A 57,671-nucleotide genomic window follows, 5' to 3' on the forward strand; every position below is an offset into this window, starting at 1 on the left:
ACACTTTGATAAGCGTCAATGATCCGCCCTTCTCGCACCGCTCTTTTACCATGAACGTAATTGACCAGAAAGCGGGAGAACTCATGAAATCGCTTCTGCTCCCGCAGTGGATCGTTAAAATCAACAATTTCCTGTCTTAAAAAACGAACCCTGTCATCCCTTTCCCAGACAATACGCCCTTCTAGCACATAATCTATAATGTTGGCTTGTTCACCAGCGATAATCCATTCCTTCAGACAACTGAGCGTTGCGTACAACACTTGGCATCTTAAACCATTCATAAATAAGTGTTGAATAGAACGGACTGGCTTGGTGCCTTCTCCAATAATTAGAATAAGTTCATCAAAGTCATACAACATTGAACCGTGAAAATACTCTCCCGGTTTTCTGTACGAAATAATACCTATCGAATCCTCCTGCAACAATTCATCATATATCAGGTTTAATTTGGTTAGCTGCACTTCTCCCTCCATACCTGCAAGGCGGCTATGACCGCAAATTGGATATTTGGATACATGTGATCATTTCTACATAAATAAGAAACTTCCTTCTTCAATTGTAATTTTTTTATCTTATTCACTTATTTTTTTCAGTGTTATCCAAGCGTCTTTATCTGCAAAGCTTCGATTCCACACACCAATTCCTCCGAGCTTCAGCGATTTGGCAAGTTCTACTCTTGCCTTCAGAGATACCTGATCCTCCAGCCAAATCTTTTTGACTACGCCGTCTTCTGTATACTCGACATAATTCTGGCCTTCGGAAGCTCTAAACTTGGGCTTCAACTTAAATTGGGCTATGATATTGGCTGCTGACTCCATACCAAGTGATTTGGAGGTGACCTTAATCTTCCCTTCTTTGGGAGTCTCGGACCACACGCGAGTATATAATGGAATACCTAAAACCACTTTTTGAGACGGCACTTCATCTTCCCGAATAATTCGCTTAATTGACGCTTCCGTCCATGGTAACGAGGCGACGGAACCAGCTTTTGGACTAGCCGCCCAATGCTCATCATACGCCATTACCATGAGATAATCTGTTATAGTCCCCAATGCTTTTCGATCCAAAAAAACAGACCACATCTCACTTTGAGATTTAGGCGTAACATCAATGGACAGTATCAAATCATGTTCCCGAGCCATCGGTTTAAGTTCACGCAAAAATTGGGTGACATTGGGGCCATCCTTTGTATGAACATTTTCAAAGTCGATATTAATACCGTCCAGATCATTTTGTTGAGCAAGTGAAATCATCTGATCTACAATCGACTTTCGACGTTCAAAGGTAGACAAAGCTTCTGTTGTTAGTTCGGGATTAAAACTGTTGCTCAACAACCCCCAAACCTCCATACCCTTGCGATGTGCCCAGCTGACATAAGAAGGATCCGCTTTGCTTTCTACAGTGCCCTCATGATCGACGACACTGAACCACGTAGGGCTCACCACATTTACTCCAGGCATAGGATCAAACTTGGAAGGATCGGGCTTGCGATTATAGACGGCTTCCCAAGCGAGATTCACTGGTCTACCCTCCCAATGCTTCTCCGATATGGACAAATCGTCCTTAACCGAAGGAATCACAAGCTCTTCTCCTTCAGCGATATGGTCTGATTTAATGTATCCTGCATAGCCATTGTCTAACTGCACAAAATACCAATCACCCTGTTGGGACCAGATACGTACTTTCGTCCGCTGAGGTACATCTGTCAAAATAAAAGATAGGCTAGAGGCTTCTTTACGTAAGGCAATTCTAGCATCCTGTTGCCCATCCTTCTTTTCTACATTACCCAGCCTGACCTTCTCGCCGGCCTTCATCAAGATAACGGCACCCGTTACAGAGTCTTCGTGTATAGAAACGCCGTATACTTCACGTACAGCCTCTATCGGGATATATACCTCTCCACTGATCACCTGGGGGGCTGCGCTCAGCGCATATGTTTTACCATTCAATTCCCCTTGTGCCTTCGAAACCTTCATATAGAGCAAGCTTTGTCTCGTCGCCATAATGACGGTTTGGCTGTCATCCTCATAGCGAACCGAAGGATCAATTTGACTTTGCACCAATTTAAGCGGCATCAGCATGTTCTTGCCGGAGCTTTGAGCTTCATACCCAGTCAACTTGCCCTGCATAAAAATAGGACGGACACTGCCCTGCCAATCGGGTTTCTCATGAAGGGGATTACCAAACCATACGACAGTAATTGCGCATATAATCGCTGCAAATAATAGCAGGCTTGCCGCTCCTTTGAATCGTGAACGTTTACGGCGGCGTCTGGAATGATTTCTGGCCAATATTGAACCTCCATTGTATGAACTTTGAATTCCGTATTTTGTAACCTCAACAGATTACTTGAAACAAAAGTAAAGTGATTTAAACAAAAAAACGCGGTAAATCCCCGCTTACGGAGAATTGCTCACGTTTCCAATCCATTACAATATATACATACCGCACAAAAAAACTCTATTCCTTGTTTCGTTACGTTTGTTTGTTACTACAAGTTTTGCATACTCCGTGTAACTCCATACGATGTCCATGCACTTCGAAGCCTGTTTCCAACGCAGCATGACGTTCCACATCAGCCAAATAGGGATAACTGAAATCTTCAATTTTTCCGCATTTTTCGCAAATGATGTGATAGTGCTCCGAAATATTGGCATCATAACGACTGGCGTTATCTCCATAGGTCAACTCATGTACCATACCCGCTTCTATAAACATCTTTAAGTTATTATAAACCGTAGCCACACTCATACTTGGAAACTTGGACTCAAGCGCTCGATATATTTCATCTGCAGTCGGATGCCCCATGGTTTCCATCAAATAGTTTAATATGGCATGACGCTGGGGTGTTATGCGTACACCTGTCTTCTTTAGAAGTTCCAAAGCATGCTGGACGCGTGCTGCCATATATGTCCACCGCCTTATCCCTTACTTACGATCCTATCAATTACCACGCATCTATTTACAACTTACTTCTAAACCTACTCACATTGTACGGTCTACTCAAGTTTCTTGTCAACGCGCCGTATTGTCGCCGGATGCTCCTATAGAGGTATCTGTCTCGGGAGCTCTAGGTTCAGCCGGAGAGATTTCAGATGTATCGGGCGCAGTCGTACCCCCGGAATCTTCCAAGTCGGGTAACGACGGCATCAGTAACTTTTTAATGGTTAAATTACTGTTGCCCTCCACGTTGATCGCATACTTGCCTGTCCCGTTTTGGCCTGAAATACTTTTACTGTCTATTTTAAATGGAAAATCGGATTGAAGATTACCATAACTGCTTGAACCCTCTAACTGAAAATCTCCATTCGACGGAAGATCCAATACGATATCACCGACAGCACTGTATATTTTCCAATCTCCGCTCACCTGTTCGCTATGCACTTTGATAGAGCCATTAAGCGAATTAGCATTCAGCTTGGCTGTAGAATTCAACACATTCATGTCCCCATTCTGAGTATCAACAGTGATATCTCCTTCCGAACGAGCAAGCTGAATGTCACCTACCATGGTATGTAGTGTGACAGCTCCCTCAATATCGCCTGCCTGCATGTCGCCTCGGTTCGTGCGCACATCCACATCTCCAGAAATCCGATGCAATTTAACCTGACCGTTCAGCGTGCCTCCCTTGACATTGCCGATAGCGTCATTAACGATGAGATTTCCATTACCGCTCTCGAGTCTAATGCTGTCAATAGCATCAACTCCATTCAAGGTAATATTCCCGTTGGAGGTTCTAATCTGCATATTGAACCGTCGGTCCTCAGGCACGGTGATCAGCATGTTCACACGGGGCTGACGTTTGCTTGATGCTCCGTATGACTGTGCCTCCGGACGAATCTGGATAGTCTTGCCGTCGGTAGAAGTCAGTGAAGAAGCTTGAGCAATCTTGTCCGCTTCGGCAGCAGGCGCTTGATCCACCCATAGAGTCCCTCGTACCTCTATATTGGACACAGGTCGTCTGATCAGTGTTACATCACCATTAACCGAATCAACTATTAAATCGGACGTCTGCATAGTTACAGGTACCAGCACACCACCCATATCATACCGATTCTCTTTAGCCTGGCTAAAATCCATAGAGGCTGACGTCAGATTGAGACTGACCCGATTCCACAGATACATATAATGATTTTGCTGGGTCACGATAAAAACCGAGGCTGCCACTACCAAAGCGGACAGAATCCCCTTTAGGTCAGGTCTGAATCGCCTTCCATTGTCAGACTTGCCTTCTTTCCGAAAGTACACAGCAAAAAAAATTAGATACTCCAGTCCCCAAAGCACGAAGATTACGGGCCACCAAACGAGGAGTTGAAGCATATATTCAGTATTTTGAAACACATCTACAATAAGCAAAATGCCTACAGCCATCAACAGAAGCGAAGAGGTGTAGCGCCCGACTCTTATTTTACGGTGCACGCCAGCTTCACCCTCTTTCTTTCAACTTTTTACGCTTAAAGGTCAGAAAGGCTTCCCTTAGAAAAAGGAATAAACCGATCATCATTAATAAAATAGCCAGCGTAAGGAATCCATAATCCTCAAAGAAATTGCTCAACCAGCGAGGTTTCATGCGAAACAAAATCATAAGCCCACCGCCTGCCACCATCAGCACAGCAAAAGCAAAGCCTCTCTCCCACGCATAAAAAGGACTACTTTGCTGGCCTCTAGCATCCATTCGTACATAACGATCAGGCTTACGTCGATAGCGAACCATATAATCTGCAGACTGTAAGACATCATATACATTATAAAAATATAAAACAGGTATGAACAATCCAAGCAAAATAAGTAATGGAATGTTGATCCTTAAGCCGTCAGAGGAAACATACAGCATCGCAAAAATATCTAGCAGGAGCAATACAATAAAACTAAGCCCCCTGATAAACAGTCCTAAAAAAAGATGTCCCAGTCCGGGTAACAATGCCGCCATGATAATGGCAATCACTTTGCGAAATTTAGCGTATTTTAGACGCTTCCCCTGTCTGGGTTGTTCCAGCTGTTCCGATGCTTGTAGCTGTCCAGCCTCTCCAGACGGTAACGGTTGTTCCGAGTTCATGCCATCCTCCCCTTTGAATCCCATACGTGGTTCCGCTGAAAAACATTTCAATGCTTACATAGTACCCCAATCAGAGTTAAGAGTAACTGTTAAAAAAAGGTACCCTATTACTCAACAGAGACTGCAGCTATATCTTCCCATTGTCGTAAATCTGCTGCAATACGTACAGGATTAAAATCATGACGGGCCAGCACCTCTAGGGAAACCTCCATACTCTGCCGATCTGGATGTAATTCGTGAAATGGGACATTTTCATGTTCTTTAATCATTATTTTACGTATTTCCACTTTTTCTTGCTCTAAATAAGTCGAAATCTGATCCAGCAATCCGTGAGAGGCCAATCCGTACAATGTAATAAGATGGCGCTTGCGTCCACGCATATACCGAAGTTCAACTTTGTTAAACACCCATAAATTTAAAAATACGAGCACTGTCGCCGCTATAGATGGGAAATAAAACCCTGCTCCAACCCCAAGGCCAATAGCAGCCACGACCCAAATGGAAGCCGCAGTCGTTAGTCCGGTAATGGATTTACCTGTGAACATAATCGTTCCTGCACCCAAAAAGCCTACGCCAGTGATCACAGCGGTAGCCAAACGAGCGGGATCTATGCGTACATTAGCTTCTTTAATAAAATCGGCAAAGCCGTAAATGGAGAGTAGCATAATCAGCGTCGAACCAAGGCTGACCATAATATGAGTCCTCAAACCAGCTGCGTGATTGGAACGCTCGCGTTCAAACCCAATGAATCCACCGAGAAGCATGGACAGTAAAAGCCGTAAAATGATATGTGAATCGTCTATAATCCACGGATTATTCATTCGAGTCTCTCCTCCCGGTTATGTCGTGCTTCCCACTCCGGGTGCGCGGTTTGTGGGCTTATGTGCATTTTTAATGTCAATTTGATACCTCAATGCTATTCCACCTTATGCAGATGGTAGGTAGTTAATTCCACGCCTGGAGCGACCTCAGCCGCAGATACGGGACGAAAGCCATGTTTTCGATATAACGCCACCGCAGGAGTATTTAGAGTTCCTGTAGAGACGATAAACAACGGGATATTTTGATATTCATTCAAAACATGCTTCATTAAAGAATCTGCAATGCCTTTACGAAAATGATCTGGGTGAACCATCATACGTGTAAGGGTAAGCGAATCGGGCGATTCGGACTGCACAGCCAGTGCTCCTAGCAATTCACCGTCCTCCAGCCACCCATAAAAAGACTCTCCACAGCTTCTCAGCGTATCCAATGTATCCATCAGTGGAGGAATTTCATCAAACCCAATCAGCTCAGCTTCCAGCCTATAGGCAACATGCTGTAGACGCCATATCTGACTGACGATATCATCATCTTCCAATGAACATAGGGTAACCATGCTGTTTTCCCTCCTAAGGAAACTCATAAAATGCCATCAGGTTCTAAAGCTTGTTCGCGCCAACCATTCTTAGCGGCTATGCAAAAGGGGCCTGTCCCTAAAAGACAAGCCCCTGTCAAATCTATGCCATTAGCGGTTCAGCACTTCCGTCAGCAACTTATTAGCAAGGCCAGGGTTTGCCTTCCCCTTGCTCTCCTTCATCACTTGACCGACTAGGAAGCCGATGGCCTTTTGCTTGCCAGCTTTGTAATCCTCGACCGATTGCGGGTTAGCTGCTACAACTTGTTCGACAATTGTAAGAATCGCACCCTCATCACTGATTTGTACAAGCCCTTTTTCTTCGACAATTTGCTGTGGCAGTTTATCACTTTCCAGCATTTCCTTGAAGACCGTTTTAGCGATTTTGCTATTGATCGTTCCCTTCTCCAGCAGTCCGATCATTTCACCCAAGCCCCGACCGGTCAATTTAACCTGCGACAGTTCAACACCGGCACTGTTCAAATAACCGAGTAGATCCCCCATAATCCAGTTGGATACTGCTTTGGCATCCTTGGTGAATTGAAGGCTATCCTCGAACAAATCGGCCAATGGCTTGGAGGACGTAATCACCTGGGCATCATACTCAGGTAATCCATATTCGGAAGTGTAGCGTGCTTTACGCTGGTCAGGCAATTCAGGAATCGAAGCACGGATGCGCTCTTTCCATTCCTCGTCTATATGAAGAGTAACGAGATCCGGGTCTGGGAAATAACGATAGTCATGGGCCTGTTCTTTACCACGCATGGATAAAGTTTTACCTTGTGCTTCATCCCAACGACGTGTCTCCTGTACAATTGTTCCGCCTTCGTCCAGCGTCTGCTCCTGCCTGAACTGCTCATATTCCAGTCCGCGCTGTACGCCACGGAAGGAGTTCATGTTTTTCAGTTCCGCTTTAGTTCCTAGCTCTTTTTGTCCATGCGGACGAAGACTGATATTCGCGTCGCAGCGAAGTGATCCTTCCTCCATCTTCACATCGGATACGTCACAATACTGCATAATGGCACGTATTTTTTCCAGATAGGCCTTGGCTTCTTCCGGCGAAGATATCTCCGGTTCCGAAACGATCTCGACCAATGGTGTGCCGACCCGATTAAAATCGACCAAAGATGCGTAGCCACCATCAACATGTGTTAATTTCCCTGCGTCCTCTTCCAGATGCAGTCGAGTAATACCGATACGCTTTGTCTCACCATTCACTTCAATATCAATCCAGCCATTTTCGCCAATGGGTTGATCGTATTGTGAGATTTGGTAGGCCTTAGGTGAATCGGGGTAAAAATAGTTCTTGCGGTCAAACTTGCTCACATCAGCAATGGTGCAATTCAGCGCCATTGCTGCTTTCATCGCATAATCAACGGCCTGACGGTTCAATACCGGCAATACCCCTGGATGACCGAGACAGACCGGACATGTATGAGAGTTGGGTGGTGCTCCGAAGGATGTCGAGCATCCACAGAATATTTTAGACTTCGTATGCAATTCCACGTGCACTTCAAGTCCGATGACCGTCTCATACTTGGATGTAGTTGTAGACATGAATAGGTTCCCTCCTTTTTGGCAAATTACAGCTGCGGACGCTGCTTGTGAAATTCGGTATTTTGTTCAAAAGCATGAGCTACGCGTAGCACGGAAGACTCGTCAAAGGCTTTTCCGATGATTTGTAGTCCGACTGGCATTCCATCCGCTAGACCACACGGAATGCTAATGGCTGGCACACCAGCCAAGCTCACCGGAATCGTCAAAATATCGTTCAAATACATTGTTAATGGATCGTCCACTTGCGAGCCGATTTTGAAAGCAGTTGTCGGTGCAGTAGGTCCGATAATCACATCATATTGTTCAAATACACGATCAAAATCCTGTTTAATCAGTGTGCGCACTTTTTGAGCTTTCAAATAATAAGCATCGTAGTACCCAGAGCTGAGCGCATAGGTACCTAGCATAATCCGACGCTTCACCTCAGGACCAAAACCCTGCGTACGGGACTGATGGTATAGATCAAGCAGGTTGTCTGGATTGTCAGAACGTACACCATAGCGCACGCCGTCAAAACGTGCCAGATTGGATGACGCTTCGGATGAAGCCAGCAGGTAGTATGTCGCAACCGCATATTCCGTGTGTGGAAGAGATACCTCTTCCCATACAGCGCCCAATCCTTCCAGCGTTTTCAGTGCATCCAGCACCTTCTCCTTGACCTGAGGATCGACGCCCTCACCAAGATACTCTTTAGGCACAGCGATACGTAGTCCTTTTACATCCCCGGTTAAAGCGTTCAAATAATCAGGAATGTCTACCTTTGCAGAAGTGGAGTCCTTCTGGTCATAACCTGCAATGGCTTGTAGGACATAGGCCGAATCCTGAACATTTTTAGTAATGGGTCCAATTTGGTCTAAAGAGGAGGCAAAAGCCACCAGTCCAAAGCGGGATACTAGACCATAGGTTGGTTTCAGGCCAACTACTCCGCAGTAAGAAGCGGGCTGGCGAATGGAACCCCCTGTATCCGAGCCGAGCGTGAAATAAGCCTCACCCGCTGCAACAGCCGCAGCCGAGCCGCCACTGGAACCACCGGGAACACGTTCTAAATCCCAAGGGTTACGTGCAGGGAAAAAGCTGGAGTTCTCGTTAGAGCCGCCCATGGCGAATTCGTCCATGTTCATTTTACCGAGTGTCACGGTTTGCGCTGCGCGTAACTTGCTAACAACTGTGGCATCGTAAACGGGATCAAAATTTTTCAAAAACTGACTGCCACATGTTGTACGCAGCCCTTCTGTCACAATATTATCCTTAATGCCAACTGGCAGGCCAAACAACAACCCTCTTTCCTCTCCGGAAATCAGTTGATCATCCAGCTGACGTGCGGATGCACGGGCCTGTTCCTCGTCAACGGTAATATAAGCTCTGATCTTGTCTTCCCGCGCACCAATTGTCTCCAGAGCGTGTCCTACCAGATCACTCACGGAAATTTCCTTTTGATGCAGCTTGTTATGTATCTCGGGCAATGTGTTATTGAACAAGCTCAATTTGCATCCTCCTTTCAAATATGAGATCTATTCCAGAACAGCAGGAACCTTAAACTGTCCGTCTTCTTCTTCAGGTGCATTGCGCATCACTTGCTCATGTGTCAAACTTTCGCGAACTTCGTCGTCTCGCATGACATTGCTGACGTGCAGCACATGAGTGGTCGGCTTTACCTGCTCCGTATCCAGCTCATTCAGCTTCTCCGCATAATGGAGAATGGCGTTTAATTGTCCTGTCATCGTTTCTTCCTCAGCCGCGGTCAGATTCAACCTGGACAGCTTGGCTACGTGACGGACATCTTCCGTGGAAATGTTCATACAAAACCCTCCTCATGTATATGAGGATTTTGCAAAAAATCCAATAAGCGACTGAAATCGAATTTTGCAAAATCCTGATATTAAAAAATGCTGCACCGAACTTTGAAATAACGTTTTTAATTATAGGATAGAACCCTTTACAATTCAATCTTTGACGCGGTACAGAAGCAAACTGCACTTCGATGAGGTAAATGTTGCTAAAAGAATATAAAAAAAGCACCTTTCGGTGCTCTTTCGTGAAAACTATAGGAGCTGAGATTGTGCCCTTTATATATTCTTAAAAAGAATCGACCGTAGCCGACTTCTATATCCAAGCACGCAAATTGACTTGTCTGATAAAATCAGCCTGTGACAACAACTCCGCCGCGGTTTCTTCTTCCTCAGTCTCTACCGAATCAATACCACCGTTCATCACATGCATGAACAGTTGCTCATTATGGGTAGCAAGGGCGTAATCTATCAGCGCTTCACGCTCAATCCGCTCGGCTTCCAGCTTGAGAATACTCTCTTCCAGCTCGATGTCTCCGGATGGTACAAAAAAATTGCGGTTCACCTTCGGTACGCGAATGACATAGTCAAAAGCATTGTCCGCATTACGGTCGTAAGCAATGATATAACCATGTTCGCCCACAGGAAGATTCTGCTCAAAAGCATCCGCGACGATCATAATTCTAGCTCCTAAATGATGCATCGTTAGCCCCCCCGTTTGTCTGAACTTATCTGCTAAGTCTACTAAAAAAAAAGTAGCTTGTCTATATCATCTATGTATCTTCATAATCGACCGTCTCCACGTCCCAACCTGTGTTCATTCAGCCTCACATGCCAGTTTTGTGTAGGGATTCCGCCCCGTCGTTTCACCTTTTTCCAAGTTATGATCTTCGGCTCGGAATCTGCCACAGAATCTTCAATATCTATTATATTGGGAACCCGGAAACTACCTCCAATCTCACGTTGTACCCCATATATATGTTTTCTTTTCATTCTTGCTCCCCCTTGTGATCTGACGGCATCATGCCTCTTTATCCTCTTAATGGGCAAAAAAAAGAACGCAAACCGGGATTCATCCACAGCTTGCGTGCTTCGCGAGTTTAGTATGTAACTTCAATAAATTTATGTTAACAAAAATAAAAACCTTTGTCTATACATAATTTATAATTTGTTGTCGAAATGGGGCAAAACCTGTCACACCTTTGATTTTGCCCCTACTGAACATTCATCACATTTACCGGATATACGGATTGTTAGCTTTCTCATAACCGATGGACGTTTTGGGACCGTGACCGGAATAGACTGTAACGTCATCTCCGAGTGGAAACAATTTGTTCTGAATAGAATCGTATAGATCCCGTTCGCGGCCGCCCGCCAGATCCGTGCGTCCAACGCCCTGACGAAATAGCACATCCCCGGAAAAAAGATCTTTGCCGCATAAAAAGCTGACACTTCCGGGTGAATGGCCCGGTGTATGGAAAACCCGGAACGTGTGACCGATCAGGTTCAATTGTTGACCTTCTGCCAAGTCATATTCGGCTGGTTCCGTCGAGATCGGAGGGGATGCCTCTGGCCACATCAAGGAGCCATTCAGCTTAGGAGATGTAAGCCAGTCTTGCTCCAAGGCGTGCAGATAAACCGGGCAGTCTTTGGCATTGCGAATCTCCTCTACTCCTCCGATATGGTCAAAATGGGCATGCGTCAGCAGGATAGCTTCAATCGTCAGTGGCTCAATGGCTCTCAGCAAAGGACCCGGATTCATCCCTGGATCAATAATAACAGCGCGCTTCGGATCATCTCCTTGAAGCAAATAAGCATTCGTCTGGAGCGGGCCGAGATTAAAACTGCGAATAGATAATGTCATAAGTTAAAATCCCGAGATCAGCTCGCGTAATTCCTGAACAATTACAGGATGGACCTCGGTTCCCTCCCCATATTTTCCAGCCATTTCTTTACGAGCAACTGCGATTTTTTCTTGATAATCATCGGCTTCCCGATCTGGATTTTCACGTTTGAATGCGATCATAATTTGTTGAACATGTGCAGGGCGTGGTCCCCAGTGGCCAAGTACATGACCTCCCGTATCCGCAAAAATCACAATCGGCACAGCACGTCCGCCCATTGTCAGGAAGTCGTCCATCAGCGCCTGATGATTTTCCAGAATCAATACTTCGGTTGGAATCCCGCTATTCTCCAACGCGCGGAACACAACTGGCACATTGCGTACTACATCCCCACACCAGTCGGCAGCCAATATAAGCACACGCAGATCATCACGATGGTTCAGGCTTTCAAAAAACTCCCGATCCTCTTCGCTGCTCCACACAAACTGATCGTATCCAGAGCGGAAGGCTTCTTTGTTCTTTTCCATGCCCTCCATAAATTGTTCAGGACTCAAGCCCTTTCCGAAATATTGCGATACGTTAGTACGGCTCATGTTATACACTTCCTTTTTTGTTTTTGGCTACAATCCATTTGATAACAAAATAAATGATCAAGAGCGCAAGAGCAACCAGCAAAATCGGTTTGATGTAAGGTGCTGCCACTTCGTCAATTTGTTCCCACTTGTCTCCCAACAGCATACCTAAATATATAAACAAAACAGACCAAGGTATAATCGCCAGCGTTGTCAAAATAATAAAGCGCCATACGTTCATTCGAGCCAACCCGGCAGGGATTGAGATCGCGTGACGAACAACAGGGATAAAGCGAGCTGTAAAAATGACCCCTGTGCCATATTTATTGAACCAGGCTTCAGCGTGGTCAACATGACTTTTTTTGATGAGTATGTATTTCCCATACTTATCTAAAACGGGTCTGCCGCCATAGCGTCCAATCCAGTAAATGAACAACTGGGCCAGCACCCCGCCAATCGTTCCAAACACGACTGCGCCAAAAAAATTAATATGACCCGAGGACACTAAAAAACCGCCATAAGCGAGGACTATTTCACTTGGAATGACCTCCACCATCAAGCCTAGCATAATACCAAAATACCCAAGACTACGAATGATCTCAAACAAATAATTAATGATACTAGATATTTGGTCCATCTCTCTTCCCACTCCCTGCCTGTTTCTCTATTTTCATTTAGTGTATCACAGCGGCAGAACAAGTCGCCACTTCGTCCAAAAAGGGAAGTCAGTGACCCCGGATCCTCTGCCCGCATAAGTTGTGAGAGAGAGGAGGGGGTACAATATGCCTCCCGGCAAATTCCCCAAACATGACAATTCACAATCCCGATTACCCACGGCTCGTGGTATCCGCCGCGCATGTACCAAAGAGTTGTATCGAACCTGCAAACGTCTGCCTGTTCACATTGCTCCTGATCTGGTCAAGCAGGGCGAAGAACTATACTGCCGCAAGGTCGTCGGACACCTTATCTGGATTGCGGAAAACCATAGTAATCGCAAACTACTGTGCGACTGGTGGGATGAAGATGTCAGCGAGGAGCTCGCGGCATTGTGGAAGGTGGATCGCGATGTCTTGTGCACCGCTTTTAGAAATGCCTATGGCGGATAGATGTTTGTGTACTGCAATCATGAACTGTGAACTACAAAAAAGTGGAGCCACCCCGCAGTGGCTCCACTTTTACTATATTCCTAGCTATGTGTCTGCTTTTTCCCCGCTCCTTCGGGAAGCAAGTCCGCACAAGCGCGTTCCAAATAAGGATCAGCATGAATAAAATCCCGAAATGCTGTGTATTCACGCCACAGAACGGATTGTTCTCCCGCTTGCCCTTTGACGGCACGAATCAGAATATTTTTAGGTGTATGCTCCATGTCGATAAATTCCAATAGCTGTGTCCGATATCCCATCATATCCAGCAGTTTGGCCCGGATTCCATCCGTTGCCAGTGCAGAAAAACGCTCCTTTAAAATGCCGTGGGAAAGCAACGGCTCCAATACCGGATTTTCCAGTTGGTTAAACAGCTCATGCTGGCAACACGGAACCGACAAAATGACGGAAGCACCCCAGCGAACAGCCTTTTCCAGCGCCGCATCTGTTGCAGTATCACAAGCGTGCAAGGTAACAACCATATCCACCTGTTCCAGTTCGTTATAGTCTGCGATATCACCGACCAGAAACTCCAACTGTCGATATTGCAGCTTTTGAGCCAGAACATTACAGGCTTCAATGACATCTGCCTTCAAGTCCAAACCAACGATCTGCAATGGTCGCTTTTGCTGTACAGCCAAATAGTGATACAACGCAAAGGTCAAATACGATTTGCCACAGCCAAAATCCACAATCGTCAATGGGCGGCCTACCGGAAGGCTAGGTAATACATCCTGCACCATTTCGAGAAACCGGTTAATTTGACGAAACTTATCATACTTGCGGGCCAGTACCTTACCATCCTCATTCATAATCCCCAGCTCAATCAGGAAAGGAATTCGTTCCCCTTCTTCGAGCACATATTGCTTTTTGCGATTATGAGACAGGTCCGCTTTACTTTTGCTCGGTGACTTTGTCAGAATGGATACTTTATATTTTTTACTGATCAGCACTTGGTAGTCTGCATCCTTGGCGCATAAAAGTCCTTGGCGGAACGTGTCCTCAAACAAGGCAGTCATACGCTCGTTAGCTTCGTCAGGGGTCAGATTTTCATGAATGACTTTGTTGCTGTAATGAAAAGCAAACTGGTAATGCAGTTTGTTTTTCAATTCTACAGGTTTAATTTGTACTTTAGTAAAAGAAGCATCCTCCCGTTTGCGAAGCTGACTCAGCGTCGCTGTTATGAGGGATCCTCCCGTGGTCAATTGGTATATAAGTTCGCGCAGTGAATCCAAAAGGTACATCTCACTTTCTTTCATGTAATTGGGTGATCTCGGTCAAACCCTCGGTGACTTCCTGGCGTGAAATTCCACCCAGCTCCAGCTCTGCATTGGTCTTATCCAGTAATTGACTATAAAACGTCTCCGCTTCCGCTAGCAGCTCTGGCTGCTCCCATGCCAATCCAAACCAGACATCGGCGGCTTCGTCCAACCTGTTTTCTCGCTCGTAATGAACAGCCAGCAGCTTGCTGGTTTCAGGGGGGAGCTCATATTCGCGCACCAGCTTTACGATACACGCTATTCGTTCAGGCAGGACCTGCAGATCACGAGTCGCGCCATTCGTATCGCTGTACAAATATAAATGAAGAGATTTCATCAAGATTCGTATACCTTCGTCTGTTCTGCTGGTTTCCAGGTAAATCGCGGCTTCTTCCTCCAAAATGCGAGCCACCTGCTGAAGCTTATCCGCTTCAATTCCAGGGCCCAATCGGAAAAGCTCAATAATTTGTTCCGGCGGCAATCGTCTGAGCAGATCTGAACGAAGACGAAACTGCTTGTTGAGCAGGTCATCTAGCTGTTTCAGCGCTTCGATGTGTTTATTTTCGCGCCTAAGACCGAGCACCGATGCTACTGCGGATGTCAATTCTTCCATCATACTGAGCAAATAGTCTTTTCTAAGCAAGCCGTTCCCTTCCTTTCATCCCGATGCCTAGACAACCAGAAACTTCTGTCTTCTGATTGTATGACATCCTTGTCTAAAAGCCAAATGCCACCGCCATGCCGCAATTTCATTTAACACAATTACAAATACTTTATAGCATCAAAGATTCGACACTCAGAAATCACGTATGGCACGTAACATTCCGTTAGTACAGTGTTTTGTAGCCGATCATGGACTAACGAAATAGAGTATTTGAAAATTTGATATTGATTCTCCGTTAGTCTCGTGTTATTTTTGTTTCATACGAAACAAAAATAATCTTTATTATTTATTGATTCATATAATAAAATAAAATATTTATTTTCATTCGAAACAAAATTATGCATTGATATTTTACAGGGGAGGACGTTTAAGTATGGGAAAAAAATTCAGTGCGATACTACCGGAATATAAAGAGTTCATACAGCGACAGCATATTTTCTTTGTAGGATCAGCACCGATATCCGAGACGGGGCATGTGAATATTTCCCCCAAGGGATATGATTCCTTTCGTATTTTGTCAGATCAGGAGGTAGCCTATCTCGACTTGTCGGGAAGTGGCAACGAAACAAGTGCGCACATTATAGAGAACGGACGGGTAACCATCATGTTCTGTGCATTTGAAGGCGAGCCCAGTGTATTAAGACTCTATGGTACTGGCACAGTCGTGTTGCCCAATACAAAGCGTTGGAATGAGCTGTATCCTCTCTTTAATCCACTTCCTGGAGCAAGACAAATCATAGTAGTTGATGTTCATATGGTGCAGGATTCATGTGGTTTTGCAGTTCCCTTCATGACTTACACGAGCGAACGGGAAAAGCTGAAGGACGTGGCGATTCAGATGGGCGAAGAAGTACTTAAAAAGTATGCATACGAGAAAAGTTTAGAGAGTATTGATGGTTTGCCGACGGCGTTTGCCTTGAACAAAAATAATATGACTTAGGTATTCTGCACATTAACCGATATGATACAACAAGTCAGCAAAATTCAAATAAACTGAATGTATAGTGACCACATCTAAAAACAATTTGCATACAAGAAACCGGAACCTTCTGACGATCACATCAAAGGGTTCCGGTTTTTGGGCTTACCTTAGTCTACTTTTTCAAGTTTTGCTCCAAAAACGCCAAGATAGCATTAGCTAATAGCTCCGGTGCCTCAAACAGGCTCATGTGACCTGCTTCCGGCAGGGTAACCTGAGTTACTCCGGCCCGATCTGTTGTAAACGTCCGCGCTGGAGGAACCGCCTGATCCTGCTCCCCCGCTACTAAAAGAGCTGGCAAGGCAGAAGCCGACAACACATCCCGTCGGTCAGGACGCTCGCGCATAGCCAATGATGCTCCTACAGCTCCTTGCGGAGGTGTTTTGTAGCCAATTTCTTTGACTTTAAGTAATTGGCTGGACATCGACTCCACATGATCAGGAGCAAACAGTCCCGGTACGAGTCCATCTACAAAGTTGGTAATCCCCTCCGTTTGGATGGTAGATACAGCCTTGTTACGCTTTTCTTTACCTTCGTCCGTATCTGCATAAGCTGTGGAATGAATCAGTCCAAAGGCTGTAAGGCGCTCTGCATGTCTCTGCACTGCCGAAAGGGCTAAATAGCCTCCTAGGGAGTGACCAAACCAGGCAGCCTGAGGGATGTCCAATTGTTCTTGAAGTTTAAGCATATCATCTGCCATTTGATCAATCGTATAGGCTCCTAGTGGAGCATCGCTGCGTCCGTGTCCACGCAAGTCTGGAACAATACAACGATAGCTTGGGGACAGCAAGGGAACAACCTCATCCCAATAGGAGGAGCTTCCGCAAAATCCGTGCAATAGAATGATCGGATCTCCTTTTCCCTGTTCGGCATAGCAGATCGTCGTTCCTTCGCATAATACCTTTTCCATGTGGAACCCTTCCTTCTCTGTATATAATCTATTGGATCTGAATATATTAGTGAGTAGAACATGCTGATGTATATTATTAAGCAGACGATCAATATCTGAAACGGTAACCCTCTGGAAAATCTTGCGAAGCTGTTTTTAAGCCAAATTCACAAGCCGCCGCATTAGCAATATGCGCAGCCATTGTCATGACCAAGTGAAGCGAAGTCATTTGGAGTGTCCAATAGGGTTTGGGACTGCGCTCATTCACAATCGCTGCAACACTATAATGACCCACAGACGGCAGAGACAGCCCTACCGATCGCGCAGGAGTTAGCGGTTCACACGCAATAAGAAACATTCCCGTTGAGCCGTGCTGTCCAAGACAAGCATCTATGGCGATCACATGATGATCTTGGGGAATGCACTCCAAGTATGGAACCAGATGATCCGCATCACAGGGCTCCGACATTGTCCCAATCACGTGCGGAAAACCTTGCTCCTTGAGCATGGTGCCTACCAGTGGCCCCAGTGAATCACCCGACGAGCGATCTGTACCGATACAAACAAAAGTCAACTTATCTATAGCATGCTGATGATGAATTTCTCGGAAAAACGGCGCGAGTCCATCTCGATCTGTTTTCTTTACATTATGTTCTAAGGACGAGCGTCCGGGTGCGGAAGCTCGATTATACAAAGACAACTTTGCCCATCCTCCTTGATTCGGTTGTATATTGGTAATCTGGCTTTCAGTACATTCTACAACAAAAACATGATACAATACAGGCAACTTCCCCTGTTATGAAAGGATGGAAAATTAACGATGGATTTGTCTGTACCGTCTCATGCCAACATTGAGTATATGATTGAGGGCATTAAAACCAAGCTCCGTATGGCGAGTGGTGCTGCTATGCAAGCTTCCGCTTTCTCGCTGGAGCAATACGAGGACATCCATGATGTCTATGATATGGTGATAAACAAGCCTAACCTGAGCATTTCCGAGGTTGAAGCTATTGTTTCTGAACTGGGTAGATTGCGTAAGTCCTCCTGAATCAGCCTATAGGAATACAGCTTAGCTGTATTACAACCTATCATCATGAGCAACAGCCTTCATGCCAGTGGCCCTGTCACCGTAAATAAAGCTCGTACCTCCGCTCGCTTCAACAGACGCGCAACGGGGATACGAGCTTTATTTTTCGATTGCATATACGCATTTTCATACACTTCTTCACTCAAGGATGCTTCAAGGTAAATCTGCTAACACCAGTTCAGATATATCCTCATTACCTGTAGCTAGTATCTTTAATGCACAACTTTTTTGAATTCGTGCAGCATCACCAGGCCCTAACTGAAAATCTCCATCCTGGCACGTAACTTCCACATGACCGCTAACTACATAAATGTGGGTGCGGCGCTCCTCTTGCTGCGGATATTCAAGCTGCTGGCCTTTTTCCAATCTGCTCAGATACAGATTTATATCCTGCGCGATGGATAACGTTCCCTCCACTTCTGAACCAGACACAACAGGCTGAAGCCGATTTAGGTGTTCACTGTGCTTGAATCTTTGCACCTGATAAGAAGGCTGAATGCCAGGGCTCTCGGGTAAAAACCACATTTGCAAAAAGCGAACCGATCTTTCATCCCCAGTATTTCGCTCTTCATGTTCAATCCCGATGCCTGCACTCAGAACCTGAATCGAGCCGCTTTTTAAATCCTGCTCATGTCCCAAGCTGTCGCTATGATGCAATTGGCCTTCAATTACATAAGTGACGATTTCCAAATCGTGATGCGGATGTCTTTTGAAGCCTTGCTGCGGTTCAAGTTTGTTATCATTATGGGCTAGCATACAACCAAAATGGGCATTGCTCGGATCTTCATAATCGGCAAATGAAAAGCTAAACTCACTATGAATCCATCCTTTATTTGAGGTATGTCTTTCTGCCGATGTCACTATTTTAATCATCCTTAACACCTCCATGGATTACAGTTCCGTAAAGCAGCCTTGCTTCGTGATGATTATTCCACTTTCGGCCCTGGCATTACAAACACTGTGATACGATCCCTTTACCCCGGGCTTAAATGCCTCAATCAGCCTGTCGTCTCCGTCGAGTTTTGCTCTTAAGTTCATTATTAGTTAAGTTAATAGTACGAAAAATTAAATCTATTACAGCCATAAGGAGGAGATTTATTACATATGCTATCCCATAAACCCCAACCATCCCGGTTCCTACCAAGCTATTTGCGTCGTAGTCTGTATGCATCTATTATCATGATCGCTGTGATGCTTCTCATCGCCTACTCTGTGCAATGGATTGGCACGGCTCCTTTTCTATATTGGGATGAGCGTATACAGGATGCTATTTTTCCAGACACAGCAGCTACTCATGACCAATTGCTAACCATCGCTATATTCATTACGTCTTTCGGTTCATTCAGCATGTCGTTAATTATCGCCCTCGGTGCTGCTACCTTATGCTGGGTCTTTCTTCGTTCAAAAGCTTATTCCTTTGCGATCCTAAGCAGCTTTACGGCGATGTGGGTGCTGAATACGCTCATTAAAGAAATTCTGCAACGGGAACGCCCGTCACTTCAACATTTGGTTGAAGCCGGGGGCTACAGTTTTCCCAGCGGTCATGCGATGATTTCCATGGGATTTTACGGCATGATATTTGCCATCTGGGCTATAGAACGAAAGATTCGTGAGCGTTCGCTCTTCCTCCCGTGCGTTCTTGGTGCACTGCTCATTATATTGATTGGACTAAGCCGTATATATTTAGGAGTTCACTTTCCTACAGATATTGTGGGTGGTTATATTGCAGGCATCATTTGGCTGGCGTTTACCGTTCCTATGATCTATTGGCGAGCGAAAATGCAACTTTCTTCTCCCCCCCGCCCATAACGTCCGATTCGGCTTTTTGTTTCACTCCGGGTCATGACGTTTATATACGAAGTAAGCAAGGCACAGCAATATCGAAGCTCAGCATTTATCAAAAACGTTATCGTTTGTGAACTTAGGATAAGGGAGGCGATCCTTGTGTGGGGAATTGTACTAAGTATTGTAATGGCCATTATTATCGGATTGATTGGCGATGCACTAGCTGGACATGAAATGCCTGGCGGCATTGCAGGCTCTATGATTGCTGGATTTGTAGGAGCTTGGCTAGGTGTCATGCTGTTGGGAGACTGGGGCCCGGTCATCGGAGATTTTGCAGTCATTCCAGCCATACTTGGAACCGCATTGTTCGTATTCTTGCTCGGACTTGTGTCCAGGCTATTGAGAAGGGCTACCTAACATTTATATATATTTTTATTCTATAAAAGGAGTGATATATCATGAGTAACATTGACAATCAAAATATGGCAAGCACTTCAGGTTTTGCAAAGGGTTTATTCATTGGAGGTTTGATTGGTGCTGCGGCAGCCCTGCTGTTCGCTCCAAAGCCGGGTCGCGATTTACGTAGTGATCTGTCCGAAAAAATGACTGTTGTCTCCGATAAAACGAAGGATGTCGCATCTGTAGTTAGCAGCAAAGCGACAGATTTGGCCAAAACCGTTTCCACTAAAACAGCAGATGTAGCCAAAACGGTATCCGAGAGTAAAGACAACATCGTATCCAGCGTAACCAAAGCTTCTGCCGATGTCGCTAATGAAGCGGCCAAAGCGGATAAAGAAGTTATGGATGCAACCGCTCAAGCAGCCAAGGACACTCAAAAACAATTAAATGCAAATTCCTAATAGGAACACATTCCGATTACAACCAAAATAATATCCAAACACTGAACAGCCAGCATGCAAGAAGCTGGCTGTTTTTAAATGATAGAAAGGCTGGGATGACAATGAACAAACCAAACTCCTATGGAGATGATCTTGCTCGGAACAACAAGAGAACCTTTCACCCCCTCCAGGCTCAAGATCAGCCAGATGAGATTTCATCCAAGCAGACCTCTTCTACTCATCATCATGTTAAAACACATGATCCGGAGAGAGACTTTGATGTAAATGAGCATCCTTTTGAACTTCGCCATGAGGTCAAGCGGCTTAACAAACGCCTAGATCAAATCGCAGATACATTGGAAAAAGCAGAATTCAAAGATATTATAGAGAACTACTCCAGCACGAAAAGAAGAATTATGAGCAATCTGACTGCAGGGATTGCACGTGGTCTCGGCCTTACGCTGGGTACAGTGGTCATACTCGCCTTGCTCGCTTGGTTGCTCAGTTTCCTGGTACAGTTAAATCTTCCGGTCATCGGAGATTTCATCGCCGAATTATTAGGATATATCAAAATGAGCCAAGGTACTAAGTAATTGTCCCTATCTCATTTAAAAACGATCCATCGTAACCGATATAGACTCCCCAAAGAGCCTCCTGTTACGATGGATCGTTTTTTATTTGTAAATTATAACAGCCGTAATCAGCCGCTACAATTTGTTGCGCTTGTTAGTTTTCAATAAGTCACCTGTCCACCCCTTCATCATCAGCCAGCCGTACATTCCCGCCATACTTAGCAATGTGGCAATAATCACGGCGGTAAAACCCCAGCCTGTTTTAATCCAAGGCAGATTTTCAAAGTTCATGCCCCAAATGGCCCCCACTACAGTGGCAGGTGTAAAAACGGCGGTCACAATGGTGAGCGTCTTCGTAATCTCATTGCCCCTAAAAGCGGAAATGGCCTCGTCAATAGAGATCAGGGTGTCGATTTCCTTTTCATAATGCAGGAAAAGTCCTTCCATCCGAGTCACACGGTAAAGTAACTGCTTAAAAAAGCGATTCTCCTCCAGTTTATCCAAATATGCCTCCCGAGAAGCCGTTACCAGCTCTGAAAAAGGAATGAACATATTGCTCCAATACAACAGCTCGAAACGTGCATTCAATATAGAATCCATCAGTGTACGGGCATTTCTTTTCTCCATGTCCTCTTCCAGTCTTCTCAGGTTGATCTCGAACTTATCCATACCTGTATGAAAATAATGAAGCACGGCTCTCGCCAATACAAACATGCCGTCAGCTGCATCCTCACACTGTTCCAGCATTTTTTGGCGTTCCGCGGTGTGCATAATTTCACGGGTATTTTGATCCAAATTTAACGTCACCAACTTCTGGTTTAGAACCAGAAAATAAAACTTGTTGCAATTGCGTTGACTATCGATTTCCTCTTGAACGGAGTAGATCAGCGACCCGTACATTAAGGGCTGATTGCCATCTGGAAAGCGCACAGATATAAAGCTGGATGGAATGTCCTCTACCTTGTCCAGCCATTCTGCGGCTTCTGGGAGCTTCTCCTTCAAGTGCTGTATGACCGAATCTTGCCAATTCCCAGCACTGATGTCCCACCATTCCCATCCTCCACGAAAGGAAGAAATCTGTTCAAATGCTGTCATGGATTCCAACCTTCCTCCCAACCTTTTTCGCTTTATAAAAAGGACACGTTTCCCCAAATCGGAATAACGTGTCCTTACGATGTGACATCAAATATGTTAAACCAAGAATTCCGCGTTTTTCTCATGAAATAGAGGAATTAGACATAATCTGCTTCAGCTTTTCCGTAGCCCGCTTCTGAATACGGGAAACGCTCATCTGTGATACGCCCAACGTCTGGGCAATCGCACGTTGAGATTGACCGTCCTGAAATGCCAGAAGAAGCACCTTCTGTTCCTGCTCCTTCAGTTGGCTTAAAGCCTGCTGCAAATCCATTCGTTTTTCCACAGTGTCATAATCGTTAGCATCCGAGCTAATGAGCTCGCCTAACGTAGCTGCACTCTCTTCCTGGGATAAAGGCGAGTCCAGTGAAACATAGTGATAGCACTCACGACCAGCAAGCACCTCGATCGTTTCTTCCACGGTTAGATCCAAATAGGTCGCAATCTCGTCCACATTGGGTGAGCGTTCCAACTTAACGGTCAGTTCATCAATAGCATGTTGAACAAGCGCACCCTTTTCCTTAATGCGGCGAGGAACCTGGATGTACCAGGATTTGTCGCGCAAATAATTTTTCATATGTCCCAGCATACTTTTCATAGCGTACGGTTCAAATGGGATACCCAAGCTGATATCGTATTGCTGAAGCAGACGTATCAAAGCCATCTGACCGGTCTGATATAAATCCTCGTATAAGTCCGGACGGTTACGGGAGATTTTCCCGGCAGCCATCTTGACCATCGGCTCATACTTGCGGATCAGCACGGTAGCAATCTCGTTATCCTTGGTTTGCTGGTACTCCCAGATTAGACCAACGGCTTCATCCATCGACTCCGGGGGAGTTACCTTTTCATTCATACTCTTTCCTCACTTCTGGTCAAGCGCTTTACCAGCACCACTTCGGTGCCTTTTCCTGTCTCATTCAAGATATGGACATCGTCCATAAGCGCCTGCATGAGATAAAAGCCTAATCCGCCTATCTGTGCATCATTCAACTCCTTGTCATGCAAGGATGCGATACGGGACGGGTCCTCCACGCGTTCAAAGCTCTCCCCTTCATCTTTGACACGAATGGACAGCGAAACTTCATCAAATTCGAATGTCACTTCCACGACTCCCCCCTCATGACCATATGCATAAAGGACAGAGTTATTACAGGCTTCCGATACAGCCACTTTCATGTCTTCAATATCCTCATAAGAGAATCCCATTTTCGCGGCAATACCGTATAAATTTAATCTTACAATATCAACAAAGTCAGCAGTTGCCGGCAAATTAAGAACTACTTTTTGAATTTGAGCGTTCATTTCTTTTTCTTTCCTTTCCTATTGGGAATTCTCCTGGGGGACAAAGAATTTGGCAATACCAGTCATATCAAATAGCTTTTGAATTTGAGGCGGTACCTCTTGAACAGCAAAGCGAGACTCCATCCCATGCCTTGCTTTTAAAATGGATAACAAGATTCCAATACCTGTGCTGTCAATGTATTTAAGGTCTCTCAAGTTAATAATCAAATCTTGGCTGGATTCCCCCACCAAAGGCTCCATCACCAGACGAAAATCAGGTGCTACCGAAAGATCCAACTCTCCACTCAGATAAACGGTATTTACGCCATCGGTTGTTTCCGTAATTGCATTAAACTTCTCATTTTTATTTGTATTCATAGGCCTACTCTCCCAAAAAAAGATTTCCCTACATACTAACCCATTATACGAGCGTTTGAATCACGGTATAACTTTTTAAACACTACCAAATGCCACCATCTAAGCTTCATTGATCTGATCTTTACCCGGTTGCATTGGAAAATGGTCCGGAGAATGCCGTAGCAATGCCTGTTTTACACTGCTGATTTTAACGGGCTTACTAATATAATCGTTCATCCCCGCTTCAATACATCGAGGCTGAATACCCTCCATCACATTAGCCGTCATGGCGATAATGGCAGGTTGCGATCTTCCCGCCAATTGTTCACGCACTCTACCCGTACACTCCAGACCGTCCATCACAGGCATCTGCAAGTCCATAAAGATATAGTCATAGTCCTGATTAGCCGTGACCATATCAAGCGCCTGCTGTCCATCTGCTGCCACATCTGAAGCCAGACCGAGCTTATCCAGTATATTAACCATCAGCTTCTGGTTAATCGGATGATCATCAACGACCAGTACAGGTCTACGACTTGGAGATTCCTGATGTGGAATTTCCCAATCGTGGCTGGACTCTCCCTCCAGTTCATTTTCCTGAGCAAAGCCAAGCTTCATTGTGAAATGAAACGTCACGCCCTGTTCTCCGCTCGTATCTACACGGATATCTCCGCCCATCATATTCACTAAGGTTTTACAAATGGCGAGTCCTAACCCGGTTCCACCATATTTACGTGTCATTGAAGAATCCAGTTGGGAAAAGGGCTGAAACAACCTTCCAACCTTAGCCGGATCAATACCAATGCCTGTATCCTTCACAGAAAACTCAACGGTAAGTCCATTATCGCTTTGCTCTTTGACAGATGCGAAAACATACACCCCGCCCCGGTCTGTAAATTTGACAGCATTGGATATAAGGTTAATCAGTACTTGACGCAATCTTCCCATATCTCCATATAACACAGGAGGCATCTGTTCATCGAGAAAATAAACCAGTTCCAAGTTCTTTCGGTTCACTTCTACCGTAAATAGGCTGAAAACTTCCTTGATACAGGAAACCAGATCAAAAGGATATTCCTCTACCTCCATTTTGCCTGACTCCAGCTTAGTGAAGTCCAGAATATCATTAATGACTGCTACCAGTGCATCTGCACTACGACGGATGATATCGGCATATTCCTGTTGGTCGCTTTGCAGCTCCGTCTCCATCAGCAAATCAATCATTCCAATGACGCCGTTCATAGGTGTGCGGATCTCATGGCTCATCATCGCCAGAAATTCCGTTTTGGCATTGGCAGCAATCTCCGCTGCCTCCTTGGCGGCAATCAGTTCGCTGTTCATCTTCTCCAGCTGCCGGGTCTTCTGATGAAGCAGATGGGACTGTGTCTTCAAACGCTTGTTTGTCAGATACATTTGCACGAAACCTTCAATTTTGGACTTGAGAATTTGAGGGATGAACGGCTTAACCATATAATCAATACCGCCTGCTGAATATCCCGCAAATAAATGCTCCGCTTCCTTGCTGTTAGCTGAAATGAAGATAATCGGAATATCCTTCGTTTTCTCTCTGGCCTTGATTAGCTTTGCGGTCTCAATACCATCCATACCCGGCATCTGCACATCCAGGACTACGAGTGCAAATTCATCTTTTAATAGACATCGCAGCGCTTCTTCCCCGGATGTGGCCTTTACCAGATTATATTGTTCACTCTCCAGCACCGCCTCAAGAGCGAGCAGGTTCTCAGGTCTGTCATCTACCAGCAATATATGAATCGGTTCATGAAGCCCCATGGAATCCTCCTAAGCATCTCTATTTAATCTTCCGGTATATTTTTTCTATCCGGTCCAGCGGCTCGTAGGAATCACTATAATCGGTAAAATGTATGGATTCCTTGGCCCCAAGCACCAACACGCCAAAATGACTCAAGCTATCATAAAACAACCCATGTACATGGTTGCGAAGTTCGTCGTTAAAATAGATCATGACATTCCGGCAAAAAATAACATTGAACTCGTTAAAGGACCGGTCTGTCGCTAAGTTGTGCTCCGCAAAAATAATATTTTTCCGTAAAAAAGGATGAAACATCACTGAATCATACTTGGCTGTATAATATTCAGAGAACGATTGTGTGCCCCCGGACTCCAAATAATTTTTGGTATACAGCTTCATTCGGTCGATCCCATATACGCCTTCCTTCGCCTGCTGTAAAGACAGGTTATTCATATCCGTCGCATAAATGCGGGCCTTATCATATAAGCCTTCCTCATGCAGCAAGATCGCCATAGAATATACTTCCTCACCCGTGGAGCAACCTGCATGCCAGATTCGAATGTACGGATACGTTCGCAAAATAGGAATGATTTTCTGTCTAAAATTCAGAAACAGCTCCGGGTCACGGAACATCTCGGTCACCGGAATGGAAAGGCTCTGTACCAGCCTATCGAAGGCGCTGCGATCATGCAGCACCTTCTCCTGAAGTCCTGATATCGTGCTTACATTCTCGGACTGCGCATGATAATAAACACGCCGCTTAATCGAAGGCAGAGCGTAGTTACGAAAATCGTAGCCGTACAGCCGATGTATACCTTCCAGCAACAGCTCAATCTCAATCAATTCCCGCTCAGCATCATTCGATTTCACTTCATTAGCAGCATTATCCGCCATATCCTTAGATGTCATAATCTCTCTCCAATTCCTAAATAGGTTTTGCCTGTGCCGCTCCCATCATGTGTCGATTTATATTACCCATTTTTTTGGGTTACGAATACAACCACACCCGCATTAATGATAAAAGTTGTTCGGTTTGAATCGGTTTTTTCACATAATCGGAAGCGCCTGCCTCAATACACTTGGAACGATCATCCTTCATGGCCTTGGCTGTCAGGGCAATAATAGGCATCTTCTCGAATTGTGGCATTAGCCGGATACGTCGCATCGCTTCATATCCATCCATTTCCGGCATCATCATATCCATCAGCACCAGATCAAAATCAGGTGTCTGTTCCAGTAGTTCCAGTGCTTCTCTTCCATTTTCTGCAAAGGTAACATCCATACGATAGCTTTCCAGCACACTGGACAGAGCAAATACATTGCGAATATCATCGTCTACCAACAATATTTTTTTGCCTTCAAACAGCTCTTCCTTGTTGTATAGCTTTTGCAAAATTTTGCGTTTGTCCTCAGGAAGATTCGCCTCTACACGATGCAAGAACAGCGTTGTTTCATCCAAAAGCCGTTCCGGCGATTTAACATCTTTAATAATAATAGACTCTGCATATTTGCGAAGTTGCGTTTCTTCTTTGTTATCCAAATCTTTGCCTGTATAAATAATGATCGGCAGATCAGTTAGCTGCTCATTCTCTCGAATACGATCCAGCAGTTCAAAACCAGTCATGTCGCTCAGCATCAGATCCAGTACCATGCAGTCATACCGCTGGGTAGCCAGCTCATTTAGTGCTTCCTGACCTGTTGACACCGCCGTAATGGCAACATCATCATGATCGATCAGCTCAATAATGGATTTACGCTGATTATCGTCATCTTCAACCACAAGAAGACGTTTGACCATTTGGTCTGTATACGATTTTATATGTGAAAATGCCTTATCCAGACTTTCCTTCGAGGAAGGCTTTTTGAGATAGGCAATCGCGCCCATCATTAAGCCCTGCTTCACATCATCTATGACTGAAATAACATGCACTGGAATATGACGTGTCGATGAATTTCCTTTTAGCTCGCCTAAAATGGACCAGCCATCCATCACAGGTAATTGAATATCTAATATAATAGCGTCCGGCAAATAAGACTGAGCCATGTTGAGCCCATCGTCTCCTTGGAGAGCGATCAGTGCCTTAAAGCCCCGGCTACGAGCCATATCGTACAAAATATTAGCAAAATTAATATCATCCTCAATAATCAGCAGCACTTTATCCTGCGAGGTAATCTCGTTTCGGTCGTCCCCTGGATGTATAATGTCCTCCGCTTTGTTTTTCGAAGGTATCTGATATAATGGCAACTGTTTAGCAGGCATAATCATGGGAAGGTCCGTTTCTGCCGAGGCTGCAACATTCTCAAAATTCGAATTCACATCCGTACCGTTAAATTCCTCTCTCGAATGAGAATCCATATCCTCAGCCGTAGGCGTTTGTTCCGGCAAATACAGTGTGAAGCAACTGCCCTGTCCCTGCTCGGATTCCACCGTAATCACACCGCCCAACAATCTGGAAAGCTCGCGGCTGATTGACAGACCTAGTCCTGTCCCCCCATATTTCCGGCTGGTTGTACCGTCTACCTGCTGGAAGGCTTCGAAGATCAGATCCGTTTTATCGGAAGCAATCCCAATGCCCGTATCATGCACAGATAGAGCCAGATAGGATCTTCGTGGATTTAGCAGACCCGGAAGCTGTTCTCCATTTGCCCGAGATACACTGAAACGAATAGATCCTTCCGTGGTGAACTTGAATGCATTGGACAACAAATTACGTAAAATTTGTTTGAGACGATAACCGTCACTGATAATGGCATCTGGCAAGTTCTCTTCGATCTCGGTATGCAGTTGAAGCCCACGTTGGGCTGCGACCGGAGCAAAATTCTGCTCCACAAACAGTTCCAGTTCCTTCAAGTGGACCGCTTCATGGTTAATATCCATTTTTCCAGCGTCCACTTTGGATAAATCCAGAATTTCATCAATCATTTTCAGCAAATCCGCGCCTGACATATAAATGGTTTGTGCATATTCCACCTGCTTCGGCTTGAGATTGCCCTCCTTGTTCTCAGACAAGAGCTGAGAAAGAATGAGCAAGCTATTTAGCGGAGTACGCAGCTCATGAGACATATTGGCCAAAAACTCGGATTTGTATTTGCTTGTGATTCCTAGCTGCATGGCCTGTTGTTCCAACTGAGCTCGTGCATGTTCAATCTCGTCGTTCTTTTCTTCCACTTCTCGTACCTGTTCTTCTAGCGCTCTGGTTTTGGCAATCAGTTCAGTATTAAAATGCTCCAATTCTTCTTGTTGACGCTGTAACAATTCCTCTGAACGCTTGAGTTCCTCTGTTTGCTCCTCCAAATTTTCGTTGGAGCGCTTGAGTTCCTCTTGCTGAGTTTGTAGCTCCTCGGACTGGCATTGCAATTCCTCAGTAAGTGCCTGGGACTCGCGCAGCAATTGCTCTACACGCATCCGTCCCTTGATATTGTTCAGAATAATCCCCATGCTCTCTACTAATTGAGCAAACAGCTTCGTTTCCAGATCACTGAAGCGATCCAGTGACGCTATTTCTATAGCACCGATGCACTCATCTTCGAACAAAATAGGGAAAATCATAATTCCCACTGGCTTACTTTCTCCTAAGGCAGAGCCTATGGACAAATATCCGTCAGGAGCCTCTGTAATCAAGATCGGCTTACGATCCAAAACACATTGTCCGAGCAACCCTTCGCCTACCTGGATAACGTCTCTAATCGAATTTTCGCCAGTCACCTTTGCATAGGAGCCGTATAACTTAAATCGGTTGTCTTCTACATCTTTTCCTTGCAAATAGATGGCTCCATAACTGCCTCCCAAGATGGGCGTAAACTCACTAATGAACATCTGAGCAACTTGCTCCAGTGAATTTACGCCACGGAACAACTCAGTCACCCGAGCAGTATTGGCATTAAGCCAAGTTTGGTCCTTCTGCGTTTGAAGAACGGAATGTTCAAATTTCCGCTTTTCTTCCAAGTCTCCGGCCATTTGTTGAAATACACGAGCGACCTCACCGATTTCATCTTTGGAGGCAACACTCATTCGGCTGATGGCCCTGTACTTTCCCTTGCCAAAACCATTAATCATGAGATTCACGACATTTAGACCTTTGGCAATACTTGGGAGCACCCACAAAATAACCAGTAAGCCCATGATCAGGCCGGCGGCCATCAGAATTGTGGTAATCTGCACAGATTCTTCATACGCCAAATTAGCTTGCTTCATGTCGCTATCAATTTCCCGATCCTGAAAAACGGCAAGGGCATTAATACTATCCATCGCCTCCTCTTGGGCAGGCAAACCAGTACTATTGCGGAAAGCGTTAGCCTCATCAATACGATCTTGCCCCAACAAAGAGACCAGTCTTTGTTCGTAACTTAAAAATTCATTCCACGCGACGGCTACCCGATCAACCTGCTGTTGCTCTTCACTGGTGCCGGAATTCGTTTGCAGACTAGCCAGCACTTTCGTTCCAGTAGCCGAAATATCGTCCAGCTCGCGTTTGGCCTCACTAACGGAGGAACCTGGATTCAAGATCAGATTGGCCATCACTTTGGCCATATCGTTCACCTGCCCGCGAATAGCTGTTGTTTTCCGGACTTTCATATATCGATCCTGATAAACCTGATTCAACTGCTCATTCAGGCTCCCCATCCGGTCATAGCTGATTAGTGTCAGCACAAGGAGGATCGCCATAAGCGATCCAAAGCCAATCAGCAGTTTATTTCTGATTTTCATGCAAGCTCTCTCCCTCTTTCAACGAAATCCAGATCAGGCATTTATCATCATCACGATCTTGTGGCGCCTCTTTACGAAAAAAAGCATCCAGCATCGCTTCTTCATTCCATTGCTCATATTTACGCAGACACTCAGTCAGATACTCCAACTGCTCCTCATATTCACCTTCCACCGCCTCCAGCAAGCCATCCGTATACAAAGCGATATGCCCTGTTCCTTCATAATGAATCGTGTGCATTTCTGCATCAATCTTATCAAATAAACCAACCGGGCTGCATGCACGGTCAAATTTGGTAATGCTACCATCCTGGTTGAACAACAAACCGGGAGGATGTCCCGCATTTACATAGTCAATTCGCCGTGCACGGGTATCAATCACCATATAAATCGCCGTAAAATAATACTGTACCAGCTGTTTGCCCAGATCCAGTTGATTAAAACGACGATTCAGCTCTTGTATGACCTTCTCAGGCTCCACATACGTGGTCACCGTGTCCTTAAGTACAGATGCAATGAACATGCAGAACAGCGAAGAAGAAATGCCATGTCCCATCATATCCAGCAAAATGATGGCATATCGCCCCTCCCCTAACGGATACCAAGAATATAAATCCCCTGCCAGTTCAAAGGAAGGCTGATAGAGCGCATTTACTTGCAGCACCGGGTCCTGAATGGCAGGACTAAGTACCGCTTGCTGCACCATCGCGGCCAGCTTCAACTCATCCTGAATTCGCTGATCCCGATCCTTATGCCAGTCCTTCTCCAATTTGAGACGCAAGGCAGATCGGATTCGCGCCATTAGCTCTACCTTGTTGATCGGCTTCGTGACGTAATCGACGGCTCCCACATCCAGAGCTTCAGCCAATTTTTTAGAATCACCTACAGCCGTTACCATAATAATCGGGATATCTTTTAAATGCTCATATTCCTGCACAATACTGCAAGCTTCAATGCCGTCCATTTCAGGCATCATCATATCCAGCAGCACCAGATCAATATCTGAAGGACGGGGCCTGAGACTAATGGTACGATCGCCTATTCCCAGATGCTCTAACATTTCTGCGGCCGAGTTAGCAGAGATCACATCCCGATAATTTTCTTTTTTTAGTATCTCACGAATAATAATGATATTCGTCGGGTTATCGTCAACAATTAGAATTCTCATTGGCTTCTCCTTATCTGTAACTCATGTATTATACTATACCTACTTAAACGGCAACACCCTTGTTGATTAGTAGTAGTGTTTCCGTAAGAAGGCATTCCAAAAACATAGATAAGGAATGAGGCTGAACCCCATTCCTTATCTATGTTTTTGGAGGACCCGCGAAACACTTGTGCTGCGGTCAGCTTCCTCTTTTTCGAATCTAATGTCACGCTGCTCTTATAGTGAACAGCGATATCACGCTTTTTTAGCAATGACCAGCACTTTCCCCTGATCCAGTTCTTTTTCATAAAAGTCAGCTTCCGTATCTGTAAATCCCAAGGAAGTAATTTTAGCGCGAAGCTCATCGCCGCGGGAACGGAACAAGTTGGCTAATGAATCGAAAACGCCCTCTTCCTTAATCCCGATTTCCTTGGCATCCACCGTATCGGCAATACGATCTGTCCGATCCTGATCATGAGCGAGCACGAACACATCCTCATAACGATAGCCTGTGTTACGCAACTCATTTACTGCTTCAACGGCTTGTACACCGTTATCTACCACTTTGGCATAAGATTTATGATTGGTCTGATTCATGTTTCTCACGCTCCTTTAAGGATTGACTTCTCTGACTATTACACTTCACATATCCATTTGAAACTTCCATGTTATGTCATGCCTTAAAAAAATCAATTACCATTCCGTTTCATCAAAAAACTCAACATACTTAGGTTTATCAGACGTCTCATCCATAAACACTTTGATTGCACGTTGTCCGCGTACATATACCTCTCCGTCTTCCGCCGTGAATTGCGAGCCACCCAGCGCCTGATCGAGCGTTTTCCGTTGCAGCGGCAGCCACTTATCATTCACCTTGATTCGACCGGCAGCAGGATCTACATGCACATAAGAAACGACGTCCTCACGCATACCTACCACAACATCTGGATATTGGTATTCTGTAGAAAGCAGCAACTTATCCTTTTTGACTCGCTGTGGCTTGCCCAGCTTTTTCAATACATCAGCACGTGTATCATCCAAAGATATGCCATTTAAGGTATGAAAATCTGCTGGTACAGCATGTGGAGCGGGTATCGTCTGCACAGTCCTAACCACATGTCCCGCTATTTGCGGGGAAACGGTTTGCTGAACCGTATCCTGTCCGGAAAAGGGAGTGAGCAAACCAGCAGCTAGTAATAACGTCTTCATCATAAATCTCACCCTTTCAATGAATTTCCTGTAGTTTACGGTTCAGCCACTATGCTACTGACGCATTTTCTGCCACACCCCAGCAGCGATGTCTACATAACCCAACCAGTTTTTACCTGGCTTGGCCGCAGGCTCCTCATAAGTCGCATTGTAGCTCTGAACCGTCCGCTCCGTTGCGGTCAAAGGTCTATTCGATGTCGTTGCCTTGATCGCGTTATCCGTTCTGGAAGTATTACTCGCAGCGCTATGCGATTTCTGAAACCGTGTCATTAACGCTGTTGAAGCCTGCTTGGCAGCCAACGTCACTTCGCTGAGTACCTCCCCCAAATTTCTAACCGATTCCATCACTGGCTCCACTTGCTTCAATTTATGATCAACATCTGCGGTGATGTCATTCGCATGTCGAACCGTTTGTTTTACTTCATAACTCAGTTCATCAATCGTTTTTTGTACATCCTGCAAGGTTTGAGTCACCTTATCCAAAGAGCCTTGTGCTGCTTTCAACGTTTTAATGAGGAAAATAACGAGAACTGCAAATGCGATAGCAATAATAAAAATGCTGACCTGTGTTAACATAGCGTAACCTCTCTTTCGTCTTTCACGATGATGTTTATGATTACTGCATAGTTACCCTTTAGATTCAGACACGAAACAACGTCCAGGCTGGCTTCTTCTCCGCTCCAAACGTTATGATTCACGGACTCTCACACCGTTTAAAACAACGTATAACGATGGCACAGACACGAATATTCTATAGAAGTCTCCATCATCTGCAACCATGCTCTATCGGGGCGTGAGTATGCCACATTATATACAATTAAAGGAGGATACAGAACATGCTAAAATGGTCCGCTTTATTCTTAATTTTTGCTGTGATCGCCGGTATCTTAGGTTTTTTTGGTATCGTCGTGTCCGTAGCTGCTACAATCGCTAAAATATTATTTGTGATATTTCTGGTGTTGTTCGTCATTTCACTCTTCACCAGAAGAAAACGGGTTTCATAGTTATCGGATGCTAGCTGCACAAAAGCAATATTCTAAATGTCTATAAAAAAAGGATGTTCCCACCCTGGTCAACAGGGCTGTGGAACATCCTTTTTTGATGCAGCTTTTTAACAGTTAGCGGCGCTTTTATTGAATCACGCTGCCCCCAAACAGGAAACGGTCCTGCCAAGGCTTGCTGAAATCCGTAACTTTTACACCGCCACCCGCTACAGAAAACGTATGGAGAAGCTTGTTGTCTCCCAAATATACAGCTACGTGTGTAATCGTTTGGGAGGAGTTATCCAAGGACGTGTACGCCCCGGAAGATGCATTATAATTTGTAAAGAAGAGCAAATCGCCACGCTTCAGCGTAGTCATGTCCGTATTCGGCTGACTGTTTTGCTTGATCCACTCACCCTGTGAACGAGAATCTGCCGGAAGCTGGATACCTACAGCCTGACGGAAAATTTGACGGGTAAATGCCGAGCAATCAAAAGTAGCCGTACTGCTACGATCCGAACCATATTCATATGGAGTTCCGAGATAAGTCATCCCCGTGTTAATAACCTGCTCTATTGCAGCCGCTGCATCACCGGAAAATATGTTCATAGTTGACGCAGGAGAGGCTGTCACAGGTATTGCAGTAGTATCAGGAGTGGTTGTCACCGGAGCAGACACAGGCTGCTGCACAACAACGCCCTCACCAATACGAATATACTGTGGAGACGAGCTGACGTAACCCACCGTACCACCAGCATTGGTAACCTTGAACCAATAGGCATTACTTGGATCGGTAATCGTAACGACATCCCCTGCATTCAAATAGCCCAAGACCTCGGAAGAAGTGGATGCCTCCGCCCGCAAACGAACGGACGTTTGAATCGTAGCTTTCGTTTGACCGGCAGAACTATTCACTGAGGCCACAGCCTCTTTAGCTGAAACATTTTCAACTGGCTCTGCGGCTTCCGATTTACGGCTGGCAGATGAGGTGACAGCAGCAGCGACGCTGGTAGCGCCAACTTTTATGTACTTGTCGGAGCTGCTAGTGTATCCGGTTACTCCATCAGAAGTCTTGATCTTATACCAATAGCTGTTTGTTTTCTCCAATACCGTTACGGCCTCTCCCTGCTTCATAAAGCTGACTACATCCCCTGTAGTCGAAGGACCGGATCTAAGCTTTACAGCCGCCTGAATAACCGCCTTCTGTCCTGTGGATGCTGTTGATGCCGCTGCGTCAACCTGACCCGGCGCCACATGAATTGCTGCCAACAGCGCGGCTGACGTCATGAGCATTCCCATCACGCGTCTTCTCAATGTTGCACCTCCTGGCTGTTTTTACGAATTTGAAGAGCATATCAAATTCCGACGAATATAGCCGGACATGCCTTCATTATAGTAAAAGCAGCAGGAAGAGAGATATAATCCAAACGTCACAAAAGGAAGCGTATACGCCTTTTACATATAGGTCTAAAGTCACTTTTAATACTAACTATTTAATAATTAATCTATAATTTGGGTTCTACATGGACATGGACATGCATCGTATTATGAACCTCTTGTAGGCGTTCCTCAATCCGGTCGCTGATCCGATGCCCTTCAATCAGGCTGAGTTGCGGATTCACCTCAATGACCACATCCACCAGTGCATGATTGCCGTGTACACGTGCCTTAACGTCCCGAATCCCCTCTACTCCAGGTATACGGGCAATCGTACTTCGTAAGTCAGACAGTTCTTGCTCATCAAATCCATCGGTCAAGCTGTGTGTGGAATCCTTAAAAATATCCCACGCTGTTTTGCAAATGATACATCCTACCGCGATCGCAGCTACAGTATCCAGCCAGGGTAGCCCGAACTGTGCGCCGATAATGCCAACTGCTGCCCCAACACTGACAAGTGCATCCGATAGATTATCCTTGGCCGCTGCCAGCAAAGCCTTATTGTTAATTTGCCGTGCCAGCCTGTTATTGTACAAGTACACTCCCAGCATAATCACGGCACAAATCACAGCTACACCCGCGGAGGTGATATCCGGTATTTGCTTTCCGCCCTTGAAAATGCTGCCGATCCCATCAATAAGCACCTGCAAACCGACGACAGCCATAATAAAGGACGCCAGCAGCGCCGCGATCGTTTCTGCCCGAAAATGTCCATAGGCATGGTCAGAGTCCGGTGGCTTTTGGGAAATTCTCAGTCCAACCAGTACAGCAACCGACACTACAATATCGGTAACATTATTGAAGCCATCCGCCCGCAATGCGCTAGAAGCAAATATATACCCGCTAATCAGCTTAAAGGCGGACAGCAAGAGATAAGCAGCAATGCTTACCCACGCCCCACGCTCACCTTTTCGGATTTCATCATAGACATTTACCACAACGTAGGACACTCCTTCAAATATATAGTTCCCAGCAGAACGACCTCACCGGGCCCAAAAATAAAAATAGCAGCATCGCTGCCTTGAACCCTCAACATTAACTTTTCAAACAAGCAGCGTAGCTATCCTGAAAATAACAATTCACCTTTGGGTAACTGTTATTTTCAGGATAGCAGACGAACTTTGTGTGGGTCTAGAGAAACAGTCTTTCCGCTCTGCATCGCTGTAGGAACAACGAAAAAGTATTGCCAGGCCCCATTCCTGTAGGTTACACAAAACATTTTTTCCTTCACACAAAAAACAGACGTTTTCTCTCCCGCCCCACCCCAGATGGGTGTTATCATTGTTGCCCTTGTCCCTTCTTTTAAAAACGTATAAAATGAGGACACAGCCGCGTTTTTCTTCAATCCAACATGATTGACATGAATCTGGCGGCAACAGGAGGAATTTATTCATGAGCGATGCCAATGAACCACGTAAAGTTAATCTCGCAGATGCCATTCGGGAAAAGCTGGCACAAAAAAAACAGCAGTCCGGCGCTTCACAGCAGGGCGGCTTTCAAGGCGGTTCCACCAAAACACTTAAAAGCCAAAATACGAAGAAGCCGAACAACCAACGCCGTCGTACAGGCGGATCATAAGCCACCTCATAGCCTTTATAGGGTACCAAAGGTCTGGCGAGGTCTATCTTACCTCACGGCCAGAGCCAGGTAAGCTATGGGCATGGCACAAAAACGAAAAAGAGGAGTCTCCCTGCCATCTCAATGGCCTAAAGGAGCTCCTCTTTCGTTTATCTAGTTGTTGAAGATAGCCGGTTGGAATTTTAGCCGATTTCTACCGGATACATACGTTCACGCAATTTCGCGATTTCTTCATTTTCCAAGTATTCATCATAGCTCATCGTACGGTCGATTACGCCGTTTGGTGTAATTTCCACAATGCGGTTCGCAATCGTTTGAATAAACTGATGGTCATGAGATGTGAACAATATAGTACCGTCAAAATCAATCAGACCATTGTTCAGCGCTGTAATGGACTCCAAATCCAAGTGGTTGGTCGGTTCTTCCAGCAACAGCACATTGGCACCGTTCAGCATCATTTTCGCCAGCATACAGCGAACCTTTTCGCCCCCGGACAGTACACTTGCTTTCTTAAGTGCTTCTTCACCAGAGAAAAGCATACGTCCCAAGAAGCCACGCAGGAACGTTTCGTCCTGATCCTTGGAATATTGACGGAGCCATTCCACAAGATTCATGTCCACACCTTCAAAATAGGTGGAATTATCTTTCGGGAAATAAGCTTGGCTAGTTGTAATCCCCCAAGAAAATTCTCCGCTGTCTGCTTCAATCTCGTTCATCAATACTTGGAAGAGCGTCGATTTAGGCAAACCGTTCGGCCCAACAAACGCGATTTTATCGCCTTTGTTCACAACCAGACTGAACTCATTCAGCACTTGCTCGCCTTCAACGGTTTTACTGAGGCGGTCTACTGTCAAGAGTTGTTTGCCTGCTTCGCGTTCAGGCTTGAAGTTCAGGAAAGGATATTTACGGTTCGATGGACGGATGTCGTCCAGCGTAATTTTATCCAGTTGTTTTTTACGTGAAGTAGCTTGTTTGGACTTGGAAGCATTCGCGGAAAAGCGCTGAATAAAGGCTTGCAGTTCCTTGATCTTCTCTTCCTTTTTCTTGTTGGCATCACGCGTCAAGGCAAGCGCAAGCTGGCTGGACTCATACCAGAAGTCGTAGTTGCCGACGTACATCTGGATTTTGCCAAAATCGATATCCGCAATATGCGTACATACCTTGTTCAGGAAGTGACGATCATGGGATACGACGATGACGGTGCCTTCATAGTCCATCAAGAAATTTTCCAGCCATTGAATGGATTCGAGGTCCAAATGGTTGGTAGGCTCATCAAGCAGCAAATTGTTCGGACGACCAAACAACGCTTGAGCCAGGAGAACACGTACCTTGTCATTACCACTCAGCTCAGACATGTTCTTGTCATGCAGGTCGCGAGGAATACCAAGACCGATCAGCAAGGAAGCTGCATCCGGCTCAGCATCCCAACCGTTCAGCTCCGCAAATTCGCCTTCCAGTTCACCGGCACGCAGGCCGTCTGCTTCAGTAAATTCTGTTTTGGCATACAGCGCATCTTTTTCCTTCATGATTTCATACAGACGCGTATGACCCATAATAACGGTTTCCAGAACCGGGAATTCATCGTATTCATAATGGTTCTGCTTGAGCACTGCCATCCGTTCGCCCGGTGTCATGTGAACCTCGCCTGAATTGGCTTCGATTTCACCGGAAAGAATTTTCAAAAAAGTGGATTTGCCCGCGCCATTCGCCCCAATCAGGCCGTAGCAGTTCCCAGGAGTAAATTTGATATTTACGTCTTCAAAAAGTGGGCGTTTCCCATAACGAAGCGTTACGCCGCTTGTACTGATCATATAAGCATACCATCCTTATCATTAGTTAAGTGCTAAACACAAAATTACCGACGGCAATAGTATAACACACAAAAGATCGGATTCGAACCGTAGTATAAGCATAACCGTCCCTGAATCTCATCCAATATCTTATAAATAAAATAAAAAATGCTTCTGTCTCCACGGTTGTCACCTGACAAAACACATGGACCAGAGCCATTTTCATGTTTTAAATTCGTTGAAATGCCGTGAGGACAAACGCGTTATTCAGTCGCAGCAATAATGTTCCGTATGCTTGTAAATGTCAGGAAGCCCCGACTCCTATCGGAATGAGATACATGCCCGCTTCATCATCCTGTTTGATTACGACCTCCACATCATAAACTGCCTGGATCAGTTCAGATGTAACGACCTCTGTAGGTGGGCCGTTCGCTATAATACGCCCTTCCTTCATGGCAATCATTACATCGCTATACCGAATAGCCTGATTGATATCATGCAGCACCATCACGATTGTCAGTCCATGTTCCTGGTTTAACTGCCGAATGAGCTCTAAAATTTCAAGCTGGTAGTACATATCCAAATAGGTGGTCGGCTCATCCAAAAATAAAATGGGAGTCCGCTGTGCCAAGGCCATTGCAATCCATACACGCTGCCGTTCTCCTCCTGAGAGTTGATCCAACGTGCGAGTTCTACGTTCGTTCAGGTTAGTACAGGCTATCGCCCACTCAATCGCCTCCTCATCCTCGTCACGCCTCGCTGTGAACATGTTCTTATGCGGCAACCTGCCGAAGCTTACGAGCTTTTCTACAGTCAGGTCGGAAGGTGCCTCGTTCTGCTGATGGACTACCGCCAATTGACGGGCCAGCTCCTTGGGCTTGTAGTGGGCTATTTCTTTGCCGTCCAGAATCACCTGTCCCAAGCGGGGAACAGCATTGTTGGACATCACGCTGAGCAGCGTCGATTTGCCGCATCCGTTGGGACCAATAATGGTCGTAATCCGTCCTGACTCAATAACAGCATGAATAGCGTGCAGACGATCTGTTTTCCGATCATATGAGAAGGTTATATCCTTAATGTCCATAGCTGCGATCCGCCTTTCTGATCAGGAATATCAGGAACGGCCCGCCAATGACGGCCATAATAATAGAAGCCGGGATTTCATTGGGAGCAAGCACCGTCCGCCCCAGAGTATCCGCGAGCAGCAGCAACAAGCCACCGCATAAGGCTGAAAATGGAATCAACCACTTATGATCCGAGCCAACTAGGTAGCGGGCACAATGCGGAACGAGCAGGCCGATAAAGGCAATCACTCCTGCGATGGCTGTAGCCGTTGCTGCAAGCAGCACTGCAATCACAGAAATCAAAAGTCGTGCGCGTGTTACATTGAATCCCAGATTTTTAGCTGTTTTATCTTGAAGGGACAAGAAATTGCACCAAGAGAACACGAGCATGGCCAAAATTAGTCCAATCCCGCCATAGGTCACAATAACCTCGACATCTACCCATTTTTTCATAGACAAGGTTGAAGTAGTAACCTGGTTAATGCTGGTGACCGCATAGCTGCCTCGATAATTAAATGACTGACCTAAACCAGAAAAAATGGCATTCACAGCTACCCCGATCAGAATGAGACGAATCGGATGCAAGCCGGATCTCCATGAAAATCCATAAACCATTAAACAAGCTATCGCACCGCCAATAAATGAAAAGAACGGCATCCAGAAATAAAGCATTGGAAAGACCGTCACCGCAATCAGCGAGATCAATGCTGCTCCCGAAGAAATGCCGATAACTCCGGCATCTGCCAGCGGGTTTTTCATAACAGCTTGCAGCAAGACACCCGCTACTGCAAGGGCTGCACCTGCCATCACGGCTACGATAATTCTCGGCAGCCTCAGGTCCTTGACCACATTCACCTGATCATCTGTACCTGTCCACAATCCGGTGACCAACTGACTCAAATCCACCTTGAGACTACCTGTCATCGCTGAATATAACATGACGCCGACGAGCAAGACCATTACAACAATAAGACTCCAACCTTTTTTGGACATGTCATCAGCTTCCTTTAATTCGAAGGATACAGCATTTTCATCAGCTCATCTAGCGCCGAGTTTGCCGCTAGATTCCCTGTTGTGCCAAACAACGGTTCAGGCAGATCATAGACATGCCCATTTTTCACAGCGTTGAAATGCTTCCAGATATCGTTGGTTTTGAACTCTTCATCGAACATTTTCACTACTTCATCCGGCATCCCGTGTGCAGCGCGCAAAATGATATCAGGGTTGGATTGCTGCAAGGCTTCGGTATTGTGGGCAATGAACTCCACCTTCTCGCCCTGAACCACATTTGTTCCGCCTGCAATTTTAACCAGATCCCCAATATAGGAATGCTCGGTAGCCACCAGATAGCTTCCCGGTACTCCCAGCAAAATCAATACTTTAGGAGATTTCTTCCCTTTGATCTTTTGTTGAATCTCAGTTACTTTGGCATCCAACGCTCCATTAATCTCTTTGGCCTTATCGGCTTTGCCAAACGTGTCTCCCAGCTTTTGAATTTCTTTTTGCATATTCGCGAGACTTTCAAAATTCAAAAATTCGGCATTGATTTTCAAATCTTTAAATTTAGGCTCCAGATCATATTTCAGTGTCGTCACCGACAGTACATCCGTCGGCTTCAGTGACATCACTTTTTCCATGTCGGGACTCATCGGATTACCCACATCAGGCACATCCTTGTAACGGTCAGGCAGCACTTTCGTGCTTGTCGGCTTACCAGCCAAATCCAGGCCCAGCGCATCCGTGATTTCCGCAATGGCTACCGTAGTCGCCACAATCCGAGGAGCTTGAGCTTTACCGTCAGACGACTTTCCGGTTGCATCAGATGTTGCCGCTGATTTCGAACCATCGGTCTGATTCTGTCCAGCCTGTCCTCCTCCCGAACATCCGGCCAGCAACAAGATCACGATGCCGATTAACATATACAAACAAAACGATCTTCCTTGAGCCCATGCTATATATCGTTTCATGAAAATCCAGTCACCTCAATTCAAAATATAGAACTGCATTAGGAACCCTAACTTTTCGGGTATCAGGATTTAGCAAAATTCGACTCCAGTCGCTCCAAAGTGCAATATATAGACGAACTAGACTGTTTGATCTACATATTGTTCACTAGAAGTCGCTTATTGGATTTTTGCAAATTCCTCGGGTATGTAAATGCTGACAAGTCTTGACGCCGAGGCACCAAGACTTGCTCGCATACAAACTTTGCTGTTATTCGGGCTTCATTGACGTCACAACCTGAGGCTACTTCGCTTTCAGGCTTGCTTCATCAAATTGGAACTGAACTGTATACCAGTGATCATACGGCACTCCGCCAAGAACCAAGCCAGGCACAATAACGTGTGTGTAAGCACTGATTTTCTGGGACAAGTCCCCTACCTCGAATTGAACGACACGTGTATCGCCGGATGTCGAGATCACTTCTACATCTTTCAGGGTACCGTTTTGCTCCACTTGTAGAGTTGGCATCCAAGAGCTATTTTTCAAAGTCACTTGGATATAGCGCTTGTCTCCCTTTTCAATCAGTGTGGCTGGCTTGTCGAGATAACCGTCCATAACGGAAGCTTCACTCGTTTTGTCTTTAAATACGTTGTAATTAATCGTGTATTGCTTCTCGGAAGCCATTTGAACCGGTTGCTCAACTACTGGTTTGGTTTCAGCTACAGATGCAGTTGTTTCTGCTGCCTTGTCCGTAGAAGCTACTATCGGTTCAGTAGGGGTTACGGTTGTAGCTGTATTGACTCCCTCACCTTTGAGCGATGCACGGTCAAATTGAATCTGACCGCCGAATTTCTCATTTAGAATGTATTTCTCAGGCAGATATACCTGTGTGTACACACTCAACTTTTTATCCAGATCAGGTACTTCGAACGCAATCGTGTGCGTGTCACCTTTAGTGTCCGAACCCATAATCGTCGGATTGGCATAACGACCTTCAAAATCCGTTTGGAATAGCTTCAAAGCCTGGTTGTTCGTAACGGTTACATGAGCCTGAACCTTACCGTTTTTCACAATCAACTTCGCTAGACTCTGTACAAAAGGAGCCACTAGAGAATCCTTATCCGTTCCGTTCGCCAGCACACGGAAGTTCGCAGTGTACTCTCCATCGGCCAAGTTATTTTTCCCCTGTTCTACTTCGTCTGCTTTGGTTTCGTTGTGATAAGATACATTACTGGTATCGAATTTAAATTCAAAATCATATACCTTTTCTACTCGATCCTCCGCCTTGAAAACCATCTGAGCGCTACTTGCCACTTTAGGAGCTTCGTAGACAACCAGTTGGCCTTTTACATTGCTCTTAAAGTCACTTACGCTAAAACGAACATGCTTCGTATTGCTTGCTGCATCTTCCTGGGTCACTTCTGCATCTCGGTAGTCCCCGCTTGCGTTGTCCCAAATGCGCAGCGCCTTCACTTCATTGCTGTTTTGCAGCTTCAGACCTACAAACCGTTTGTCGCCTTCCACGACCAATTGCGCCGGTTCGTCAGTGATGAAGCGTTGAGCCTGTGAATCTGCTGCTGTTGAGCCATCTGACAAAACAATACTGAATTTCAAAGCATATTTACCATTGGCAAGCTTGTCAAAATCCAGTTTAATCATGGGATCAGCCGCCCCTGAAGAGGTAGGCTCAACAAAGCTTCGAATGGTAGCAGGCTCGAATTGGAACTGCACATCATACACGTGATCATATGGGATGCCACTCAAATCCAATCCAGGTACGATGACATGCGTGTTCACTGTCACTTTATCCGACAGATTTGGCACTTCAAATTGTACTGTTCTTGTATTTGCGGAGCTCGATTGATCGACAACCTGAGCCTCTGCACCATTTACTTTGAACGTTTTGATCCAGCTGCTCTTGTCCATTTTGATCTGAATGATATTTTTACCAGACTGTTTTAACAGTGTGGCTGGCTTTTGCATATATCCATCCATCACAGATATTTCATTGCTTCCGTTTTTGAGTACGGAGAAATCAATGCTGTATCTGCCATTTTCAACTGGGGTTGTGGTTCCGTTATCCGGTCCTTTAGCTGTAATGCTACTGCGGTCAAATTGCAGACGAAGCTTATGATCCATCTCATAAACCCCACCTGGATAGGTCGTGCTCACATGTACCTGTGCATTCAGAATAGCGTCCAAATCCGCCACTTTGAATTTCACAACACGTGTATTAGCATTCCTGTCCTCACTAACGATATCTGCATCCGTAAGTGTCCCGCTTTGTTCTGTTTTAAACTCTGTCACGGTGGTGCTGTCTTTGATGGTAAAGGAGGCTTCATACTTGCCTTTTGATACCGTCAGTGTGGCCGGAGACAATAAATATTGCGCCATGGCCGATTTTTGATCTTTGATTGCGTGCAGCGCATCGAAGTTGATTGAATACGTTCCATCAGCTAAATTCTTTCCGGGCGTGCCTGGTGTGCCTGGCGTCCCAGGATCAACCGGGGTTGTTACCGCTCCTAATTGAAGATCGACATCATAGGTTTCTACATAGTTCAGCTCAGGCCAGTTGATGCTTACCCATGCATTCAGTTTGGCAGGCACTTCCTTAACCTCAAATTCGATAACACGTGTATTCGCCGTTTGATCTTCACTTACTACGGTCGTGTTGGTCAATACTCCATTTTGTTCTACTTTAAAGCCGTCAATTTGTTTGCTGTTTTTCAAAGTGAACTGTACATATTTCTTGCCTTTACGTTCAACCAGAGTACCCGGTTTTTCTGTATATCCATCCATCATAGACTTTTCACTTGAACCGTCTTTTAACAGCGTGAAGTCCAGATTTGACGTTACTGGAGTTGAACCGTTGTCCGTTCCCGAGATACTGTTTTTATCGAACTGAAGACGAAGTTTATGGTCCATCTCATAAACCCCACCTGGATAGGTCGTGCTCACATGTACCTGCGCATTCAAAATCGCGTCCAAATCCGCTACTTTGAATTTCACAATACGTGTATTGGCGGTCTTGTCCACACTTACAATATCTGCATCCGTCAACGTTCCATTTTGTTCAGTTTTGAATTCCGTCACTGTAGTGCTGTCTTTAATGGTGAAGGAAACTTCTTTTTGTCCCTTCGCTACCGTCAAAGTTGCCGGAGACAACAGATACTGTGCCATGGCTGATGGCTGATCTTTTGTGGCGTGCAGGGTATTAAAATTAATAGAATACGTTCCATCCGCCAAATCTGATGGGGCGGGTGCAGAAGACATCTGAAGATCTACATTATAAGTATGCACGTAGCCCAGCTCAGGCCAGTTGATGCTCACCCATGCGTTGAGCTTGGCAGGCAGTTCTTTCACTTCAAACTCGATCACTCGTGTATTCGCAGTTTGATCTTCACTTACAACAGAAGTGTCGGTTAACACCCCATTTTGCTCTACCTTAAAACCATCAATCTGTTTGCTGTTCTTTAATGTAAACTGGGCATATTGTTTACCTCCACGCTCAATTAGTGAGCCTGGTTTCTCCGTATACCCATCCATCATAGACTTTTCATGGGTTCCATCTTTCAAAAGGGTAAAGTCCAAATCAGAAAGTTTTTCTCCTGCATTAGGAGGCGTCACCGGTGGTGTTACAGGTGGAACCGTTGGATTCTCCGTTGAGTTTTTAAGTCTCAAGCTGGAAGGATCAAACTCAATCCATTCCTTCACCGAACGATCTGGATCGGTATCTACATACCACGGAGAACTGCTATTAAATCCAAACTCCGTATTTACATTTTGATGAAAATCATAAACATCGAAGCTTACAGTCCCGGAAGCTTTCCCAGAATCCACCTCTATTTTTGCGGGAACTGTTTCCCCGTTTTGTTCTACTAAAAATTTCGATAGCCCTTGAGTTTCTGCAAACTTAAATGAAAAATGGTATTTTCCATCCTTAATGATCAAATCTCCAGGATAGGTATAGTTTGTTTTGAAACTCGAATCTCTGGTGTTACCGCTGACTGTCTTTCTTAAAGGTTTGTAATCAATCAGGTATTCTCCATCTGCATAGGTCGCATCTGTGGTAGTTACAGCATTGGTAGGCTCAGCATATGTGCTAGGTACTTCTACCGGCATCTCATAAGTAGCATAAGTAGCACTAGTGACTGTAGTGCTTGAATCGGGCAAATTTTGGAAAGTGGAATCAACTTCAGGGGTTGCTCCTACGTATGGTGAAAATAAAGAAAACAACATTAGAATAGCAGCGAATGTCGTAATGTATTTGTTAAATCGGCTTTTCAAGGTGATGTATCCCCCTACTTAAAATATACTCATTTGGGGCATTGAAAGTAAGCTCCAAATGAGTATTCAATTCAAAATTATATTTTCAAAAAGAAGCCTTAGATATCGCTGTCGTCGAATTGGAATTGAACAACATAGTCGTGATCGTACGGAATACCACCAGTGTATTCTGCAGGCACACTTACATGCAGTTTAACGTTCAATTTTTGAGACGGGCTAGTTACAGGGAATTCGACTATTCTTGTATCCCCTGATGTGCTTACCACAGTCGCATTCACATACTGACCGTTTTGTTGAGTTTTGAATTCAGTAACCCATGCACTCTTGGTAATAGCTACTCGCACTTTATATTGACCATTCGTAACAATCAGTGTGGCTGGTTTTTTCACATAACCATTTGTATCCATGTAAGATGGCTGAGTGGTTCCATCTTTATAAACGGTATAAGGCAATTGATACGTTCCATTAGGCAAAGCCGCATTCGCCTTATTGGCAGAAAATGGAGCCAGTACCACAAAAACAAGCGCTGCCATCAGTACAGTAAGCATTACTTTTTTCAAAGACAATTTTTCCATACGATTCATAATCATGTTCATGTTCTTAATCTCCTTTACGTTTTATTTTTGGATTATATTTCGTCGAATTGCAGTTGTACATCATACTTGCCTGTGTAGCCGATTACTGGGATTGTGATTTCAGCGTAAGCATTCACTTTTGCATTCAGATCAGCAACCTCGAATTCCACTACACGAGTGTTGCTAGCAGTATCTGTGCTCACTACAGTCGCATCTTGCAGTACGCCATTTTGCTCTACTTTGAACGTTGTAATCAGATTGCTGCTTTTCACAGTCAGACGAACGACATTTTTGCCGTTAGCTACCGTAACCTGAGCAGGCTTCGTCAGGTAGCTATCCAATCGAGAAGTCTCATTGGTTTGATCCTTCAGAACGGTGTAGTCTACGTTGTACGTGCCGTCGGCTGCTGCCGCTTTAGCTGAGAATGGAGCAACAAGTGCAAAAACAAGCGCTGTCATGATCAATGCTACGAATACCTTCTTAAAAGAAAATTGCTCAAAGCGATTCATTACCATATTCATATCTACACACACTCCTCCATTTTTTATGCTTGAATTTGTGTTGATTTTATGAACGATAGAGATGGCTTGAATTTACTTCTTGGAAGATTTAGTTGATTTTGCTGACTGGACGGCTGCTACTTTTTTGACACTTTTGGAATCAAAAGCGAAACGGATCGTATAGTCATGATCGTAGTTATACGCAGGGACAGTAACATGGATTTTAGAGATTAGCGGGCTGTTCACACTCGTAATTGGAAATTGTACGGTGCGGGTATCGGTTTTGGCATCCTTATGGATGACCTTGGTATCGATGATTTTGCCTTTGTAATCTACTTTAAACCCAGTTGTCCATTCGCTATGATTCAGCTTAATTTGCATGGTCATTTGACCTTTTTTCACATACAACTTAGCTGGTTTTTCAAAATAATCATTAGCCATGGACACCGAGTCATTTTCTGCCTTGAGGATATTGTATTTGAGCGTGTATGTACCATCCGCCAATTTTGGAGAAGCCGCAGCGGCTCCTACAGATGACGAAGTTGGCCAAAAGCTCAGCACACTCACCAGCAGAAACACAGCAATAATTGCAGAATACCCCTTCTTCATTTTGACAGCAGTCCCTCCCCACGAGAATAAACTAATTGATTATCATTCTCAATTGATAATTTAAAAAAATAGCTCTTTTCGAGCTTGTCTCCCCACCTCTCTATTCCATAATTTCGCAAAATAAAGTAAACCCATCACCAATATATCTTACACTTTTCGAAAATGTCAATATGTATTTGCGTGTACGCAATCCCTTGATATATGCTATTTTTTAAGAAAAATTTGTAGTTCCTTCTTCTTTAATTCGAATATATCCCTTTTATTTTTAGTTCAAAATTTATTTAAAAATTTTGTTTTTTCAATTGACATTGCCCAGTGATATTCATTATCATTCTCTTATATATAATTGAAAATGATTATCATTATTGTTTAACTCGAAAATTGCAGGAGGAATAACATGAAATCTTATATGTTGTGGTCGTCCGCAGTGCTTTTATTGGCAGTTACCGGATGTAGTAATGGTACCTCGACCACAGATCATAAACCAACCAGTGCCTCCGTATCTGCCACTTCTGGCACGACAAGCAGTGCAGCCATCCAAGTTACTGATTTTTCAAAACGGACGTTGGCGTTTCAAAAGGTTCCTCAACATATCGTTGCGCTCAGCAATGGCGATCTGGATATTATATACGCATTGGGCGGGACAGCCGTAGGAAGACCCAACTCCAATGGACCTGTCGTCGTACCTGCTGCTGAGAACGTTCAGCAAATAGGCTCCACTCATGAAGTAGATTTGGAGAAAATTACGATGCTCAAACCGGATGTCGTGCTAGGCAATTATCCTATGAATGAAAAAGACATTCCAGCCATTGAAGGAGTAGGTTCACAGCTGCTGCTGACTGGTGCCAATTCAGTTCAGGATATCCAGACACAAATTACACTGTTCGGACAATTGCTACAAAAGCAAGCCGGGGCCGTAAAGCTGAACCAGCAAATTGACCAACAAGTAACCAAGCTGCAAAAGGAAACCGCTTCTACCTCCAAACCGAAGGTGTTGCTGGTCTATGGAGCCCCGGCCACGTACATGGCGGCACTGCCGAATTCACTGAGTGGAAACATTCTGGAAGCTGCGGGTGGCTCTAACATCGCCGCTGATTTTCCGGGCCTGCAAAATTTCCCGCAATATGCGCAGCTGAACACAGAACGCATCATACAGGCTGACCCTGACTACATCTTCATCATGACTCATGGCAATACAGAAGATGTTAAAGCTGCATTTATAAAGGAAATGCAGGAAAATGCAGCTTGGAACGGAATCCGGGCAGTCCAAAACAATCAGGTCGAGGTTTTACCTTCAGATCTGTTCGGTACGAATCCGGGCACACGGGTCACTAAAGCGCTGGATTTGATGCATCAAAAGCTGTATCCGGCGAAATAGGCGATGGCAATGAACAAACTACAGCGCGCCAGAAGACGCACCATCGCCTGGATTACTCTTCCGATTCTACTGCTGACCGTCTCTGTGTACGGTCTGGCCTACGGTTCGGTGTCGATTCCACTTCAAGAAATCAATCATGTTTTGCTACATAATGATGAATCTACATATCGCACGATCCTGATGGATCTCCGGCTACCCAGAGTATTAGTAGGTTTACTGGTAGGAGCTTGTCTTGCAGCTTCCGGAGCCCTTCTTCAAGGTGTCATGAAAAATCCATTGGCTGACCCTGGCATTATTGGTGTATCGGCTGGAGGTGGACTGGCCGCCGTCATTACGATGGTGATGCTTCCCCAGCTTAGCTACCTTCTTCCGATAACCGCCTTTTTGGGAGCCTTTCTGAGCGCAATCGTCATTTATCTGCTGGCTTGGGACCGAGGGGCGTCGCCTGTCAAAATTGTGCTGGCTGGCGTTGCGATCAATGCGCTGCTGGGCGCACTCACCAACGGCGTAATGGTCATGTTCAGCGACCGCGTACAGGCCGTTCTTCCTTGGCTATCCGGCGGATTAAACGGAAGAAGCTGGCATCATCTGGAGTTCATGGCGCCTTACGCCATCATTGGATTAATCGCCTCTTTCTTTGCGATTAAACCTGCTAATTTACTGCTACTGGGCGACGATTCAGCACAGCTACTGGGCCAGCGAGTAGAGCTTCAACGTATGCTCATTATCCTGCTTTCTGCCCTGCTCGCCGGTACAGCAGTCAGTGTAGCCGGGTTGATCGGCTTTGTAGGACTGGTCGTTCCCCATGTCATACGGCTGCTAATCGGGGAAGATTATCGTTTCCTCCTTCCCCTTTCCATTGTGGGCGGCGGAACGCTGGTTGTTCTCGCAGATACGGTGGCGCGATCCTGGTTTGACCCGATTGAACTGCCTGTAGGTATTTTGCTGGCCTTCATTGGGGCACCGTTCTTCTTAATCTTACTCAAGAAACGGGGGAATTTCGGATGACAGCCATTCAGGGTGAGCATATCTCCTTACAACGTGGGTATTTCAAGCTGGTCGATGTGAATATCACCTTGCCTGCTGGTCAGCTCACCGCGATCGTCGGGCCGAACGGTTCAGGCAAATCCACGCTTTTGCGGATTATGACCCGGTTGCTCAAGCAGGATCAGGGTCAGGTTTCCGTACTGGGCAAGCCTGTGCAGGAATACAAGCGGCGTGATTTTGCCCAGACGATTACAATGCTACCGCAAATGAAGGATATGCTGCCGTTATTGACGGTCCGCGAGCTGGTCGCTTACGGAAGATCTCCTCATGCCAAGGGCTTGAGGGTACGCCATACCGGACAGGACCAGCAAATCGTAGACCATGTCATGAAGATCACGGGCATCAAGCCCTATGCAGATCGAATGTTCCATACTCTATCAGGAGGTGAACAACAAAAAGCGCGTATTGCAATGGCTTTGGCCCAACAAACAGGTATTCTTTTGCTCGATGAACCGACTACTTTTCTGGATATCGCCCACCAATTTGAAGTTATGGATATGCTGCGGCGTATCAATCACGAGTCCGGCTTGACGATTGTTATGGTACTGCATGATTTGCAGCAAGCTGCGGCCTATTGTCATCATATGATTGCGCTTAAAAAGGGACGAATCGCCGTTGCCGGCGAACCCCATGAGATTTTGACGTCTGCTTTTCTTCGCGACATTTATGAAATGAACGCTACCATCAAATTTGAGGATGGCTATCCGGTTATTATACCGACCATACCACATCATTCAGGAGGAATTTAATATGGTTATCGTAACAAATACATCTAAAATCACACCGGGCAATGCACATCTACTCATCGAAAGATTTAACAAAGAAGGAAAAGTTGAAAAAATGGAAGGCTTTCTCGGTCTGGAAGTGCTGCTGACTGAAAACACGGAGGATTATGAGGAAGTAACGATCAGTACACGTTGGAAAGAAAAAGAGAACTTCCAAGGCTGGACGAAAAGTGAAGCATTCCGCGAATCCCATAGCCATCGTCAAATTCCGGACTATATTATTGAAAATAAAATCACGTTCTATGAAGTTAAAATCGTTCGTCATCCCATCGCCAACAGCGATTCCTCTTTGGCAAGTGATTCCGAAGCCGTTTAATCCTGCATTATAGCTAAAAACCAAAAAAGGCGGCTCGGCAGGCAAAATTAATTGTCCGCCGAGCCGCTTTGTTTATCAGGATTTTGCAAAATCCTCTTATATAAGGATGATGTCGAATCTCTCAGATTGTAGTTGAGCAGCGACGTCCAATTTTCAGCGTCTCTCCGTGCCCTAGAACATGAATGCGTTCCTTCGCAATACCCATACGCTCACGCTCCGCTTCGAGACGATCCAGCGCCTCTCTTGGCGTATCATCCGCTAGTTTGAAGGCTCCGTAGTGCATCGGAATCATCTGATCTGCGCCGCAATCTACAAACCCTTGCAATGCCTCCTCCGGTGTCACGTGCTGCGAGGTCATGAACCATTCCGGTTCATACGCGCCAATCGGCATAAAGGTCAGGTCAATGGCAAAGCGCTCGCCAATCTCCTTAAACCCACGAAAATATCCAGTGTCTCCCACAAAATACAACGTCGGTGTATGCTCTGAATCTGTATTCGTATGAGGATGAGATTCCGTGACGGACGTGGCAGAGCCAATCACCTGCTGTTCACTTTGCAGAACGTATCCACCCCAATGCGAAGTGTTCGTATCAAACGGCGTGCGTCGTGTCCAATGCTGGGCTGGAACAAATGTAAATCGTACCCCTCCTACCGTAAAATGCTCCCACCATTGCAGCTCATGACAGTTACGAAAACCTTTGCGGATCATTTTTGCCTTTAACCCTGTGGGTACAAGCATCAGCGTATTGGCACGATATAATTTCCGTAAGGATTCTAAATGTAAATGATCATAGTGTGAATGAGACAGCAGAATGATGTCTAGTGGTGGTACATCCTGGATGCGAATGCCGGGCGGGGCCAACCTTTTATCAAAAGCCATACGCTCTGCCCACACCGGATCGGTGATGATATTCAGCCCAAGATACTGGATGAAAAAGGTGGAATGTCCCACCCAGGTGGCTGTCGCCATCTCCCGATTGCTATGCAGAAACTCCAGCTCCGGGGGATGGTTTGGCACAACGAACGTATAATCCTTTATTTTGCTGCGTCGCTCTTGCCGCCATTGTCTGAATTGCTTGATGGTTTTATCGGTATTTACATGATCCATATTGTTAAAGCGAACTTTGGGCATGATGCAGCTCCCTCCCTGATGAACCCGTTCTCCAAAAAATGCAGCGGTTCAATTTAACTATATATTGTCATTCGAGTGTGAACATAAAATGATGCAACATCCTGATCTATGTAAAGTATAATTCAATCACGTCTGTAAAGGAAATTCTGCGATAATACAGCAAAAACAGACCTCCCGGATCAATCAGGAAGGCCTGTTCCACCTGTTGTTGTCAATCTTGTGGATTTTTAAAGCGTGCCGAATAAATAAACAAAAACACAATCGCCACGACGATAATGATAGGTGACTCATACATAATCGTAAAATGCTCGAAAGCAGCCACTCTAACTCACCCTTTCTTCCCTTCATGTCCGCGCACATATTTTGCATCGAACAGAAACAATCTTAATATCAGGATCAGCGAAGGGATCAGCACCAGCAGACCCGCAACAAACGCCGTAATCAACGCATACGCCATCGTAGAATTTGTAAAGCTGTCGTAGACATTAATGTAGGGATACAGAACATACGGGAGATGCGAGCGGCCGTAGCCATACCAGGCAAATGCAAATTGCAGCATCACCAATATGAACGAAACCCCTAGATGCCGCCGCTGCCATACCAGATAAACTGCTCCCGCAAAGCATATGAAGGATGCGACAAACATCCAGGCTATGTTCAGCATATTGGTAAAATGATCTGGATTTTGTTTGTTAATCTGAAAAAATGCGAGCAGACTCGCAACAATCGTTGGACCGCTCCAAAGCAGTGCATATCCTCGTACGATTTCAAAAGCGACCTTGTCTCCTGCCCTTTTGGCATAATAGGCCAAAAACATCGCCGAGATATACAGTACGCTTACCAACGCCAGAAAAATAACCGCCCACGTGTAGGGATTGCTTAATAGCTGCCCCCATTGCAGGTGCACACCTGTACTGTTCTCCACAATAATGCCGCCTTCCGATATAGCGAGGACCGTCGACAGTGCCGCCGGAATCAGTAACCCTGTCGCACCGTACAACGCCATGTAGACGATATTATTGGTGCCGGAATGCCCATACGTATTGTATGCATAATACACTCCCCGGATGGCGAGAAGTACAATCGCAATACTGCCGGGAACGAGTAACGCCGTACCATAGTAATATGCCGCATCCGGGAAGAACCCGTTTAATCCCACCACAAAAAAGATGAGAAATACGTTTGTTACCTCCCACACCGGGGATAGATACCGTTGAATAATATTGTGGATTTTGTTCTGGTGGCCTGTTAACACACTGTAAAAGCTGAAAAACCCTGCACCAAAATCAATAGATGCTATAAGCAAATATCCGAACAGGAACGTCCACAAAATGGCGATGCCTACAATTTCATAGCTCACTTACCATCAGCCCCTTCCAGGCCGAGCTGTCTTATCTCTTCCACCGCATCCTTATTGCGGAATAGCTTGCTGAGTACCTTAATGGCCGAGAAGCACAACACCAGATACAAAATAACAAACAACACCAGCATCCACCCAACACTCGTAGAAGTGGTTGCTGCTTCGGACACCTTCATATATCCGCGTAAAATCCACGGCTGTCTACCGACCTCCGCGAACATCCATCCGAGCTCAATAGCTACCATCGCCATCGGCCCCACCAGAATGAGCGCCAACAGCAGCCATCTGGGGTATGGTTTGCGACCTGGCAAACGCTTGCGGATCAGATACAACAGCGGAATGACGAGAATCAGCACCCCTGTGGTGATTTTGAGGTCAAACATATAATGGATAGACAGGGGCGGACGCTCATCTACGGGATAATCATTTAATCCCTTGACCTCCGTACTGGGCAGGTTCCCGGCCAACACACTAAGTGCATAAGGCACTTTCAGGGCATATTTGATTTCACCGTTCTTATCCATGTATCCGCCATATACGAAGGGCGCGTGCGTCATCGTATCAAAATGCCATTCGGCGGCGGCCAGCTTCTCCGGCTGATATTTGGCCAGAAATTTACCGGATGCATCTCCAATCATCACTGTACTGATGGCAAACACAATGGTACAGGTGGCAGTGAGCTTCAGCGCCTTTTTAAAATAAGCGTGATTACGTCCCCGCAGCATACTGTAAGCAGCCAGTCCCATCAGCACCCCAGCGCTCAATGTATACGAGGAAGCCAGTACATGAGAAACTTTGGTCGGCGTAGCCGGATTTAGCATGGCCTCGATGGGATGAATATTTGTCATGACTCCATTTTTGAGTGTAAAGCCTTGAGGTTGGTTCATGAACGAGTTCACAGTCGTAATAAAAACCGCTGATGCAGATGAGGCAATCGCTACCGGGATGAGCAGCATCAGGTGAAAATATTTGCTTTTAAACCGATCCCAAGTATACAAATAGATGCCCAGGAATATAGCTTCGATGAAAAAAGCAAACGTCTCCAAAAACAGAGGCAGTGCAATCGCTTGTCCAGCCACTCGCATAAAGGTGGGCCAAAGCAAGCTGAGCTGCAAACCAATGGCGGTACCTGTAACGACACCCACGGCAACGGTAATGACAAACCCTCGCGCCCACCGTCGGGCCAGCAGGGTATAATGCGGATCACCAGTTCGCAGCCCGCGCCATTCTGCTAGTGCAATCATTAAGGGTACGCCGACGCCGATAGATGCAAATACGATATGAACAAACAGGGTAATTCCGGTCAGCATCCGGCTTAGTAATACAGGGTCCAGTGAAGACAAATGGGTTTCACTCCTTCATTTCACATTTTAAACATCGCGGATCACTCTGGATTACCAACTAAGGAGTCAAGCGAGCTATGCTTTTAATTACGGCATATAGCATAATGGCCGCAATTACTATACATACAATAATGAGCGTTCTTTCCTGCTTGCGGAACATCGGAACGCCTCCTTCACTTATCTATTGGCGCATTTTGGTAACCTATTCACAGTTTGGTTCATTCTTCCGAGTTTTAACCCTGCTTCTGCATTGAATATAGCCGTATTTCTTTTTAGATATTGTCTTATGCATTTCAATACGTTATATTGATATATAGTTAGATAACCTAATTATATGAAAAGAGTGAATGTATGCCACCAAAACAAAGTATGCGGGACACCGTCCAGCAACCTCTTCCCCGTCTGGGTCCAGAACCTTATCTGGAGCTAATGGATCAAACTGCTCTTGCAGAAACGAATCGACAACTCGCCCGTATTGGTCTCTTCTTGCTATGGACGGGTGATAATACGCTCGACGCAATAGATTTGGATCTAGCTGCTTATGGCCTGACAGAGAGTAAGCTAGATTTATTGTTGCTGTTGACACTACACCAATCCCAGGCTCAGATGAGCCCTTCAATGATTGCCGACCGTCTGGGAATTCGTCGTGCATCTGTTACATCTCTCCTAGACTGGACAGAGCAACGAGGCTGGATTATCAGAGAACATAATTCCTCAGATCGACGCAAAATTCATGTGCGCATTACAGAAGGGGGATCTCATCTTGTACAGCAAGTGCTTCCTGTATTTTGGTCTTCCTGTGCTTCTCTAGCGAGTATTTTGGAGCCTGAGGAGCAGGTCGTTTTTTCGCGGATTATAGAAAAAATCCATCATCATATGGAAAACAGATTGGGGGTGGGCAGATAAATTTTTTTTAAACATATAATTAGGTTACCTAATATATTTAATTTCGTGTATTACCAAGCCACTTATTTTATGATCAAGGAGTGTTCAATTGATGAGTAAATTACGAACCAATCATACCGTTATACAGAAAGAAAATGTGGCTCTCCCTTATGCATGGATGACTGTAATCCTATGCTGGTCAGCGGTTGCCGTTATGTCCAGCCTGTATGTGACGATCCCTTTGGTCCCTCTTTTTGCTAAAGTGTTTGGAAAAACGCTTGCCGAAGCAGCCCTACCGGGCAGTATCTTTTCCTTAGGCTTTGCGGCGGGATGTCTTGTTTATGGTGGATTGTCTAACCGCTTTGGACGAAAGCAGGTTATCGTCATCGGACTGCTCGCATTAACGATTATTTCGTTATCCATCAGCTTAACCAGTCAATATTCTGTATTAGTTACACTGCGCTTGCTTCAAGGTTTGGCTGCAGCCACCTTTTCCCCCGTTGCTCTCGCATACGCCGTCGATATGTTTCCGGCCGAAAAACGGGTAACAGCTATCGGCTTTATCAGCACCGGTTTTCTAGTAGCGGGTATTGCTGGTCAGGTATTTAGTATTGTCATTAGCGAACAAATGGGGTGGAATACGGTATTTCGGATGCTAGGCATTTTGTATGCAATTACCTTCCTAATCGTCCTTTTTTTCCTACCTAAAACCCCCTCCCCTCAACGAGATGTTCGCATTTGGGCAGCTTTCAGTCAGTTGGAGACCGTTCTGCGCTCGTATCCTTTATGGTTAAGCTACACGGTTGCTTTTGTTCTCCTGATGTCCTTTGTGAGCATGTATACGGTTTTGGGTAACTATCTTGGCGGCCCTGAATTTGGCCTGAATAGCCGACAGATGCTTTATGTCAGATCCGCTGGTATCATCGGCATGCTCCTTTCACCATTCGCAGGAAAGCTAGCCCAGAAATACGGTGTGCACCTTATATTACGTACAGCTCTTATTCTTTCCATTCTGAGTTTGGCGCTGATGGGAATGACACACTCTCTTATGACTATCGTGGTGTTGAGTGTATGCTTTGTCAGCGGCATTGCCCTGAGTGTTCCTTCACTCATAGCAATCGTCGGCCAGCTCGGCGGTGCAGCGAGAGCAATAGCTGTCTCACTATATACCTTCATCCTGTTTGCCGGTACAAGTCTAGCTCCTATGCTCTCCATTCGTTTGATGGGGAATGGCGGCAATCAGATGACTACATTTATGCTGCTGGCGGCAGTTCTGTCTGTGGGATTTATCGCCTCCCTGCTCATTCGGATGGTGCTTCCCATCGCCCCCAGATTTCTAGAATAAAGCCTATGATTAGGGTAGAAATCCGGGGACAAAAGCGACCGCTACGCTTGTACAGCACCATTCCGCCTACTCCGTTTCATGTTAATTTTTCGAGTTCGGCTTATATAGCATCCTGTTTTTATTAAAAAAACCTCCATATTCATCAGCCATGTTTATATGAATCATCGTGATATATGTCATTGCATTTTCCTGTGAAACGCGAACTTCTCTTTGGAGACATTCGCAGAATGAGTTACAATACAGATAAGCTATATATGGAGAACTTTTGAACAGGAGGC

At 45.4% G+C, this 57,671-nt stretch carries 61 protein-coding genes (1 of these 61 running past the window's edge); 15 read left to right on the plus strand and 46 right to left on the minus strand.

Features of this window, described 5'->3' with window-relative positions; all coding sequences use genetic code 11:
* The 15 genes from ACYCS5_RS09885 to uptA form a co-directional block, all read right to left on the minus strand.
* Window positions 1-461: the 5' portion of a nucleotidyltransferase-like protein gene (locus ACYCS5_RS09885; protein WP_029517195.1), read on the minus strand. The gene continues 418 nt to the left of window position 1, outside the view; 461 of the gene's 879 nt are visible here — the first part of the coding sequence; its start codon is at window positions 459-461; its stop codon lies off the left edge, out of view.
* A 111-nt stretch (window positions 462-572) separates the two neighbouring features.
* On the minus strand, window positions 573-2,291 hold the full coding sequence (locus ACYCS5_RS09890) for a glycosyl hydrolase family 18 protein (protein WP_069012010.1): 1,719 nt from the start codon (window positions 2,289-2,291) through the stop codon (window positions 573-575).
* Between the two features lie 184 nt (window positions 2,292-2,475).
* Entirely contained in the window at window positions 2,476-2,907 is a 432-nt protein-coding gene (locus ACYCS5_RS09895; protein ID WP_029517193.1) for a Fur family transcriptional regulator, read from the minus strand.
* Window positions 2,908-3,015: 108 nt separating this feature from the next.
* Window positions 3,016-4,419: a DUF4097 family beta strand repeat-containing protein gene (locus ACYCS5_RS09900; protein ID WP_029517192.1), complete on the minus strand. Its 1,404-nt coding sequence runs from the start codon at window positions 4,417-4,419 to the stop codon at window positions 3,016-3,018.
* 7 nt (window positions 4,420-4,426) lie between these two features.
* The gene (locus ACYCS5_RS09905; protein ID WP_029517191.1) at window positions 4,427-5,080 is read right to left on the minus strand and encodes a hypothetical protein; all 654 of its coding nucleotides are present in this window, start codon (window positions 5,078-5,080) and stop codon (window positions 4,427-4,429) included.
* Window positions 5,081-5,163: 83 nt separating this feature from the next.
* Entirely contained in the window at window positions 5,164-5,877 is a 714-nt protein-coding gene (locus tag ACYCS5_RS09910) for an MgtC/SapB family protein (protein ID WP_029517190.1), read from the minus strand.
* A 95-nt stretch (window positions 5,878-5,972) separates the two neighbouring features.
* Entirely contained in the window at window positions 5,973-6,434 is a 462-nt protein-coding gene (locus tag ACYCS5_RS09915; RefSeq protein WP_029517189.1) for a GNAT family N-acetyltransferase, read from the minus strand.
* A 129-nt stretch (window positions 6,435-6,563) separates the two neighbouring features.
* Entirely contained in the window at window positions 6,564-8,009 is a 1,446-nt protein-coding gene (gatB, locus tag ACYCS5_RS09920; protein ID WP_013311908.1) for an Asp-tRNA(Asn)/Glu-tRNA(Gln) amidotransferase subunit GatB, read from the minus strand.
* Between the two features lie 26 nt (window positions 8,010-8,035).
* Window positions 8,036-9,493, minus strand: coding sequence for an Asp-tRNA(Asn)/Glu-tRNA(Gln) amidotransferase subunit GatA (gene gatA, locus ACYCS5_RS09925; RefSeq protein WP_023990257.1), 1,458 nt, complete (start codon window positions 9,491-9,493; stop codon window positions 8,036-8,038).
* 27 nt (window positions 9,494-9,520) lie between these two features.
* A complete protein-coding gene (gene gatC, locus ACYCS5_RS09930) occupies window positions 9,521-9,808 on the minus strand; it encodes an Asp-tRNA(Asn)/Glu-tRNA(Gln) amidotransferase subunit GatC (protein WP_013311910.1) in 288 nt (95 codons plus the stop codon).
* 304 nt (window positions 9,809-10,112) lie between these two features.
* Complete coding sequence (locus tag ACYCS5_RS09935) at window positions 10,113-10,499, minus strand: hypothetical protein (protein ID WP_025675434.1); 387 nt, start codon at window positions 10,497-10,499, stop codon at window positions 10,113-10,115.
* Window positions 10,500-10,579: 80 nt separating this feature from the next.
* Window positions 10,580-10,789 (minus strand): hypothetical protein, encoded by a 210-nt coding sequence (locus ACYCS5_RS09940; protein ID WP_069012007.1) that lies wholly within the window; start codon window positions 10,787-10,789, stop codon window positions 10,580-10,582.
* A 241-nt stretch (window positions 10,790-11,030) separates the two neighbouring features.
* On the minus strand, window positions 11,031-11,660 hold the full coding sequence (locus ACYCS5_RS09945; RefSeq protein ID WP_069012005.1) for an MBL fold metallo-hydrolase: 630 nt from the start codon (window positions 11,658-11,660) through the stop codon (window positions 11,031-11,033).
* 3 nt (window positions 11,661-11,663) lie between these two features.
* Window positions 11,664-12,233 carry a thioredoxin family protein gene (locus tag ACYCS5_RS09950; protein WP_029517186.1) on the minus strand — a complete coding sequence of 190 codons (570 nt, stop codon included), beginning with the start codon at window positions 12,231-12,233 and terminating at the stop codon, window positions 11,664-11,666.
* A gap of 1 nt (window position 12,234) precedes the next feature.
* Complete coding sequence (gene uptA, locus ACYCS5_RS09955) at window positions 12,235-12,849, minus strand: undecaprenyl phosphate transporter UptA (RefSeq protein WP_029517185.1); 615 nt, start codon at window positions 12,847-12,849, stop codon at window positions 12,235-12,237.
* Between the two features lie 145 nt (window positions 12,850-12,994).
* Between uptA and ACYCS5_RS09960 the strand changes: the two genes are divergently transcribed.
* Window positions 12,995-13,318 (plus strand): hypothetical protein, encoded by a 324-nt coding sequence (locus ACYCS5_RS09960; protein ID WP_029517184.1) that lies wholly within the window; start codon window positions 12,995-12,997, stop codon window positions 13,316-13,318.
* An 80-nt stretch (window positions 13,319-13,398) separates the two neighbouring features.
* Here the strand turns inward: ACYCS5_RS09960 and ACYCS5_RS09965 are convergent, their stop codons facing one another.
* Both ACYCS5_RS09965 and ACYCS5_RS09970 read right to left on the minus strand, forming a co-directional pair.
* On the minus strand, window positions 13,399-14,613 hold the full coding sequence (locus ACYCS5_RS09965) for a class I SAM-dependent methyltransferase (RefSeq protein ID WP_029517183.1): 1,215 nt from the start codon (window positions 14,611-14,613) through the stop codon (window positions 13,399-13,401).
* Window positions 14,600-15,226: a DUF6483 family protein gene (locus tag ACYCS5_RS09970; RefSeq protein ID WP_245231603.1), complete on the minus strand. Its 627-nt coding sequence runs from the start codon at window positions 15,224-15,226 to the stop codon at window positions 14,600-14,602. The genes ACYCS5_RS09965 and ACYCS5_RS09970 overlap by 14 nt, the downstream gene beginning before the upstream one ends.
* 424 nt (window positions 15,227-15,650) lie before the next feature.
* On the opposite strand from ACYCS5_RS09970, the gene ACYCS5_RS09975 reads away from it, so the two are divergent.
* A complete protein-coding gene (locus tag ACYCS5_RS09975) occupies window positions 15,651-16,217 on the plus strand; it encodes a pyridoxamine 5'-phosphate oxidase family protein (RefSeq protein ID WP_069011999.1) in 567 nt (188 codons plus the stop codon).
* A 154-nt stretch (window positions 16,218-16,371) separates the two neighbouring features.
* Here the strand turns inward: ACYCS5_RS09975 and ACYCS5_RS09980 are convergent, their stop codons facing one another.
* Window positions 16,372-17,166 carry an alpha/beta fold hydrolase gene (locus ACYCS5_RS09980; RefSeq protein WP_165149399.1) on the minus strand — a complete coding sequence of 265 codons (795 nt, stop codon included), beginning with the start codon at window positions 17,164-17,166 and terminating at the stop codon, window positions 16,372-16,374.
* An 88-nt stretch (window positions 17,167-17,254) separates the two neighbouring features.
* Window positions 17,255-17,845 carry a spore protease YyaC gene (gene yyaC / locus ACYCS5_RS09985; RefSeq protein WP_039273804.1) on the minus strand — a complete coding sequence of 197 codons (591 nt, stop codon included), beginning with the start codon at window positions 17,843-17,845 and terminating at the stop codon, window positions 17,255-17,257.
* A gap of 120 nt (window positions 17,846-17,965) precedes the next feature.
* Between yyaC and ACYCS5_RS09990 the strand changes: the two genes are divergently transcribed.
* A complete protein-coding gene (locus ACYCS5_RS09990; protein ID WP_029517178.1) occupies window positions 17,966-18,193 on the plus strand; it encodes a DUF1128 domain-containing protein in 228 nt (75 codons plus the stop codon).
* A 59-nt stretch (window positions 18,194-18,252) separates the two neighbouring features.
* Here ACYCS5_RS09990 and ACYCS5_RS09995 read toward each other — a convergent pair whose 3' ends face one another.
* Window positions 18,253-18,378, minus strand: coding sequence for a hypothetical protein (locus ACYCS5_RS09995; protein WP_268988508.1), 126 nt, complete (start codon window positions 18,376-18,378; stop codon window positions 18,253-18,255).
* A gap of 7 nt (window positions 18,379-18,385) precedes the next feature.
* Entirely contained in the window at window positions 18,386-19,105 is a 720-nt protein-coding gene (locus ACYCS5_RS10000; protein ID WP_459760991.1) for a pirin family protein, read from the minus strand.
* Between the two features lie 231 nt (window positions 19,106-19,336).
* Between ACYCS5_RS10000 and ACYCS5_RS10005 the strand changes: the two genes are divergently transcribed.
* From ACYCS5_RS10005 to ACYCS5_RS10020, 4 genes are all read left to right on the plus strand, one after another.
* A complete protein-coding gene (locus ACYCS5_RS10005; RefSeq protein ID WP_069011993.1) occupies window positions 19,337-20,041 on the plus strand; it encodes a phosphatase PAP2 family protein in 705 nt (234 codons plus the stop codon).
* Window positions 20,042-20,176: 135 nt separating this feature from the next.
* Entirely contained in the window at window positions 20,177-20,434 is a 258-nt protein-coding gene (locus ACYCS5_RS10010; protein ID WP_013311925.1) for a GlsB/YeaQ/YmgE family stress response membrane protein, read from the plus strand.
* 41 nt (window positions 20,435-20,475) lie between these two features.
* Complete coding sequence (locus ACYCS5_RS10015; protein WP_029517175.1) at window positions 20,476-20,877, plus strand: YtxH domain-containing protein; 402 nt, start codon at window positions 20,476-20,478, stop codon at window positions 20,875-20,877.
* Between the two features lie 95 nt (window positions 20,878-20,972).
* On the plus strand, window positions 20,973-21,449 hold the full coding sequence (locus ACYCS5_RS10020) for a DUF5665 domain-containing protein (RefSeq protein WP_049816975.1): 477 nt from the start codon (window positions 20,973-20,975) through the stop codon (window positions 21,447-21,449).
* Window positions 21,450-21,563: 114 nt separating this feature from the next.
* Here the strand turns inward: ACYCS5_RS10020 and ACYCS5_RS10025 are convergent, their stop codons facing one another.
* From ACYCS5_RS10025 to ACYCS5_RS10075, 11 genes are all read right to left on the minus strand, one after another.
* The gene (locus ACYCS5_RS10025) at window positions 21,564-22,523 is read right to left on the minus strand and encodes a magnesium transporter CorA family protein (RefSeq protein ID WP_029517173.1); all 960 of its coding nucleotides are present in this window, start codon (window positions 22,521-22,523) and stop codon (window positions 21,564-21,566) included.
* A 121-nt stretch (window positions 22,524-22,644) separates the two neighbouring features.
* Window positions 22,645-23,418 (minus strand): sigma-70 family RNA polymerase sigma factor, encoded by a 774-nt coding sequence (locus tag ACYCS5_RS10030; protein ID WP_013311929.1) that lies wholly within the window; start codon window positions 23,416-23,418, stop codon window positions 22,645-22,647.
* Window positions 23,415-23,867 carry an anti-sigma B factor RsbW gene (rsbW, locus tag ACYCS5_RS10035; RefSeq protein ID WP_013311930.1) on the minus strand — a complete coding sequence of 151 codons (453 nt, stop codon included), beginning with the start codon at window positions 23,865-23,867 and terminating at the stop codon, window positions 23,415-23,417. The genes ACYCS5_RS10030 and rsbW overlap by 4 nt, the downstream gene beginning before the upstream one ends.
* An 18-nt stretch (window positions 23,868-23,885) precedes the next feature.
* On the minus strand, window positions 23,886-24,224 hold the full coding sequence (locus tag ACYCS5_RS10040) for an STAS domain-containing protein (RefSeq protein WP_023990272.1): 339 nt from the start codon (window positions 24,222-24,224) through the stop codon (window positions 23,886-23,888).
* A 99-nt stretch (window positions 24,225-24,323) separates the two neighbouring features.
* Window positions 24,324-25,994, minus strand: coding sequence for a response regulator (locus tag ACYCS5_RS10045; protein WP_459760992.1), 1,671 nt, complete (start codon window positions 25,992-25,994; stop codon window positions 24,324-24,326).
* Between the two features lie 19 nt (window positions 25,995-26,013).
* Window positions 26,014-26,883: a CheR family methyltransferase gene (locus ACYCS5_RS10050; protein ID WP_029517171.1), complete on the minus strand. Its 870-nt coding sequence runs from the start codon at window positions 26,881-26,883 to the stop codon at window positions 26,014-26,016.
* Window positions 26,884-26,962: 79 nt separating this feature from the next.
* Entirely contained in the window at window positions 26,963-30,682 is a 3,720-nt protein-coding gene (locus tag ACYCS5_RS10055) for a response regulator (RefSeq protein WP_459760993.1), read from the minus strand.
* Entirely contained in the window at window positions 30,666-31,847 is a 1,182-nt protein-coding gene (locus ACYCS5_RS10060; protein WP_029517169.1) for a PP2C family protein-serine/threonine phosphatase, read from the minus strand. The genes ACYCS5_RS10055 and ACYCS5_RS10060 overlap by 17 nt, the downstream gene beginning before the upstream one ends.
* Window positions 31,848-32,081: 234 nt before the next feature.
* Window positions 32,082-32,423 carry a YflT domain-containing protein gene (locus tag ACYCS5_RS10065; RefSeq protein ID WP_023990277.1) on the minus strand — a complete coding sequence of 114 codons (342 nt, stop codon included), beginning with the start codon at window positions 32,421-32,423 and terminating at the stop codon, window positions 32,082-32,084.
* Between the two features lie 96 nt (window positions 32,424-32,519).
* Window positions 32,520-33,038: a hypothetical protein gene (locus ACYCS5_RS10070; protein WP_029517168.1), complete on the minus strand. Its 519-nt coding sequence runs from the start codon at window positions 33,036-33,038 to the stop codon at window positions 32,520-32,522.
* 51 nt (window positions 33,039-33,089) lie between these two features.
* Window positions 33,090-33,611 carry a DUF948 domain-containing protein gene (locus ACYCS5_RS10075; RefSeq protein WP_029517167.1) on the minus strand — a complete coding sequence of 174 codons (522 nt, stop codon included), beginning with the start codon at window positions 33,609-33,611 and terminating at the stop codon, window positions 33,090-33,092.
* 260 nt (window positions 33,612-33,871) lie between these two features.
* Here ACYCS5_RS10075 and ACYCS5_RS10080 point away from each other — a divergent pair, with 260 nt between their 5' ends.
* On the plus strand, window positions 33,872-34,039 hold the full coding sequence (locus tag ACYCS5_RS10080) for a DUF1328 domain-containing protein (protein WP_029517166.1): 168 nt from the start codon (window positions 33,872-33,874) through the stop codon (window positions 34,037-34,039).
* A gap of 126 nt (window positions 34,040-34,165) precedes the next feature.
* Here ACYCS5_RS10080 and ACYCS5_RS10085 read toward each other — a convergent pair whose 3' ends face one another.
* On the minus strand, window positions 34,166-35,332 hold the full coding sequence (locus ACYCS5_RS10085) for a C40 family peptidase (protein WP_459760994.1): 1,167 nt from the start codon (window positions 35,330-35,332) through the stop codon (window positions 34,166-34,168).
* 191 nt (window positions 35,333-35,523) lie between these two features.
* Window positions 35,524-36,393 carry a cation diffusion facilitator family transporter gene (locus tag ACYCS5_RS10090; RefSeq protein WP_029517164.1) on the minus strand — a complete coding sequence of 290 codons (870 nt, stop codon included), beginning with the start codon at window positions 36,391-36,393 and terminating at the stop codon, window positions 35,524-35,526.
* A 454-nt stretch (window positions 36,394-36,847) separates the two neighbouring features.
* On the opposite strand from ACYCS5_RS10090, the gene ACYCS5_RS10095 reads away from it, so the two are divergent.
* Window positions 36,848-37,033 (plus strand): hypothetical protein, encoded by a 186-nt coding sequence (locus tag ACYCS5_RS10095; RefSeq protein ID WP_029517162.1) that lies wholly within the window; start codon window positions 36,848-36,850, stop codon window positions 37,031-37,033.
* 182 nt (window positions 37,034-37,215) lie between these two features.
* Here ACYCS5_RS10095 and ACYCS5_RS10100 read toward each other — a convergent pair whose 3' ends face one another.
* The 8 genes from ACYCS5_RS10100 to isdC all read right to left on the minus strand — a co-directional run bounded on the left by ACYCS5_RS10100 (window position 37,216) and on the right by isdC (window position 47,802).
* Window positions 37,216-38,844, minus strand: a complete 1,629-nt coding sequence (locus ACYCS5_RS10100; protein ID WP_013311942.1) for an ABC-F family ATP-binding cassette domain-containing protein — start codon at window positions 38,842-38,844, stop codon at window positions 37,216-37,218.
* A 283-nt stretch (window positions 38,845-39,127) separates the two neighbouring features.
* Window positions 39,128-39,907, minus strand: coding sequence for an ABC transporter ATP-binding protein (locus ACYCS5_RS10105; RefSeq protein WP_029517161.1), 780 nt, complete (start codon window positions 39,905-39,907; stop codon window positions 39,128-39,130).
* Entirely contained in the window at window positions 39,897-40,880 is a 984-nt protein-coding gene (locus ACYCS5_RS10110) for a FecCD family ABC transporter permease (protein ID WP_241113419.1), read from the minus strand. The genes ACYCS5_RS10105 and ACYCS5_RS10110 overlap by 11 nt, the downstream gene beginning before the upstream one ends.
* Before the next feature lie 14 nt (window positions 40,881-40,894).
* Window positions 40,895-41,854: a heme ABC transporter substrate-binding protein IsdE gene (gene isdE, locus ACYCS5_RS10115; protein WP_459760995.1), complete on the minus strand. Its 960-nt coding sequence runs from the start codon at window positions 41,852-41,854 to the stop codon at window positions 40,895-40,897.
* Window positions 41,855-42,134: 280 nt separating this feature from the next.
* Window positions 42,135-46,118: an NEAT domain-containing protein gene (locus ACYCS5_RS10120; RefSeq protein ID WP_459760996.1), complete on the minus strand. Its 3,984-nt coding sequence runs from the start codon at window positions 46,116-46,118 to the stop codon at window positions 42,135-42,137.
* A 98-nt stretch (window positions 46,119-46,216) separates the two neighbouring features.
* Window positions 46,217-46,714 carry an NEAT domain-containing protein gene (locus ACYCS5_RS10125; protein WP_039273678.1) on the minus strand — a complete coding sequence of 166 codons (498 nt, stop codon included), beginning with the start codon at window positions 46,712-46,714 and terminating at the stop codon, window positions 46,217-46,219.
* 32 nt (window positions 46,715-46,746) lie between these two features.
* Window positions 46,747-47,214, minus strand: coding sequence for an NEAT domain-containing protein (locus ACYCS5_RS10130; RefSeq protein ID WP_029519187.1), 468 nt, complete (start codon window positions 47,212-47,214; stop codon window positions 46,747-46,749).
* 72 nt (window positions 47,215-47,286) lie between these two features.
* Window positions 47,287-47,802 (minus strand): heme uptake protein IsdC, encoded by a 516-nt coding sequence (isdC, locus tag ACYCS5_RS10135; protein WP_069012154.1) that lies wholly within the window; start codon window positions 47,800-47,802, stop codon window positions 47,287-47,289.
* A gap of 397 nt (window positions 47,803-48,199) precedes the next feature.
* On the opposite strand from isdC, the gene ACYCS5_RS10140 reads away from it, so the two are divergent.
* From ACYCS5_RS10140 to isdG, 4 genes are read left to right on the plus strand one after another with little or no spacing between them, the layout of a single operon-like run.
* On the plus strand, window positions 48,200-49,180 hold the full coding sequence (locus ACYCS5_RS10140; protein WP_459760997.1) for an ABC transporter substrate-binding protein: 981 nt from the start codon (window positions 48,200-48,202) through the stop codon (window positions 49,178-49,180).
* A gap of 9 nt (window positions 49,181-49,189) precedes the next feature.
* On the plus strand, window positions 49,190-50,188 hold the full coding sequence (locus ACYCS5_RS10145) for a FecCD family ABC transporter permease (RefSeq protein WP_459760998.1): 999 nt from the start codon (window positions 49,190-49,192) through the stop codon (window positions 50,186-50,188).
* On the plus strand, window positions 50,185-50,976 hold the full coding sequence (locus ACYCS5_RS10150) for an ABC transporter ATP-binding protein (protein ID WP_459760999.1): 792 nt from the start codon (window positions 50,185-50,187) through the stop codon (window positions 50,974-50,976). Before ACYCS5_RS10145 ends, ACYCS5_RS10150 begins: the two co-directional genes overlap by 4 nt.
* Window position 50,977: 1 nt before the next feature.
* Window positions 50,978-51,328 (plus strand): heme oxygenase, encoded by a 351-nt coding sequence (gene isdG / locus ACYCS5_RS10155; protein WP_029519194.1) that lies wholly within the window; start codon window positions 50,978-50,980, stop codon window positions 51,326-51,328.
* Window positions 51,329-51,449: 121 nt separating this feature from the next.
* On the opposite strand, the gene ACYCS5_RS10160 is transcribed toward isdG, so the two are convergent.
* From ACYCS5_RS10160 to ACYCS5_RS10175, 4 genes are all read right to left on the minus strand, one after another.
* A complete protein-coding gene (locus ACYCS5_RS10160) occupies window positions 51,450-52,460 on the minus strand; it encodes an MBL fold metallo-hydrolase (protein ID WP_459761000.1) in 1,011 nt (336 codons plus the stop codon).
* Between the two features lie 211 nt (window positions 52,461-52,671).
* Window positions 52,672-52,782 carry a cytochrome bd oxidase small subunit CydS gene (gene cydS, locus ACYCS5_RS10165; RefSeq protein WP_007432143.1) on the minus strand — a complete coding sequence of 37 codons (111 nt, stop codon included), beginning with the start codon at window positions 52,780-52,782 and terminating at the stop codon, window positions 52,672-52,674.
* A 6-nt stretch (window positions 52,783-52,788) separates the two neighbouring features.
* Window positions 52,789-53,820, minus strand: a complete 1,032-nt coding sequence (locus ACYCS5_RS10170) for a cytochrome d ubiquinol oxidase subunit II (RefSeq protein WP_029519198.1) — start codon at window positions 53,818-53,820, stop codon at window positions 52,789-52,791.
* Window positions 53,817-55,163 carry a cytochrome ubiquinol oxidase subunit I gene (locus ACYCS5_RS10175; protein WP_069012158.1) on the minus strand — a complete coding sequence of 449 codons (1,347 nt, stop codon included), beginning with the start codon at window positions 55,161-55,163 and terminating at the stop codon, window positions 53,817-53,819. Before ACYCS5_RS10175 ends, ACYCS5_RS10170 begins: the two co-directional genes overlap by 4 nt.
* 351 nt (window positions 55,164-55,514) lie before the next feature.
* Here ACYCS5_RS10175 and ACYCS5_RS10180 point away from each other — a divergent pair, with 351 nt between their 5' ends.
* Together ACYCS5_RS10180 and ACYCS5_RS10185 are read left to right on the plus strand one after the other, a co-directional pair.
* Window positions 55,515-56,069, plus strand: a complete 555-nt coding sequence (locus ACYCS5_RS10180) for a MarR family winged helix-turn-helix transcriptional regulator (protein WP_029519201.1) — start codon at window positions 55,515-55,517, stop codon at window positions 56,067-56,069.
* 91 nt (window positions 56,070-56,160) lie between these two features.
* Window positions 56,161-57,393: an MFS transporter gene (locus tag ACYCS5_RS10185; protein WP_459761001.1), complete on the plus strand. Its 1,233-nt coding sequence runs from the start codon at window positions 56,161-56,163 to the stop codon at window positions 57,391-57,393.
* Window positions 57,394-57,671: the final 278 nt, after the last annotated feature.

Source organism: Paenibacillus sp. SEL3 (genome assembly GCF_054602585.1).

What these genes read in the sequence shown, in the direction of transcription:
- ACYCS5_RS09895 (WP_029517193.1), bottom strand. Translation starts at nt 2,907, where the DNA reads ATGGCAGCACGCGTCCAGCATGCTTTGGAACTTCTAAAGAAGACAGGT.
- ACYCS5_RS09905 (WP_029517191.1), bottom strand. Translation starts at nt 5,080, where the DNA reads ATGGGATTCAAAGGGGAGGATGGCATGAACTCGGAACAACCGTTACCG.
- ACYCS5_RS09910 (WP_029517190.1), bottom strand. Translation starts at nt 5,877, where the DNA reads ATGAATAATCCGTGGATTATAGACGATTCACATATCATTTTACGGCTT.
- ACYCS5_RS09915 (WP_029517189.1), bottom strand. Translation starts at nt 6,434, where the DNA reads ATGGTTACCCTATGTTCATTGGAAGATGATGATATCGTCAGTCAGATA.
- gatB (WP_013311908.1), bottom strand. Translation starts at nt 8,009, where the DNA reads ATGTCTACAACTACATCCAAGTATGAGACGGTCATCGGACTTGAAGTG.
- gatC (WP_013311910.1), bottom strand. Translation starts at nt 9,808, where the DNA reads ATGAACATTTCCACGGAAGATGTCCGTCACGTAGCCAAGCTGTCCAGG.
- ACYCS5_RS09935 (WP_025675434.1), bottom strand. Translation starts at nt 10,499, where the DNA reads ATGCATCATTTAGGAGCTAGAATTATGATCGTCGCGGATGCTTTTGAG.
- ACYCS5_RS09940 (WP_069012007.1), bottom strand. Translation starts at nt 10,789, where the DNA reads ATGAAAAGAAAACATATATATGGGGTACAACGTGAGATTGGAGGTAGT.
- ACYCS5_RS09945 (WP_069012005.1), bottom strand. Translation starts at nt 11,660, where the DNA reads ATGACATTATCTATTCGCAGTTTTAATCTCGGCCCGCTCCAGACGAAT.
- ACYCS5_RS09950 (WP_029517186.1), bottom strand. Translation starts at nt 12,233, where the DNA reads ATGAGCCGTACTAACGTATCGCAATATTTCGGAAAGGGCTTGAGTCCT.
- uptA (WP_029517185.1), bottom strand. Translation starts at nt 12,849, where the DNA reads ATGGACCAAATATCTAGTATCATTAATTATTTGTTTGAGATCATTCGT.
- ACYCS5_RS09960 (WP_029517184.1), top strand. Translation starts at nt 12,995, where the DNA reads ATGCCTCCCGGCAAATTCCCCAAACATGACAATTCACAATCCCGATTA.
- ACYCS5_RS09965 (WP_029517183.1), bottom strand. Translation starts at nt 14,613, where the DNA reads ATGAAAGAAAGTGAGATGTACCTTTTGGATTCACTGCGCGAACTTATA.
- ACYCS5_RS09970 (WP_245231603.1), bottom strand. Translation starts at nt 15,226, where the DNA reads ATGGAAGAATTGACATCCGCAGTAGCATCGGTGCTCGGTCTTAGGCGC.
- ACYCS5_RS09975 (WP_069011999.1), top strand. Translation starts at nt 15,651, where the DNA reads ATGGGAAAAAAATTCAGTGCGATACTACCGGAATATAAAGAGTTCATA.
- ACYCS5_RS09980 (WP_165149399.1), bottom strand. Translation starts at nt 17,166, where the DNA reads ATGGAAAAGGTATTATGCGAAGGAACGACGATCTGCTATGCCGAACAG.
- ACYCS5_RS09990 (WP_029517178.1), top strand. Translation starts at nt 17,966, where the DNA reads ATGGATTTGTCTGTACCGTCTCATGCCAACATTGAGTATATGATTGAG.
- ACYCS5_RS10000 (WP_459760991.1), bottom strand. Translation starts at nt 19,105, where the DNA reads ATGATTAAAATAGTGACATCGGCAGAAAGACATACCTCAAATAAAGGA.
- ACYCS5_RS10005 (WP_069011993.1), top strand. Translation starts at nt 19,337, where the DNA reads ATGCTATCCCATAAACCCCAACCATCCCGGTTCCTACCAAGCTATTTG.
- ACYCS5_RS10015 (WP_029517175.1), top strand. Translation starts at nt 20,476, where the DNA reads ATGAGTAACATTGACAATCAAAATATGGCAAGCACTTCAGGTTTTGCA.
- ACYCS5_RS10020 (WP_049816975.1), top strand. Translation starts at nt 20,973, where the DNA reads ATGACAATGAACAAACCAAACTCCTATGGAGATGATCTTGCTCGGAAC.
- ACYCS5_RS10025 (WP_029517173.1), bottom strand. Translation starts at nt 22,523, where the DNA reads ATGACAGCATTTGAACAGATTTCTTCCTTTCGTGGAGGATGGGAATGG.
- ACYCS5_RS10030 (WP_013311929.1), bottom strand. Translation starts at nt 23,418, where the DNA reads ATGAATGAAAAGGTAACTCCCCCGGAGTCGATGGATGAAGCCGTTGGT.
- rsbW (WP_013311930.1), bottom strand. Translation starts at nt 23,867, where the DNA reads ATGAACGCTCAAATTCAAAAAGTAGTTCTTAATTTGCCGGCAACTGCT.
- ACYCS5_RS10040 (WP_023990272.1), bottom strand. Translation starts at nt 24,224, where the DNA reads ATGAATACAAATAAAAATGAGAAGTTTAATGCAATTACGGAAACAACC.
- ACYCS5_RS10045 (WP_459760992.1), bottom strand. Translation starts at nt 25,994, where the DNA reads ATGGGGCTTCATGAACCGATTCATATATTGCTGGTAGATGACAGACCT.
- ACYCS5_RS10050 (WP_029517171.1), bottom strand. Translation starts at nt 26,883, where the DNA reads ATGACATCTAAGGATATGGCGGATAATGCTGCTAATGAAGTGAAATCG.
- ACYCS5_RS10055 (WP_459760993.1), bottom strand. Translation starts at nt 30,682, where the DNA reads ATGAAAATCAGAAATAAACTGCTGATTGGCTTTGGATCGCTTATGGCG.
- ACYCS5_RS10060 (WP_029517169.1), bottom strand. Translation starts at nt 31,847, where the DNA reads ATGAGAATTCTAATTGTTGACGATAACCCGACGAATATCATTATTATT.
- ACYCS5_RS10065 (WP_023990277.1), bottom strand. Translation starts at nt 32,423, where the DNA reads ATGAATCAGACCAATCATAAATCTTATGCCAAAGTGGTAGATAACGGT.
- ACYCS5_RS10070 (WP_029517168.1), bottom strand. Translation starts at nt 33,038, where the DNA reads ATGATGAAGACGTTATTACTAGCTGCTGGTTTGCTCACTCCCTTTTCC.
- ACYCS5_RS10075 (WP_029517167.1), bottom strand. Translation starts at nt 33,611, where the DNA reads ATGTTAACACAGGTCAGCATTTTTATTATTGCTATCGCATTTGCAGTT.
- ACYCS5_RS10080 (WP_029517166.1), top strand. Translation starts at nt 33,872, where the DNA reads ATGCTAAAATGGTCCGCTTTATTCTTAATTTTTGCTGTGATCGCCGGT.
- ACYCS5_RS10095 (WP_029517162.1), top strand. Translation starts at nt 36,848, where the DNA reads ATGAGCGATGCCAATGAACCACGTAAAGTTAATCTCGCAGATGCCATT.
- ACYCS5_RS10100 (WP_013311942.1), bottom strand. Translation starts at nt 38,844, where the DNA reads ATGATCAGTACAAGCGGCGTAACGCTTCGTTATGGGAAACGCCCACTT.
- ACYCS5_RS10105 (WP_029517161.1), bottom strand. Translation starts at nt 39,907, where the DNA reads ATGGACATTAAGGATATAACCTTCTCATATGATCGGAAAACAGATCGT.
- ACYCS5_RS10110 (WP_241113419.1), bottom strand. Translation starts at nt 40,880, where the DNA reads ATGTCCAAAAAAGGTTGGAGTCTTATTGTTGTAATGGTCTTGCTCGTC.
- isdE (WP_459760995.1), bottom strand. Translation starts at nt 41,854, where the DNA reads ATGAAACGATATATAGCATGGGCTCAAGGAAGATCGTTTTGTTTGTAT.
- ACYCS5_RS10125 (WP_039273678.1), bottom strand. Translation starts at nt 46,714, where the DNA reads ATGAACATGATTATGAATCGTATGGAAAAATTGTCTTTGAAAAAAGTA.
- ACYCS5_RS10130 (WP_029519187.1), bottom strand. Translation starts at nt 47,214, where the DNA reads ATGAATATGGTAATGAATCGCTTTGAGCAATTTTCTTTTAAGAAGGTA.
- isdC (WP_069012154.1), bottom strand. Translation starts at nt 47,802, where the DNA reads ATGAAGAAGGGGTATTCTGCAATTATTGCTGTGTTTCTGCTGGTGAGT.
- ACYCS5_RS10140 (WP_459760997.1), top strand. Translation starts at nt 48,200, where the DNA reads ATGAAATCTTATATGTTGTGGTCGTCCGCAGTGCTTTTATTGGCAGTT.
- ACYCS5_RS10145 (WP_459760998.1), top strand. Translation starts at nt 49,190, where the DNA reads ATGAACAAACTACAGCGCGCCAGAAGACGCACCATCGCCTGGATTACT.
- ACYCS5_RS10150 (WP_459760999.1), top strand. Translation starts at nt 50,185, where the DNA reads ATGACAGCCATTCAGGGTGAGCATATCTCCTTACAACGTGGGTATTTC.
- isdG (WP_029519194.1), top strand. Translation starts at nt 50,978, where the DNA reads ATGGTTATCGTAACAAATACATCTAAAATCACACCGGGCAATGCACAT.
- ACYCS5_RS10160 (WP_459761000.1), bottom strand. Translation starts at nt 52,460, where the DNA reads ATGCCCAAAGTTCGCTTTAACAATATGGATCATGTAAATACCGATAAA.
- ACYCS5_RS10180 (WP_029519201.1), top strand. Translation starts at nt 55,515, where the DNA reads ATGCCACCAAAACAAAGTATGCGGGACACCGTCCAGCAACCTCTTCCC.
- ACYCS5_RS10185 (WP_459761001.1), top strand. Translation starts at nt 56,161, where the DNA reads ATGAGTAAATTACGAACCAATCATACCGTTATACAGAAAGAAAATGTG.